The sequence below is a fragment of the Bacillus sp. S71 genome (assembly GCF_016625265.1).
GTDB lineage: Bacteria > Bacillota > Bacilli > Bacillales > Bacillaceae_G > Bacillus_A > Bacillus_A cereus.
This window is the reverse complement of record NZ_JACVUW010000020.1, coordinates 1-52,902: the sequence shown is the minus strand read 5'-3', so window position 1 is coordinate 52,902 and position 52,902 is coordinate 1. Positions and strand designations below refer to the sequence as shown.

Sequence of the window (52,902 nt, the reverse complement as noted above, 5' to 3'; positions counted from 1 at the left end):
TTTATAATTTGATTTTATAACACAACATACCAACGGTAAAGTATAAAATTATAATTTTATACTTTTATAAAAAGTTTAAAAACAAATTGTTAATAGATGATAGTTTTTAAAAACTATTTTTAAGATGTTATATTATCAAGATTTATTAGTGTTTTTTTTATAAAAATATACTTTTATACTTTTATAAAATTATAAAAGTATAAAAAATATATCATTCTCTTTTCGAAAAACTAGTTTTTTATAAAAGTATAAAATTATAAAAGTATAAAAATGAAATTTGCTTTTTATGTAAAGGGGAGAGTAACAGGCTTATGTGGGCATTTACAAACAAAAAAGCTTGTTGTAACGTAGTACACAACAAGCAACATTCTACAAAACAAAACATAATTTGATATTTTACATAAACGAAGATCATGAAGAACGAACGAGATAAATTAAAAACAATTGAATATGAACACAAAACAAAAAGCCACTCCCATATGCTATTGGCACCAACCATTAGCGGGAATGACTCAGTTCTAGTAATTGCGACCAACACTTACTAGAAAATAACTGTATTCAACCACAGTGTTAACGTTTAAGTAGTGTACCACCACTAACCTTAAACAACTATGCCTTTTCACGAGGCTTCTTTGATATACCCATTTTATCTATTGTTTGACTAAAATTCAACTAGTAAATGCTAGAATTGTATTTTTTACAGTCAAAAGATATATACCGGGCATCTCTAAACCTAGAAGTCTTGTGGATCTACAGGCCATTTAGGAATTGGGATGCCTTTTTGTTTTTGTTCGCGTGGAATTGCCTGATACCACGTTAATAAAAACTGATAAGCCGTAATTCCGTGCTGCTATACATATAGGAGGAACGTGTTACGTGCGTGGCTAGCTGTTGGTCGTGCAGGGGGTACAGAGTATGCGCCTACAAAAACAGCACCCCTCACTGGAATCCTGTTCTTCTGGTGAGGGTGGGCGAGAACGTGCCCAGGGACGAATCCCTAAAAGGTTCGGGTGGTTATCGTTAGCATTACGGTGCTAGGGAGTACATTCAGTTTGTCGTGTAGGGACGATATTACAAGGACAAGCCATAGAAAAAGGATGTATGCGGTGAAAATCGCTGAGTGAGCAGGGTCTATACATACGGATACCTTATAAGTGACCGCATGGCGAAAACAAGACGCTTATCCATCTATTTTGATCGATTACTTTTTTGTGATTTTTCAAAGTAGGGGATAAATCTGCCTTCCAGCCGTGTTCCATAATCGTTCCCACATGATGCAAACCCTCAAGACCTTCAGTCAAGATTAAATTCGAAAAAATGATGAAAAACATGAGATTGTTTAAGACCTGGGGGAATGACTCACTAAGATAGAGGAATTAATAAAGGATTTATAACTTACTTGGTTAGAGGATAAGGGGTGTGTATAGTATGTACCTTTTATTTTTGTTTTATCAATCAGATATAGTACGTGAAATTTAATGAAATAATATGTAGAAACAGTCAAAGAAACAAAAGTAGTATTGAAAAAGAAGGCGGGTTATTTACGTTTTGTTAGCAAAAAAGATTATAAAATTAACTAATTATTTTATTTATTCGTCAACAAATCGATATCATTATCTGCTATATTAAATAAACAAGCCCATCGTATTGGCGTACGAAAGGCTTGAAAGGTGGTGAAAATATGTTAGATGCAAATACTGTAATAGCAATTGGCACATTGCTATTAGTTGTTATTGGAATTGTTCAATTAAGTCAAAAAGAAAACAAATAATTTTGATAAAAAGCTTTTCAGTATTGGCGTACTGAGAGGCTTTTTATTTTTATCTGTATAATTTCGTCAATTATATCATGCAATGCAACATAACTTCAAGGGAAGGGGTGGCGTGCATTTTCATATAATTTATATTAGATAAATTTCATAAAGAAAAGACACCCTAAGGTGCCTTCCTCCGACTTGAACCATCTTAATTTTAATAATATGTATTGGACGCCAATCTAAATATTATTTTACCATGTTAAATTGTTTTGTACATTGAGAAAAAAGAAAAATAACCATACATAGTAGCTTTTCATGTTATATTGAAATCACCTAGATTATTGTTGCACATGGAATCCCCTTTTCATGTGCTTTTTTATTTTAAAGATTAATGATGATTTTTTTCTTACTCCAGAAATTAGGTGTGAATTGTAATTTTAACTTCTCGCCTATAGGTTGTTCAAATACAACAGTTCCTGCTACTTGTCCTTTTGGTGCAAGTTGACCAGCGCTTAATTGTGTATTTTGGTTAATTATAGACGGTACAGCTCTGGTGATATTACCTTGACTATTCCTCATTTCAAAATCAAACGGATTGTATGAGATATCATCTTTACCGCCATTATAGATATTTACTGCTACCAATACGTATTCATAGCCTTGTTTTGGTTTATCAAATTCTCCGCCAGAAGATTTTTTCACATCAGTTACAGTCAATCTGTGATCTCCCATTTTAATAGTCTCACCAATTGAATATTCCTTTTTAGTATCTTTTTCAGCATCTTTAACTTTTTGCCCTTCAGTTGTAACCTCTTGAGCTTGGTGTTTAGTTTTTGGATCGCCAAATACTAGTATCAAAGCACAAAAAAACAAGAAAGAACCGACTAAAATGAAGCTCCCCCATCCGATATACTCCCAAACCTTTGATTTCTTTTCAACTTCCACCCGTATTTCTCCCCTTATATATTAGATTTTAATAATAAAATAGTATCAAAATTTCCAGTATTTGAGTACAAGATATTTAGAATATACAAAAAAAGAGAGCTTCGCCCTCTAATTTTGGTTAACATAATGTGTAATTAAGCTGATACAACAGCTTTGTCTTTACGGAAAATACCCATTAATCCACCGATTAATAATAATACTCCTGGTAATAAGTAAATCAGAGAAATACAAATAAATCCGCCGATAGCAGCAACAGTCATCATAATCCCGCCAACTTTTGCTTTGCTTCTTACCATAACAGATCCAACGATTCCTAACACAGATAGAGCGACAGCACCCCATCCTAAGCCGATAACAGTGTTTGCACCATCAGCTTCTAAAGCAGATCCAAGCCCACCAATAAATAATGCGATAAATGCACATAGGATTCCAAAAATCCCGCCAATAAGTCCTAATACAAATTCAGCTGTTCTTTTCATAGTTATAACTCCATTTCTAATTTACTATTGAAGATTTACTCGAATTTCTTTTTTAGATAAGAAATTAGGTTTGAAGATTAATTGAAGCTTAGGATCTCCTTGTTTTGATTCGAAAGCGATAGTTCCAGATATTTTGCCATTTGGTGCAAGTTTCCCAGAATTCAACACAGTATCTTGGTTAACTGTAGTAAATGCCTGATCTACAATATTCCCTTCACTGTTTTGTAAGCTAAAATCGAAAGGATTATAACTTATTTCTTCCTTACCGCCATTTTCTATAGTTACCTTAGCGATTAAAAATTCATGTCCATCTTTAGGTTTATCAAATTCTCCACCTTGTGACTTTTCAATATTTGTGACGGTTAACTTGTGGTCTCCAAGTTGAATCATTTCACCAATTTTAAATTCTTTCTTCTCTTCTTTCTTTTCAGCTGCTTGTTCTGTTTTAGTATCATTTGATACCTTTTTTGCGGTTTCTTCAGTTTCACCACATGCAGCTAAACTAAAAGCAAGCGCTCCTGCTAAAACAATTGTACCCATTTTCTTATACATTTTCGTTCCCCCAATTATGTAAAATGTAAGATTTCCGAAACTATCATAACAGAAACGGTTACAACTATTATGTCATATTTTGTCGAAGAAAAATAAAAAACAGGACCGAATAGTCCTGTTGGTAGGATTGGTAAAATTATGTAAAATTTTACCTCTTTCCTTTGGAAAAGATTTCTTTTATGATGAAATCAAATCACAATATTTCATTATTCTCACCTAAGAACCTTACATAATGATTGAGTTGCTTACAGAAGTTCTCTCTTTGGCTTTCAGATAATGCCCCATACGTTTTTTGAACACCAATTAGAGTATTATGTAGCCTTTCATCATCAGTAGCGTCAGTGCGACCAGTAAGCGCATCTAACGATACATTAAAGAAGGAGGCGAGACGAAACAAAGTTGTAAGATCAGGTTCAGAAAAACCATTTTCATAGTTGTTAATTTGGCTACGGCTAAGGTTTAGTTCATGAGCCAAATCAGCTTGTCTAAGCGAACGACTTTTCCTAAGATTTTTTAAAGTTTCACCTAAAGTTTTCATACTATCAGTATAGTTATAGACATATCGATATACTATAAATGATAGATATATTGTCTTATGTATTATAATGATAGAAAAATAATCATAATCCTAAAATAAAATAGAACAAAAGTTCGATTTTATGGTAATATATGCATGTGAAGTCTTTTATACGTTCCATGCATATTTGCATATTTTATTTTTGAATCGCCTAGAAACGTTGGTACACATCGGTTTCTCAACTTTCTCAACAATTGTCTGATAACTGCACGACTGAATTTTGGGAAAAATGTGGTATTATGAAAACATTAAAATAAACGGAACGAAAAAAAGACTCACAGCGTGTACAAGTAGTGCAGCGAACACTCTTGTACCGTTCGCCCGACTCACAAGGGGAACATCTGCCATAAGTCTCTTTTCGGTTACTACACGAGTAACACTTACATTATAACATGCCGATATTACTAAAGCATTACTATGGTATGAATTTCCTGTTTAAAAATTTGAGAGAAAGAGCGAAGCGTCTTTGTTCCAGAAGGAGCAAATTTGATGGATCAGACACCTAAACAAAAACAAGAGGAATTGAAAAAGAAGGCATTAAATAAATTTTTGAACAAACTTATTGATGTAATTGATTTCCAAAGAAGAAATCAAGAAGACATTGCGAAGGAGTTAGGTATCAAAGGCGGGTCGTTTTCCAAAAACTTATCAGGCAAGAGCCAATTTAATTTTTGGAATATGATTAAGTTGCTTAACATCCTGTATGGTGCCGACGCTTTAAAAAAGAAAGAAATGCTACATAAGTTTTGTTCAGTTACAACGAGCAAACAAAATATGAGAATTGCAATGGAATATGCAAACGCAACTGGCGACTTGGAATTATTAAAGTTGATTGTAGATATAGAAAAAACGTCTTCGTTGGCGATGAATAGAGAATGGGCTTACGTATATGAATTGGTATGGATGCGAAATAAGGGTGTCGTTAGTGGTAAAGGCTTACTAGAGAAGTTAGAAGATCGCAAGAGAAGTAAAGTAATTAAGACACAAGAAATGAAAGTGTTATATGGAATACTAACTTTCTATACGATGTACGATTTAGAAAAATTTAATTCATTGTTTGAATACGCTGAAGTATTGCAACCCAAAGTAGAAGAAATTCCAGATGAATTCATTAGAACAGCATATTCAGGAAGAATTAAAGAAGGGTTATCTTACGCTTATTTAATGCAAGATAACGTCGAGAAATCCAGAGAGTTGTGTCATGAAATAATGAATTTGAAAGATAATAAAAATTGTTTTTCACTTTTAAGGGCATCAGCTTTAGTATATCTTGCGGAGTCTTATACTTTCGAAAGTTACGAAAGAGCTTCTTGGTATATTAATAAATCGTTAGAAATGTTAGATGCATCCCATTTTGAAAGAGTAATGAAAAGAAAAGAGAGTGTTATAAATACTTTTGCTTTCATTAAACTTGTCTGTAATAAAGGGCTAGAGGAAATCAGAATATATAATGTGTGTGAAGAAGCATTTTATCAAGTGCAGATTGGACATTCTGATGTGGCGGTTGAACTTTTAAAGGAATGCGAAAGAAAAGACGGGAAGTTAAGTCCCATGAAAAAATGCATCTTGGGTTATGCGTTGAAGGACGTTAAATTGATAGAAGAGTCAATAGTGGATTTCGAGTGCGCAGGCAACAGATTTTACAGCAAGTTACCAAGAAAAATGTTGGTAGATATTAATAAAAATGGTATAATATATATGGGTGATGCTAAATGAAAAAAGTGTTAGCTATAGTAGCGACATTTGCATTAGTTGGAGTACTATACATATCTCCTGCTAAAGAGCAAAAAGAACAATCGGCACAAACAGAAAAGATTGTTCAAGAAAATACGTATAGAATGATGGTCGATCCTGGAGGTGGAATGGGTTAATAACCTATTCCCTAGGATTGTGATATAAATATTAAGAATGCGATTGTCTCAAAAGAGGCAGTCGCATTCGCTGTTTCTAGGGATATTTCCTAAATATCGGATTCAATATTCAAGAAAACATTGTGAACAGTTCACAAACTACTATGGAGATACTGGAGGATGTCGGGGATGACAAGAGAAGAGATTTTAAAGGGGTTTTTATTACAAGCTGCTGAATTATCTAAAGGGGATGAGCAGAAAATTGATTTGTATATTGAAATGCTATTTAATACAGAACAAAAAAATAGCCACGCCTCATAATGAGGCGGGCTATTTTCCTGAATGGTTGTTTAGTTTTTCGAATTCTGCCATTAAGTTCTCAGCTTGTTTCATAATCATTTCACGTTGAGATTCGGGAAGATTAGATAATCGTTCCTTCATTGTTTTGAATTTTACGTCTAACATTTCGTTTAGATCTTCTTCATCGCTTCGTCCTAACAAAAAGTCTGTAGTTACATTAAATATTTCTGCGATTTTTGCAGTTACTTCTCTTGAAGGTTGTTTCTTACCAGATTCGACTTTCGAAATAAAAGATTCACTAACATCTACTTTTTCTCCTAATTCTTTTTGAGACCACTTTCTCTCTTTCCTTAGTTCTTTTATCCTAATGGATAGTATAGGTAACATGATTTTATTCCCCTTTAATAACTGTTTTATATGAAATTTTAATGGTTTTGTTTTACAGTGACTACAGTATATATTCTACATAAAACTTGACCGCTAGTCCATTTCTTGTTTAAAAAAATAAAAATTAAAATAAACACTTGACCCTAGGTCATGTTGGGTGTACAATGAAAATGTAATCGAGAGGTGAAGCCGATGAAAATAAAAGGGAGTTACATTAAAGAACTTCGCACGAGTAAAAAACTCACGCAAAAACAACTTGCTGAACTATCACAAATCAGCGAGAGTATGGTTTCAAAGATAGAATTAGGTGTTAAATCAACTAAGATTGAAACATTAAAAAAAATAGCAAATGCTTTATCAACAACAATGGATGACTTAGTAGGGTGAGGTCATTTTTTAAATAACATAAACTTGACCTGAGGTCATTGTAAACGAATTTAACTTGACCTTAAGATAATAAGGGAGGAAAGAAAATGAATCAATTACAAGTTTTCAACCATCAGGAATTTGGAGCGTTAGAGGTTATTCAACTAAACGGTAAGGAAATGTTCAATCTTGAAAATGCAGCATGGTCACTTGGGTACACGAAAGTAGCAAAAGGAAAAACGTACCTTCGAAAAGATCGTATCGAGAAAGTTATCCAAAAAGCTGGTATATCGGTAGTTGTCCACGATGGACAACCGTACATTACCGAAGATGGATTGTATGAGCTGATCTTTGAATCAGAAACAGAGAAAGCGAAAAACTTCCGTAAGTGGGTAACAAGCGAAGTGCTTCCTTCTATTAGAAAACATGGCGCATACATGACAGATCAAGTTCTGGAACAAGCAGTAACAAATCCAGACTTTGCAATCGGTCTTCTTACTAAATTAAAAGAAGAGAAAGAAAAGCTTGCAGCAGCGCAACAACAAATCGTACAGCAACAACCATTAGTAGTCTTCGCAGAAGCGTGTATGCAGTCAGAACAAACACTGAAAGTAAGTGAAGTTGCAAAGTTAGCAACAAAACAAGGAGTGAAAATTGGTCAACGTCAGTTATTCGCAAAACTTCGAGAATGGGAGTTAATGTTCAAGCGTTCTACTGAACCAACTCAGCCAGCAGTTGAAAAAGGATACTTTGAAATCGCACAAGGTGTTAAACAGAAACCAAACGGAGAGCCATTCACATGGACAACAACATACGTAACACCAAAAGGACAAGCTTACATCATAGACCGACTGAAGAAAGAGAAAGAACAGGAGGCGGTTTAAATGTTAGAAGAAAGCACATTATCACTGTTAATAGTATCAGCAGCAATATGTGTATTCGTATACTTGGCATACCGAATTGATGTATGGGATAAAAAGACAGGATGGTCACGGAATGACAAATAAACAGCAGCGTGATGAATACGAACAGAAGAAACTCGCATGGATCATAAAGGATTTACGAGCTAGAGGGATACATAACAGCGCAGATAAGGTTGAGGAAATGCATAAGGAGTTTATCACTCTAGCTAAATAGAGAGGGGAATGGGAAATGAATTCAAAAATCTTCACCGGAATGTACGGAGCGCTTTACTTGGTCATTTTGTTCTTGGTATTCGAAAATACGAAAAGCTTCATATCAGCAGCAATCGTGATGATTCTCGTCATGCTCATCGCAGAGGTTGATCATAGATATGGATTCTACAAAGGGAGCAAGAAAGCTAACAAAACGAAATAAGACAAGCCTTCGCTTGTCGGAATATTCAGGAATTTAATGGTATCCCCCACCTAATTCAAAGGTTCCTGGATATTCCGATGTGTGAAAGCATCAAGAAAGGGGAATGAAAATGAGATATAAATTTAGAGTTTGGAATTTAATGAGTAAAAAGATGATGGGCTGGGGAGAAATTTTCGACTTGCCAGCATGGGAGATCTTCCCTGGAACGCCGGAACAACGAGCATTTAATGTAATGCAATATACAGGCTTAAAAGACAAGAACGGCAAGGATATTTATGAAGGTGATGTTGTTGATACTATCTACGATGGCGAGTTATTTACTGGAGTAGTCGTTTATGACGAATCTGAATTAGATTTCAAAGCAACTAATGGTGAAGAAAACTACGGTAGTAATTTTCAGTATCTTCCATGTTGCGATGAAGTAGAGGTAATCGGAAATATCTATGAAAACACTGAGTTACTCAAAACAAAATAAAAAACCGCCTTACCCCTAAGACGGTTTGGAGAAACTTCAAAAATATAACGTACTTATATTATACCAAATGGTTTCTCCTCATAACAAGGAGGAAAAATAATGAAAATCAACTTTAAAGAACTACGTATTACTAATTTTAAAAATCATGACAGCCTTAAAGTGGCATTTGGTGAAATTACAACGATAAGTGGCCCGAACGGAGCGGGTAAATCATCAATTGGCGAAGCAATTACATGGGTTTTATATGGTATTGATCCATACGGAACTAAAAACGATCCTAAACCTATTGGTAATGAAGATGCAGAAACGAAAGTAGAACTTCTTATCCAAGTAGACGACAAGGATATTTTAATCAGTAAGGCTCAAAAGAAAGCAGCGAAGTATTTTATTAATGAAGTTCCTAAGAAAGCTAAGGAATTCGAATCATTTGTAGATGAATTGTTTGATAAACAAGCTTTCTTATCATTATTCAACCCTGGATACTTCAGCTCACAACACTGGCAGACACAACGTGAACAACTTCTATCTTATGTAGGCGAACCACTAAAGAAAGAAGTATTCGCTGAATTACCAAAAATACAAGTTGGTTTATTAGAAGAAAACTTAAAGAAACTTTCAATAGAAGACCTACAGAAAGTTCATGTAGAGCGTAAGAAAACACATGAAAAATCATATGAACGTGCTAGTGAAAGGGTTATCACATTAAAAGAGCAGTACGAGAAACAAAAGGCAGATAGTACTGATGTAAACAAAGAAGAAATTGAATCTCAGCTATCTGAATTACAAACGAAACGCTCAGAAATCGATGAAACGATTAAAGACTCACAGAAAAAACAACAACAGTATAACCAAGTTCAGTATCAAATCGAAGGTATGAAGCAACAAGTTTTAAAACAAAAAGGTGTTGTTTTTGGTATACGTGACGAGGAATTACAAGACACTTGCCTTACATGCGGACAAGCCTTACAAGATGAAGCGGTTGAACAGGTTAAACAGAACAAAATTAACCGATTTGAAGAGGCTAAACAGATTGGTACAAACATGGTTAAGAAGTTAAAAGAACTAGAAGCTTCTATAAAAGAAATGACTGTTGAAGAAATAGATCCAACTCAAACAAGAGAAATCGATGAAAAGATTTACGAGTTAAACGGATTACTTAGACAGTCACAACAGTTAGAGCTACTACAAAAAGAAATTGATGATGCAGCAGAAACGCAAGCGAAGATTCGCAAAGAAAAGAACGAATCAATAGCAATCATCGATGCCATTAAAGATTTCCGTACAAAGCGTTCTGAATTGATGGTAAACAAAATTCAAAGTTTATTTACAAACATTGATGTACAGCTCTATGAAACTCTTAAAAACGGTGAAGAAAGAGCAACATTTGAAATCTTAATGGACAACAAACCATACAGCAGACTTTCTACAGCAGAAAAGATTAAAGCAGGATTAGAACTTGTTGAAGTGCTGAGTAAGCAAGCTCAATTAGTAGTCCCAACATTCGTTGATAACGCTGAAAGTATTCTACATTTCACAAAGCCAGCAGGACAGTTAATTATAGCGAAGGTTGAAGATACAGAATTCACAATTAAAGCAGAAGGAATCCAAAAGGAGGAAGTAATCAATGGCTAATCAAGTATCAGCAACACCTAATACAGATAAGGTGATCGGTAATTTTACGAAATCGGAGTTAGACACAATCAAAAGTACTATTGCAACAGGAACAACTAACGAACAATTCGCTTTATTCGTGCAAACTTGCGTTAACTCAGAACTTAATCCTTTCTTAAATCACATTTATTGCATCGTATACGGTGGGAAAATGAGCATTCAAGTATCAGTAGAAGGCGTACTGCACCTAGCAAGACAAAAGAACGGATATAAAGGAATCGATGTTCAAACAGTTCATGAAAATGACGAATTTGAAGCTGATCGTTCTCAAGAAGGTGAATGGATTATTAGAAAGCACCAAGTTAAATTCCCGCGCGGAAAAGTAATTGGTTGCTACGCAGTAGCCCAACGTGAAGGTTTTAAAGATGTTGTAGTCATGATGGAAACAGATGAAGTAATCCATATGAAAAACGGCACAAATAAGCACATGTGGAATAACTGGTTCAACGATATGTTCAAGAAACATGCAATGAAACGTGCAGCTAAATTACAGTATGGGATTGAAATTAACGAAGATGAAGCAGTTTTATCGAGTCCAATAGATAATGTTCCAGCTTATGAACCTGAAAAACGAGTAGATATCACACCAAATAAGTCAAATCAGATTCAGGTTGAAGAAGGTGAGTCAGTAGATCAGGCGGCTGAATTGAAGAAAAAACAAAGCGAAGTAATGGAGAAATTAAGCGAGTACAACATGACAAATGATGATTTACAAGAAATCGCAGTTAAACATTTCAAAGTACCAGCGGCAGAGTTAAACCTTCAACAACTTACAGGCCTTGTTAAGTTCTTAGGTTTAGAACATAAGAAACGTGTGAAAGAGCAAGAGAAGGCACAAGAACAGCCTGAACAAGAAGAAATTGACTTTGAAAATATGGAAATGGAAATTGCATGATTAACACTCAAAGTAAGGTACTCCTTCCAGCTTGGTGCTGGAAGGATGCCAAATCAACAGATGAAGTAAAACGAAACGTACTGAAATATATAAATCCAAAACGTTACCCAGGTTATAGGGTCCTGAAAGTATCGAAAGGATTTGCCATATGCGAACGGGAGTGATGGTTAATGTTTAAGATACCTGTGAGAAGACAAACGCAAAAAGAAATGTTAATAGCTACAAACGATTTGGTTGAACGAGGCTTTGATTTTTTAACGCCAATAAAACCGGTTTATAAGAACGGTAAGTTTTACGAACAAAGTGGTAGAAGTTTTCAAGGTAAACATGAATTTAGAACAATCGGCTACGTGGATAATGTCAGCTACGAATGTTGGATGAAGAAGGTGAACTAAATGAGTAGTAACATATTTCAACTAGAAACATTTGCAAGAAGCGGATATATGGTGCGACTCGCTTATGTAGATATAACTGAAGATTTAATTGCAGGAATTTTGCTAGGACAAATTGTTTATTGGTACATGCCTAATGAACAAGGTAAGACCAAATTGCGTGTTAAAAAGAATGGTGAGTTTTGGTTAGCTAAAAGCCGTGAAGATTGGAAAGATGAGATTCGAATTACACCAAAACAATATGACAGGGCCATTAAAATCCTTATAAGCAAAGGGTTAGTGGAAGTTCAAAAATTTAAATTCAATGGCGCTCCTACTAACCATATTAAGTTAAACATTCCCGAAGTTACCCAAAGGGTAAAATCCATTTTGACCTTTGGGGAAAATCCAAATCCACCTTTGGGTGAAATGGAACTTACCGAAAGGGTTAATTCTTTAACAGAGATTACTACAGAGACTACAACAGAGATTACTACATTAAAAGATAATATGCCTTCTGACCAAAAAGAACGGTCAAAAGACTGCATCCCTTATGAAGATATCGTTTCTTATCTTAATGAAAAAGTAGGTAAATCTTTTAAACATAAAACAGCGAAAACTAGATCGTTAATCAAAGCTAGATTTAAAGACGGTTTTACTATAGATGATTTCAACCGAGTTATTGATATAAAAGCAGCGCAATGGTTAAACGACTCGCACATGAGCCAGTACTTACGACCAGAAACATTATTCGGTACTAAATTCGAAAGTTACTTGAACGAAAAAGGAGCGAAAAAACATGGCGGTAACGGCAATGCAACGGGTAGCAAAATCCCTGGATTTAAAGGTGAACTTCCATTCTGATAAATGTATGAAACATTCTTATGAAATAGGTGGTCAGAAGCTTGTTAAGCCAGTCCAAATGATTGAATTCAAGGGACAAGTTGTTTGCCCGCGATGTGTTGTTGAGGAAAATGACAGAGTTTTAAAAGAACAGGCGAATAATCATTACAAGAAAATCAAAAGATCTAAGAAATTCAACATGCTTACAAAGCACAGCATCATTAGTAACGAGGAAATACTTGAAGCTACACTTTCTAATTATAGAACGGAATGTAAAGAGACTAGAACAAACAAAAAGCTCGTAGAGGGCATTGTAGAGAGTTTAAAAGCAGGACATGTTAAAAACGTATTTATAGTAGGTGTGCAGGGTGCAGGTAAAAGTCATTTGGCTTATTCAATCCTAAGAGAATTAAGAGAGCACTTCTACGAAATATCAGACGGCGAGAATAATAATGACGAACTAACTTATTCGAAAATGAAAAGTTGTCTGTATGTAGAGATTGAGCAACTTATGCGACTTATCAAAGACTCATTTAACAACAAAGATTCTAAGTATACGGAAGAGTATTGTGTAGATCTTCTAACAAACGTTGACTTCCTGGTACTGGATGATTTAGGTGCAGAAAGCGGATCAATGAACAGAACAGATGAAGCAAGTAATTTCATCCAACGTGTCTTATATGCAGTGACAAACGGAAGACAAGGGAAAGTCACTATTACAACAACTAACTTATCAAGCGGGGATATATTCAAAAAATATGATAAGAAGCTTGGAAGTCGGATTTTAAATAAAGCAGAAGCGATTGTATTTAAGGAAACATCAGATAAACGTATTGAACATTTAGGATTCTAAGGGGGAAATGAAAATGGGGATATCAAAAGCCATGTCTGAATTAAGATCAACGAGATTGACGATGTATAACGATACAAAATGGGTTCTGGAAATGGTTAAGGAGTTAAGAAAAGAAAACATTGAATTATTTACAACGAAGGAAGCGATGATAGATGAAATGCAATCAGTATTAGAAAGCCTTCTCGAAACTATAAACAATTAATAATAGATAGTTTGAATATAAAAGGGGGAATTAAGATGTGTGCATGTAACGGAACGGGAGTAATTCAAAACGATATTGGAACGGGTATGTATCAGTTTGGATCATGTATTTGCGAAGCAGCGAATATTACACCTGAAGAAGTGGACAGAAAGCGTCACGCCGTTATTGCGAGACTAAGAGCGATTCATCAATTACAACTGGAGGGGAAATGGGATGGGGAAATTCGAAACAGCAGAACAGCTTGAAAATTACACAATGGCACAACAAACAAAAAAATATATGAAAAAAGAGAGACAAAAGTTATATATCCCTCTTGAAAAGTATGATCTTGTATTTAGCGATAAAGAAGTAAAACATATGAAAACATTGTGGAAAGAAAACAAATCTCTAGCCGAGATAGCTGAGGAAATGGGACGTCATGAAATGGAAATAGCGGTCCTTATTATGGACCAGGGTGATAAACAAAGAATAAACAAACGTCCAATGGGGTTAGGGGCATGAAACAGTTAACACTTGAGGATGTTGTAGGAAGTTTTGATTATACTGCGACAAGTACTGCAGAGCAATTCTTAGCAAAGCCTAGCGTTATAACGACATACGCAGTAGATTTCTACGATAAAGACCTAAGGCAAAAGTTACGTTGGTTTGAAGCGAAAACTAAGAGCGAAGCCGAGGGAATGGCTAGGAAGAAATATGGACAGATACAGATTGTTAACACATACATCTCAGATCGGAGCTTGAAAGAAATTATGGATCTAGATTAGGAGGGAGAAGGGATGGCTTTAAATCGCTGGTTAACTGATGAGGAATATGCAAGGGCAGCAGCTAACGGGATAAACAGAAAAAGGCTACAAAGTAGGGTGTATGACTTTGATTGGGATGTAGAAGAAGCGATAACAGCGCCGATTGGAACGGTTAGACATGAATACAAAAGGAAACATGGAGATTGGCAGAAGATAGCTTTAAAAAACGGAATAAATATTGGAACTTTCTACAGCAGACTGAAATTAGGATGGACATATCAAGACGCAGCTACGAAGCCGCCAAGACAAAAAGATAAAACAGAGAAAACTTGGCTAAATATCGCAAAGAAAAACGGTATTGGATACCATACGTTCATTTCGCGAATTCGTACCCAAAAATGGGACATGGAAAGAGCGGCGACAACGCCAGTAATTAATACAGGAAGACGTTGTTCTGTGAAAGATAAGGAGGAAGTATCGTGAGGTATTACGGCCCGGTTATCACTGACGAAGATTATGAGAAGGCAGCTAAGAACGGCATTAGCAAGTCAAATGTATATCAACGTGTTAATGAGTACGGATGGGAGTTAGAACGCGCTATAACGGTACCAATTAGAAAACGAAAAGGTGGAATTAACGCCGGAGTAATAACTCTTGCTGAAAGGAATGGGATTAGCAAGCCGACGCTATTCAAAAGAATTAAAAATGGGATGGATCCATATGAAGCGGCTACGAAACCGAAAGGGTATGCAACACACCTGGAATTAGCAAGAAAGAACGGTATTAAGGACGTTACTTTTTATCAAAGGGTTAAAAGAGGAATGAATCCTTATGAAGCAGCTACGAAACCGGTAATGAGTCGTAAGGAAGTACAGCAGATAAGCTAGGAGGCAACATGGACAGGCAAGACGTTTTAATCAATAAATTAATCGATAATCACATATTCAAGCTACCAGATGGGCGCGACTTATTTGAAGGGAGTTGTGAGGAACTGGCGGGGCTGTTAAAAGGAGATGGGGAGAATGAGAGAGATTGAGTTTCGTTATACATTCAAACATACGGGAACAGGAAATGTAGAAAAGAAGATTTACACGTTAAAACAGTTGGAAGAACGTAATGTAAGTAAATTATCACCATGCTTCAACAAAGAATTTGGGTATGAATTAATTAGTAGAGATCAATACACAGGATTAACGGATGCGGAAGGCAACAAAATTTACGAAGGGGATATCGTTCAATATCTTGATGGAAACGAATGGTCAACAGAAAGTGGATATGATTGCGAGGAGTTCGACAATCATGGGGCAATCTTTTTTGACGAAGAGTGTGGAAGATATGATGTCAAGAATAAACAAGGCATTGGTTATGACGATTTATTTGATTGTGGTGTTGATTTTAAAATAATCGGCAATATCTACGAAAACCCAGAGTTACTACAAGGGGGTAACAAGTGATGAGAGAAGCGATTGAAGAGTATATCGAACAGTTACAGTTATCAGCAGTGGAAAACAGAAAAGAAGCCGATAAAGCTTACGAAGCTGAAGATTTAGGACTTGCTGGGTTCTATAGAGGGAAATGGATTGCGAATGAGGGAACGGCAATAGCATTAACAACAATCTTATCTAAACACAAGGAGGAAGAACAATGAAATATAGAGAGCATGGCACGTTTGAAGTAACTCAATTATTAGCGGAAGCGAAGGAGACTGAAGAGAATGGCAACTAAGATCATTATATACACTGGAAATTCTTGTCCGAAATGCAAAAGAGCAAAAGAAATGTTGAACAACCTACCGATAGGACATGAAGTGGAATTGATTGAAAGAAATGTGGATGAAAGTGAGAATAGCAGGGATTTTTTAAGAAGCATTATTGGTTCTAGTTCGTTGCCTACTATTGTAATACCTAAAAGCGAGAAAGGGTTAGATATTTTTAATAAAGATACTTATCACTTGTATATCGGTTTTGATGAGAACATTGGCAAGATCATGGAGCATTTAGGACTGTAGGAGGGATTGAATGAAAAAAGAAACCGCGGTGCAGGTGCAAAGTGAACTCGAAGTAGTAGAGGATGAGATTCGTAAGATGGAATATCACTTGGTGGGATTGAATAACGAGAAACGGAAAACGCAGCTTTCCTTGGAAGTGTTGAAGAAGCAGAAAGAGAAATTGAAAAGTTACTTATAAGGAGCGGGGCAGGATGAATTTAAGAACAAAGATTAAGCGAGTAAGAGACGTGGAGTTACCTAAGTATGCGAAGCCAGGAGATAGCGGTTTTGATCTTGTGGCAGCGGAGGACACGATTATATGGCCAGGTGAAACAAAAGTTGTACAAACTGGATTAGCTTTCGAGATTCCGCCAGGATATGAATTGCAAGTACGCCCGCGTAGCGGTATGACGCGTAATACAAAGCTGAGAGTTATTCTTGGGACTGTGGATAGTGGCTACCGTGGAGAAGTTGGGGTGTTAGTTGATAATACTGAAAGATCAATAAGCTTAAATATGAAAGCTCATGTAATTGAAAAGGGAACTCGCATAGCTCAAGGCGTCATAGCGCCAGTAATAACAGCTCATTTTGTTGAAGTGGATGAGCTATCGGATAGCGAGCGCGGAACAAATGGATATGGATCTACGGGAGTAAAGTAAGACAAAATTTGAATTTTATTAAAAAGGAGAATGAATATGGAAGGTCAATGCGAACATTGTGAGTGCGAATTTGAAGTGAATTTTACTAATTATCTTTTAAGTGATGAACCGTATTTAAGTTATTGCCCTAATTGTGGGGAAAAGGTAGATTGAGTGCTTTATAACAAAAGTGTTATTTTAATCGAAAAGAGGAATGAGAGATGAACGGATTTGAATTTCGTACATGGGATAAAAAAGCAAAGGTGATGGAGCAATACCATTACCTGCAGCTTTCACCAAATGGCCAATTGTACCACGATGGAATGAATGTTACTGATAACTATGAAATTATGCAATACACAGGATTAAATGATGCGTACGAAAAGAAAATATTTGAAGGAGATATTGTTTATCAAGAATTTTATGATCGTATATCAGAAAAACATGGATTTACAGGAGTAGTTAAACAGATGGAAGGCGCTTGGTGGATTTGTAATGGAGTGGATCACGCTGAATTGCTGTGGAGCGAAGTAAATCTGAATCATGTAAAAGGTAATATCTATGAGAACTTAGAGCTGTTAGAAAACTGGACAAAATAGTTATTTGGGAGAAAAGGGGGAATGGGAATGGCTCTGAGTCTTCAATGTGAAATGTGTTCATTCAAATTCAAAATAGGTCAATTTTCTAGTGTTCCAGATATCGCATACTGTCCACATTGCGGAGATAGTTTCCTCGAATATTATCCGAAACAAGAAGGTGTCCAGTATCAACATAGGGAGAAGAATTTCTTTTATCACCACAAAAAAACCGGGAATGTATGGAATGTATTGATCCAGGAAGATGAATCTAAGAAAGAATTTTTTGTCGATGTTCAGGGGCCGGAAACAGACAGAGAAGCATTTGAGGCTGTTAAGGAATTTTTAAAAGCGAAAAAGATGTATCTGCCTTGTACAGTGGTAGATATCCGATGTATAGGGGTAGGGATTGATAAAAAGTTGTAGTTAAACAAAAACGCTATTTTATTAGAAAAGGAGAATAAAAATGAGAGAAATTAAGTTTCGTGCGTGGGATACAGAAAAACAATTTATGTTCACTCCTACCCAAGTTGAAATAACACAAGGTGAAAATTTTGCTAAATGGGATAAATGGCGTCCTATGGCATGGCGAGATGAGTTGCCCGAAGAAGGTTCAGGTGGTATCGGTCGAGCATTAGGTGATGAATGCGAATTAATGCAATACACAGGTTTGAAAGATAAGAACGGTAAGGACATTTATGAAGGGGATATCGTAAGGATTTTTGTTCCTCATGATCCAGAAGAAAAAGAATACGTTTCTAAGGTTTATGAATTAGATGGAGCTTTTGCTGTTGATATGGTTGGATATGACATGTATATGGATGTACATTGTATCGGGTGGATTCCTGGAGGTTATGAATTAGAAGTGATAGGTAACATTTATGAAAGTCTAGATCTAATAAAAAACTAAACAAAAACTTCATTTTAGTAGAAAGCGAGGTGGTGATATGAGTCTTACTTTTATAGACTTATTCGCCGGGATTGGCGGATTTAGATTAGGAATGGAACGAGCGGGTCATAAATGTATAGGTTATGTAGAGTGGGACAAATTCGCTAGAAAATCGTACGAGTCAATCCATAACACTGAAGGAGAGTGGACAGTAAATGACATTAACGATGTTAACCCAGGAGAAATCCCAGCAGCTGACGTTTGGTGTTTTGGATTTCCTTGCACCGATATATCAATCGCAGGACCACAAAAAGGATTGTCCGGAGCAAGATCAGGATTATTTTATAAAACGATTGAACTCCTCAAAAGCCAAAAAGAAAAAGATAAACCTAAATACCTTTTCATTGAAAACGTTAAAAACTTGTTTTCAGTTAATGGAGGATGGGACTTTGCCAGAATTCTCATTAGCCTGGACGAAGCAGGGTACGATGCAGAATGGCAATTGCTCAATTCTAAAGACTTCGGAGTCCCACAAAACAGAGAAAGAGTCTTTATTATTGGACATTCTCGAAACAAATGTGGACGAGAAGTATTTCCTATCGGAGGAAACAACAAAGAGATTGATAATGTACCCGGACAACAAATTTACGCCAATACACTCACAGCAAGATACGGATCAGCATTGGGATCAGGAGCGTATATTCTTGAACGTGAACAGCATTAAGAAACCGAAAGTATTGGTGAAGGAAGCTACAAAGCAAGGATATGCAGTAGCGGAAGTAGGAGACAGCATTAATTTTTCGGTCCCGAACTCAAAAACGAGAAGGGGAAGAGTTGGAAAACAAATCGCGCAAACATTAGATACGGCATGCAATCAGGCAACGTTGCTAAACGATTATCGAATCAGAAAACTAACACCAAGAGAATGTTGGAGACTCCAGGGATTTCCGGATTGGGCTTTTGATAAAGCACAGGAAGTAAACTCAGATTCTCAGCTTTATAAACAATCTGGAAACTCAGTGACCGAGACAGTCATTCATGAGATAGCAAAGAAATTAGTATAAAAATTTCATTTTGTAGAAAAGGGGAATGGATATGAGTAAAGTTAAAGATTTTACAGGCAAGGTTGGAACTGAGTTTATGAGTTTCTTAATTGAAGGTGATAAATTGCATAGTGCCTACTATTCAAAAGTGGAGGTCATTATGGAAGATGGTACAAAGAAGATGATCTGCATTAAGGATGATACAGCATTGAAAGGGATAGCTGAAGGACAGACAAGAGCGGAAGCAATTAAGAAAGCGAAAGCATTTTTAAAGAGACAGGAAGAAAAACAAAGAGCAGCTAGCAAAAGCTAACTGCTCATCTCCAAGGGGGAACAAGGAGAAAGTAACTTAATGGGTTGTCTACAGTATTGACGGAATATTGAGTTTTATTCAGGGGAGGAAGAATAAATGGAAGAAAAAACAGAACCGAAAATGGTATCTATGGCATGTTACGGGTGGAACAAAGAAAAACAATGTGTAGAGTTCCAACTGTTAATAAACGAAGAGATATTTGTAATGCCAGTGTATAAGAAGGATGTAAGAGGCATGGAACAATTTTTTCTGGTTAATGAAAATAACTGAACAAAATAATCCTTTTAATAGAGAGCGAGGAATAACAATGGGATTAGGAAATCGTGGAATGGCATTTGAGATGCTTATCAATTTAGCGAATGAAATGTATCAAAGAGGTGGATTGGCGCTTATAAACAAGCGTCCGACTCCAGTGAAGGTGTTAAAGAGTAAGAATGGCCGTGTGTTGAATGGATTCTATGAAGCTAAAAGTACAGTAGATTATGACGGTGTGTATAAGGGACGAGCTATTGCATTTGAAGCGAAATCTACAGAGAATCCTGGGCGATTTGATTTAAAGAACATTGCACAGCACCAATTGGATTATCTGGAGAAAGCAGAGAAGATGGGAGCGATATGTTTCTTCCTAATTGAGTTTAGCAAGGACAAGTCAATATTCGTTGTACCATTATCGGTCATTCAATCTTATGTAAGGATGTCTCATCAACCGAAGGGCAAGAAGTCTATACCAAGAGCAGACTTTGATATTTACGGGTACTTAGTAGAACAGACAGAACGAGCGTTAGTTGATTACTTACAATACGTTGATGAAGCAGTAGTGCCAGTTATGTTTGGTGGAATGATTCAATTTGATCAGGACCATAAGAAAGTATCGAATAACATTGAAGCAGCAAAAGAGAAGATGGCTAACAAGAATCGTAAATTATTAAAAGCTTAATGGAGGGGAAGAGATGGGAAGAGGATTTAATTTAGTAAATGAAGTGGCACAAAGTGTTTGGTTAGGAAAGAGAGTTTCGTTTGAATTAGATGGCGAAGTATTCTATGGAAAAGTCAACTTGTTTACAAAAGATGGAGTAGAGATTAAATGGGAAGGTCCATGTCCGAGTGATGGGAAATTAGGTGGTATAGCAGTTTATGCAAATGTAGGAGTTACATTATCGCAATTAACTATATTAGAAGGTTAATGGATAACGGAACCATGCAGAGTGGATGGTGGGGGCTACTCGCTATGCATGTTTCCCTTATTCAACAAAGAGATAGTAAAATTTCACGTACCTTACGTGATGTTAAAAAGACAAATTTAGAAATAGGGGGATTCCTTCATGGAGAGACAATTAACATTATTACCAGCTGTAGATGATAAGAAAGTACAAAAGGAAGTAGTAAGCGTATTAAAGGAGTACAGAGCACTCAAGATGCGATTTAGTAATGATGTGGAGCAGGAAGGAATTAGTTTGTTCCCTGAGTTACGTGATTCAAGGAATACGAGTAAATGGAAGGTGCAGCAGGTAGAGAAGGCACTTAACAATTTATTAGATGAGGATGAGCGTAAAATTGTTGAGCGCAAGTTTCTAACTAATGAGAGAGTAAAAGATTCAGATGTTTATCATGATCTACTACTCAAGAAGACATATTTCTATGAGAAGAAGCAGAGTGCGGTTAAATTGATTGCTACAGCACTTGGAATCATTTAAAAATAGCGAACAAAACGCGAACTTTTTGGGGGACTAAATAAAATGCTAAAAATTATAAATTATATGTACAAGCCCTTTGACAACCGCATATCGAAGAGGATTAGTACACCTATAAGTGAAACGTTCTTATGCGAGAATGTCACGGTAACGTATACCGCATAGCAGGGCGGGCAAGGCGGTACGAACCCGCGTTAAGACGAAAAGACCAATGAATGTATAACAATGACATATTCCAGTGTGGCGGGTGTGAGATAACTCGCATTCGTCATGCTGTTTCTATTGTATTTATCAATCAGCTCGGAATGCGTCCTCTGGGTTGATAATAAATATAAATCTATTTCTCTCTAATATGTCGGCTCTTGAAAATGGAATGGGGGTGGTTGCTCATGATTGAGTGACACTTGCATTCTAAAAAGCTAAAAAGTATACGTATCTCGTACATTAGTAATTACTCACGATTCTTATTGATGACCAAAACGAGGGCAAAGAGTTCCACTCTTTGTTTGAGCCAATACAGCGGAAACATTCCCCTTCCGTCCCTCTAGTGTATTGGTTCAAACAAGGCGTCGGAAGAAACATATACGTCTTGGATATAATAATTCCAGCTATATAAATGACTTGGTCAGCTAAGGCCCTGCGACAGCTGATGTATTGACCAGCTCCACGGAGCATAAACGAGAAGATTCCTAGTCTTCTCCCAGCCACCGAACGTAAAGCGCGTAGCTAATAAGAGCTAAAAAATTACATGATGCGGTGGCTTGGAGAAGGTTGAGAGTACTCAGCCTTGATCTAAGAGAAACTTTGCCATTTGTTTTCTCTCTTCCATCCCCTGGAAAGAAAGCTGTCACTTCGGTGATGGCTTTTTTGTTATAATTAATGTAAAAGGGATGGTGATTATAGTGAAGTTAATTGAAGAGAAATTTACACATTCGTATAACGCCGGCGCAAATGCGATAGCTATTGATGCGGATGATAAGAAGATTAAACAATATATATTAGAACATGCTAATTTGCATTATCTTGGGACTGGACTAGGTGATCCAGGGTGTAATTGTGAAGATGGTGATTTTGAACAATACGAGATGTTGAGTATTCGAAATGAAGTCACGCCAGACGATATATTAAATGACGAATGGATTACAGTAACTGTAGATGAAGAATTATATGCAGTACATGAACCATTTTTAGATATTATATATGATAGTAATATTGAATTACTTAAAGAAGAAATAGAAGAAAACTATGATGATTTTGTGGGGTTCACTGTTGTTCGTTGTCCTAAGTGTAAAACGTGGGCAGTATGTGATTGAATGTAAATATTTAAGTTTAAGCATCCGAAATGGGTGCTTTTTTCTTTGTTATATAGAAATTACACATTAAACGTAATGCGGTGGTGGAATAGGTAGACACATGATGATGCGGATTTTGTGGGAATCGGTCTGGAGGTAGGTTGGTATAACGACTTTCTATGTAAGGTGCAAATCCTTACCCGCATATTAGGACAAAATGGACATTTGGTTAGGAGGATGAATGGTGGAAGTAAAAACGATAACAACTATTACTTATGATCCAACAGATAACATAGAACAAGCGACGTTTATGGAATGTAAAAATACATTATTGAATACTGGTTTTAAATTATTAGATGTGAGCAAACCGGCATTAGGTAATGAAATAGAAGTTACTTTTAAAATGGTAATCAGCGAATGATTAAACCAACAGCAATTATCGTAGGCGCTACCGTGATCTGGGTGGCGTCTTGATTGTTGTTAAGGAAAGATAAGGGGTGAGGGAATGCATGTCGTTATCGTTTGTTCTAGTAGGGGATTATCAATCGGGACATTAGTAGAAGAAATTCGGGAAGAGTTCAATAATGCGATGGAATTCGATGAAATGATTAAATACGAAGATATTGACGATTATGAAGAAGAAAAGCTGGAGTACCCGCGACATGAAGTCAAGGTAATACGGTCACAAGTGATAATTAGTAAACCGAAGCACATAAGAGCTAGGACTACTTGTTAGGCTAACAAAACAAACGAACACAACGAATGAAAATAGAGGAGGGGGAAAATGGACTTAGAGTTATTTAAAGAACAGGTTAATAAGAGAATGAGAGAAAAACATTTGGGAATGCCACTTGATAAAGACGGATGGATAACTGTTATGTATGAATGCCTTGCTGTTTATAACGAGAATCACGAAAAGGAAATATGTAAGTCTGTTGCAAAAGAGATGAGAACCTCACAAAAGTATAGGTAGTTAACTAGGTGAAGTTTATGCAGGAAATAACGGTGATTAGGTGCTGAAAACCCGCTAAACTACGCTATGTATAAAATCATGCATAAATAATTGGGATGATATGTTACAGGAAGTGAGTGTTATCAGTGATTTCCCATAATATCAACTTTTAACAACTGCCTATAACAATAATTATGTAAACTAGAAAGAAAACATTGTGTATGAAATATTAATTTCCCTGCATAAATTAGTTTTCGTTATGGATTTTTAAAAATATAATTCTTTTTGTGTTATTATGGAAGAAAAGGGGATGAAAGAATGAAACAAAGCGCATTTACTGAAGAGTACTTTCGCTTTTGCGAAAATGTTTATCGTCATGAAGACCATCATAATATCATCGTTTTAGCTAACCACAATTTCAAACGTGATATTCACAATGATGAATCTTTGCAAAAAAATTTCAGAATGGTTTCAGACAGTGAGAAAGGTATTGCCAATATGATTTATGACCATCAAATTATATTCACTCCAGATGTGGAAAGGTATGAATTTGTAAACTGTGGATACGACAATAATGTAGAAAAATCATTAAAACCATTTCTTAATAAAGAGAGAAATAGAATCACGAATAATACTTTTAACGGAACCGACTCATAAGAGACGGTTTTTTATTTTACAAAGGAGTGATAAAATGCTTTATTTCTTATTGTATATAGCGATTGGTATGGTGTTTGTATCAACTGGAGCATACGGACCATTACGAAAGTTAGTTAAAGAGAGTGACGGGAAAACAGAAGAAGAAAGAGCAATGGTTGCAATACAGTTTCTTTTGACATTGTTATTTGTAGCTATCATCTGTCCTTTCTGGCCAGTGCTATTAACATTTAAAATCATTGGTTTTTTCAAGAAGGAAAAGAAAGAAGTGAAGGTTGACGCTTAAAGGTGTTAGCCTTTTAATTCTATATAAGAGCATATCGTGAGGTGGTGGTCGTGGCACGACAACGTAGCCCGGACAGAGAAAAAGCATTTAAAATATATAAAGCGAGTAAAGGTGAGAAACTGCTAATTGATATTGCAGCGGAGTTAAATCTCAAACCTTCGCAAATCAGAAAGTGGAAATCGCAAGATAAATGGGATGAAAAAATGAATGGTAACGTTACTATTGCGAAAAGGAGCGTTACTAATGTTAAAAATCCTAAAACGAAAGAAAAACTAAAAGAGATTTTAGAAGATGAAGAGCTGACCGAAAAGGAACGGCTCTTTTGTTTGTATTACGTGAAATACTTTAATGGTACGCAAGCTGCACTGAAGGCTGGTTACTCCAAAGACGGCGCTCATGTACAGGCTAGTCGGTTGCTAAGACGTGAACGAGTTTATTCCTATATAAAAGAGCTTAAAGGTGAGTTAGTTGAAAATGTATTTGTAGAAGCATTGGATGTGCTGAAAGAGTACATTAAGATTGCTTTTGCAGATATTACTAATTACCTTAATTTTGGGCAGAGAGAGATTACTATTCAGGATGATGAAGGCAATGAGGTAACGAGGGTAGTTAACTTCGTAGACTTGTATGAAGCTGATATGGTTGACGGTTCTATAATTACTGAAGTGAAGCAAGGTAAAGATGGCGTGTCAGTTAAACTCGCTGACAAGATGAAGGCTCTGGATAAATTAGCGCAGTACTTTGACTTAGTGCCAGATACATTTAAGGACCAAATTGAAGCAGAGCGACACCGAATGCAACAAGAAATGCAGAAGGTACAGATCGAGAAAGTCAAAGCTGATACTGAATTTGCTAAATTACGTGCTAAGAAATTACGTGGCCAAACGAAAGATACTTCATTGTTAGATGCATTAATAGAAGGGCGTAAACAATATGAGCAAAACAGCGATTAAGTTTTCACCCAAACAATTAGAAGCTATTTATCGCCCTTATAATTACACGTTTGATGTACTGGAAGGGACGCCACGTAGCGGTAAAACAACAGCAGGCCATTTCCGGTATGCTGATTATTTGTCGTGGACAAGAGATACCAATCATTTGATTGTCGCTTATAACCAGGAACAAGCGCAGCGCTTATTTATAGATGGTGATGGCACTGGATTACAACACATATTCGGCGATCTTGCTGAGATTAAACATAATGAATTAGGATCGAATTTAGAAATACACACGCCAAACGGAATTAAACGTGTCTTTTATAAAGGGGGCGGCAAAAGTAACAGTGTCGGCGCTATAACGGGTATGTCGCTAGGTAGCGTAGTATTCTGCGAGATTAATTTATTAAACATGGGTATGATTCAAGAGTGTTTCCGCCGTACCTTTGCAGCACAGGACCGTTACCATTTAGCGGATTTAAACCCTCCTGCTCCTAACCATCCTGTTATATCGGAAGTATTTGATGTTCAAAACACGCGTTGGACGCATTGGACACCTAATGATAATCCAATATTATCAGAGCAACGTAAGCAGGAAATATTTGATGTACTTTCAAAGAATCCGTATCTATTAGAACGAGACTGGTACGGAAAACGTGTAATGCCACAGGGCGTTATCTATGGAATGTTTAACATGGATAAGAATGTTGAACATGCGGTACTCGGCGATCGTTATGAAATGTTCTTTACGGCTGATGGTGGGCAATCAGATGCCACAAGCTGTAGCTGTAATATTGTAACTCGTTTTAAAGATAAATTCAGATTGATGCGTGTCGCTCACTACTATCACAGTGGAGCAGAGACAGGACAAGTAAAAGCGATGTCTATATACGCAAAAGAACTCAAAGTATTTATAGAATGGTGCGTAAGACGATTCCAAATGCGCTATACAGAAGTATTTGTTGATCCTGCGTGTAAGTCATTAAGAGAAGAACTTCACTTATTAGGGATTAATACGACAGGTGCAGATAACAATGCGCATGATGTCAGTAGCTCTGCTAAAGGAATGGAAGTTGGTATCGAAAGACTTCAGAACTTAATGACGAATGAGCAGTTTTACATTGTCGAGTGCGACGAATACGATCATTACCATTTCTTAAAAGAAATCGGTATGTATGTACGGCAAGATAACGGTTCTCCGATAGATGCATACAATCACAGCTTGGATGAAGCACGCTATTCAGGAAATTACTTCTATAACAACTATGTAAAGTAGGTGATAAATAGTGTTTACATGGTTAATCAACAAAGGGAAGGAGTTGCTCTACAAAATGGGCATAATTTCCGGTATTAAGAAAGTAACTGACAATCGAAAGATTACCATTAATGAAGAATCATACAAGCAGATAGATGTTTGGAAGGCTATCTATAGCGGTCATTTCAGCGAATGGCACGACCTTAAATATCAAACAGTAGAAGGTCAGAAGCAACGCCGTATGGCATCGTTGAACATGGCAAAAGTGGTCACTCAAGAAATGTCTTCTCTTATTTTCAATGAGAAATGTTCTATTAATATATCGGATGAAGTGTTGTTTGATAATATCAAGAACGTTTTAGATGATAATAACTTCTACAGAGAATTTCAGCGATACCTTGAATACATGTTATCGCTCGGCGGTATGGTAATTAAGGTGTATTACAATCAAGGGATTAAATTATCGTTCGTTACTGCAGATTGTTTTGTCCCTGTATCATGGGATAACAATAAAGTAACAGAAGGTGTGTTTATTAATGAGTCTACAAAGGCTGGAAAATATTACACACTTTTAGAATGGCATTTAATCGAACGAACAAACGAAGGTCCGCAGCACGTAATTAAAAACGAACTGTATGTAAGCCGTAATAAAGGCGAATTAGGTGTGAGAACAGGATTAAAAGAACTATATGAGAACTTAGAAGATGAGGTAAGAATTAAGAACTTATCGCGCCCTACATTCGTATACTTCAAGCCTAATACAGCAAATAATCTTGACTTGTATTCTCCCCTTGGGATTTCGATGTATGGGAACTCTTTAGATGTTCTTAAATCACTTGATATCGCGTTCGACAGTTTCCAAAGAGAATTCGTGTTAGGAAAGAAGCGTATTATAGTACCTGCTTCTGCTATCAAACATGTTGTTGATCCAATCTCTGGCATGTCACATCGTTACTTTGATAGTTCTGATGAAGTGTATGAGGCTATGAAGATGGAGGGAGACCAACGAATACAAGATATCTCGGTAACATTGCGAGTGGAAGAGCATACAGCGGCTATTAACGCGAAATTAAATTACCTATCAATGCAAACAGGATTCTCTACAGGTGCATTTAGCTTTGATGGTCAAGGGGTTAAAACAGCTACTGAAGTTGTTAGTGAAAACTCTAAGACATTCAAAACAAAACAATCTCACGAAACGATATTAGAAGATTGTATCAGGGATTTAGTTGACGTTATTGTTGATATTGCTGCTTTATACGGAACATTTAGCACTACTGAAGATTATGAAGTAACAGTGACGTTCGACGATTCTATTGCAGAAGATCAGACGGCTGAAATTAATAAGCAAGTTACGCTTGTTATGAATGGTTTAACAACTAAGAAGTTAGCCATTATGAAGATTCATGGTGTTTCTGAAGAAGAAGCAGAGAGAATCGTACAAGAAATTCAAAATGAAAATAAAATGGTTATGCCTGAAGGAGTGGATTTCTTCGGTATGAACAACAAACAACAGAATAATAGTCCAGGAGATGAAGGGTAATGGCACTCCCTCCTGAGAAGTTACAGCAACTCTCTATGTTTGTAGTAGACATCTACAATGCAATTGAAGAAGAGTTGCTTTTAAACATGGCCAGAATGCTCAAGTATGATAGGGAATTGCTACTTACTGCTGAGAACTTCGAGCAATACCAACATTGGCGCATAGTTCAGCTAAATAAACTAGGTAAGTTGAATCAGCAACAAATGGATACAATCTCACGTCATAGCAGTAAAACGGCTGAAGAAGTGCGGAAGATGTTAGAAGGTGCTGGATTTACAGCAGTGGAACAACATGAACCGTTATATCAGGAAGCAGTACAAGCAGGAAGTTTAGCTGCTGCTCCTGCAATGCATACGAGCGCCGCACTAATTGGTATTTTGAATACTTACGAGCAACAGGCATTAGATACGCTGAACCTTGTAAATACAACGATGCTGAAACAATCACAACAGGTTTATCTGGATGTTTTAAACAAGACGGTAGGTAAACTGTTAGGTGGTGTCATAACGCCACAACAAGCACTCAGACAGACGGTTTCCGAGTGGTCGCAACGTGGAATCCCTGCTTTGATTGATAAGGCTGGGAGAAGATGGGGAGTAGAAGGATACGTTAGTATGTGTGCTCGGTCTACAAGTCAAAATGTCGCTAACGGCATGCAGGACGAGAGAATGAAGGAGTATGACGTTGACTTATGCGAAGTATCTAGCTATCCAGGAGCGCGTCCGAAATGTTTTGAAGATCAAGGCAAGATTTACAGTTTGAGTAGCAAACACCCTAAGTATAAGCCTTTGAGTAGTACGAGTTATGGCGAACCTGATGGACTATTCGGGATAAATTGCTCGCATATTCGCTATCCGTACATTGAGGGGCTATCTACTCAACGATACTTTCCTCATGAGGATATAGAAGAGAATCGTAAAATTTACAAGCAAAGCCAACAACAAAGAGCGATAGAAAGACGTATTAGGAAAGCTAAAAGAGAAGTTCGCGTCATGGAAGCACTAGGAGATCAAGAAGGTGCAAACAACGCTAAAAACAAGGTCTCGCAACAGCAATCAGTGATGAGGGATTTCATTAAAAATACTAAGAGAACAAGAAGGTACGACCGAGAAAAACTGTACTAAATTTGGTATAATATAGGTATAGGCTAGGTCGGCCAACCGAAAAGGAAGTACCCGCTTCCCTGCCTGTTATAACTATAACGGGTCAACTGTGGGAGGTTGAAATATGAAAAAGGTACTAGATTTACAAGGGAAGAAATTTGGTAAATTAACTGTACTAGAAAGAGTCGAGAATCAATCTAATTGTAGTGCATGGAAGTGTGAATGTGAGTGCGGTGCAGTTAAGGTTGTAATCGGTAAAAATCTTGCTTACGGAAAGACAAAAACATGCGGAAAGTGTAGAACGAAGCATGGTCATCAAAGAGATGGTAAAACCACCAGTGAGTATAACTCGTGGCACCAAATGAAACAAAGGTGTCTTAATCCTAATGATAAGAGATACCATGATTATGGTGGCAGAGGAATTACTATTTGCGAAAGATGGGAACAGTTCGAAGATTTCCTTGATGATATGGGTTTAAAACCTAGCAAAGATCATTCAATAGAAAGAATTGATAATAATAAAGGTTATTCACCAGATAATTGCGTTTGGGCGGATAGAAAATCGCAACAACGTAACACACGAGTTTCTAAGAATAACAAATTAGGAGTTAAAGGTGTTACTTATGATAAAAGTAGAGATAAATATACAGCTCAATTATATGCAGATGGTAAAAGAGTTTTAATGAAACGCTTCGACACATTAGAAGAAGCGATACAAGCAAGAAAAAAAGCTGAAGAAGAATTTTGGAAGTCCTCATAACGAGGGCTTTTTCTTTTGCTAAAAACATTGTATAGGAGGAATGAATATGAATTTTGGACAAGCGTTTGAAGAAGTGAAAAAGGGTAAAGGAATGAGATTGCCACAATGGAGTGAAGATGTGGTAATCCGTGCGCAGTTTCCTGATGAACATAGTAAAATGACAGCACCTTACTTGTATGTAGAGAGTCGTTTCGGAAGGGTTCCATGGAAAGAGACAATGATCGAGTTATTCACTGAAAACTGGGAGGTTGTTGAATAATGAAAAATACGATTACTCAGGAAGATATTAATTGTATTTTAGAACGAACACAGTTCACAGTTGAAGAGTTTCATGGTAAATGCACGGTTGTTGTTGCTAAATTACCAAACGGATTCATTTTAACAGAGTCAAGTGCATGTGTTGATCCAGTTAATTATGATGTGAATATCGGTACTGAAATCTGTAAGAATCGTATCGTTAATAGAATTTGGGAATTAGAGGGATATCGCTTACAATGTGAAGTTTCGAAAGGGGCTAATTAATATGAAAAACAATTATCGCTTACGTTTAACAAATATGCAGTATTTTAATGATCTAACACCACCTGCACCGGAAGGAGGTGACCCAAGTGTAACACCGCCAGTAAATCCAGTTACTCCACCTGCTACACCGCCAGAAGTAACACCACCTGCTCCTGTGACATTTACACAAGAACAGTTGGATGCAGCAAAAGCGGAGCAACAAGAAGCACTTTTAAAACAATTAGGAGTAGAAAACGTTGATCAATTGACGCAGACACTTACTGATTGGAAAGCGCACCAAGAAACACTTAAAACTGATCAGGAGAAGCAGCAAGAGCAGCTTACTAACTATCAGAACCAGGTGAAAGAGCAAGAAGGCGCGTTGTTTAATCTTCAAGCTGAAAACGCTGCGATTAAAGCAGGTATCACAGAAGAGAAGAATTTAAACGCAGTTATTACTCTGGCTAAAACAAAGGTTAATGATGATGTAGATATTACGAAAGCTATTGAAATGGTAGTTGAAGAGTTTCCGCATTTTAAAGGTGTAGTGGAAGAACCACCTGCTAACTCAGTTAAAAAGCCCACATTTTCAAATGGCCAACATCAACAAACTACAATGACAGAATCTGAAAAATGGGCTGCAGCATTCGGAATTAAACAACAATAAGTTTTAACGAGTCATCTTTTATAGATGGCTATTTATTTTGCCAAAAATCATTTAAAACAAGGAGAGATTTATTAATGGCTAACTTAAATTACGCTACACAGTATCAAAAAGTACTTGTTCAAAAATTCGCGCAAGGTTTATCTTTCGGAGCGTTATACAATACACCTAATAACGCGATTGTAAAATGGACTGGAGCAAAAACAATCCAAATCCCACGAATTAAAGTAGGTGGATACACTGATGTTAACCGTGATGTTGTTGGTAACACTACTCGTCGTGTCGATAACTCATTCGAACCAAAGACTTTAGGTCATGACCGTGAATTCCGTACTTTAGTAGATCCAGTTGATGTTGACGAAACAAACATGGCTTTAACGATTGCTAACATTACACGCGTCTTCAACGACGAAGAAGCAACACCAGAGCATGACAAGTATATGGCTTCTAAATTATACGCCGAATTCACTGGAGCAGGTAAAACAGCAGATGTAACTGTCCTTGATCCTACAAGCTTCCTTGGTGTATTCGATCAAATGATGTTAGAAATGGATGAAGCAGAAGTTCCGCAAACTGGACGTATTCTTTACATTACGCCAGCAGTTAAAAAGATTGTTAAAGCTGCTAAAGATTTACAACGTCAACTTGATGTTTCTGGAACTGGAGAAAAAGCAATTAACCGTGGCGTATACTCTTTAGATGATGTTGAAATCGTGACTGTACCATCTACACGCATGAAAACTGCTTACAACTTTACAAATGGCGCTGTACCTGATGCAACTGCAAAACAAATCAACATGATCTTAATTCATCCGCTTTCTATGGTATCTCCACAACAATATGAATTTGTAAGCTTAGATCAACCAAGCGCGACAACAGGTGGAAAATACCTTTACTACGAGCGCAAGTACTGGGATGTATTTATCTTAGGTGCTAAAGTAGACGGCGTTAAATTCAATATTACTTCTGCATAAGAGAGGCTTTTATAGCTTCTCTTTTTATTAGGAAAGGAATGGTGGTTACATGAGTAACACGGTAAAAGTAAAACGATTGAATAAAGTCCTTAATATCGAAAAAGATTTTTTAGCAACCTACCTTAATGACGGTTACGACCAAATTAATGATGAAGGTAAAATTATCAAACGCGCTACTGGGGGACGTAACATTTCTGTAGCAGAGCACAACAAAGCGCTCGACAAAATCGAAGAACTAGAGGCAGAATTAGCTGATTTAAAAGCACCGAAAAAGTCTGCTGCTAAGTAGGTGATCGTATGGCATATATAGATGCTGATTACTACAATAACGAATACAAAGGTATTCCGGTATCGGATGCGTTGCTATTAGATAGGTTGATAAATCGCGCTAGTGACCAAATCGACCACGTTATAAATTACAAATTGGAAGGTGTTGACTTTGATAAGTTGGCACCTTTTATTAAGAAACAGGTCAAGAAAGCTACTGCTGCTCAAGTTGAGTTTTTAGCAATCAATGGTGAAACTTCTGCAACAGTTAGTGAAGGTAGTGGTGGTTTTGATGTCGGTTCTTATTCTGAGAATGGAATGAGCGCAGGAGCAGACGATGCGCCTAGTTTCTATGCTCAGTATGCAATTTCAGTCCCTAAATTCTTAAGTCAAACTGGATTACTGTATGCAGGGTTGTGTGTGCATGGCTAAACCAATCAGGCGCTCATTACTAATCCATACAATTCAGTATTTGGAGTATAAAGGTGAAGATGACACTTGGGGTGGTAGTGATAACTACAAACCCGCTGTAACGATTGAAAGGGTTCGAATTGAGCCTAAGAAAACAGTTGTACTGAACGGGAATGGTGATAGCGTTGTAATGCAAACACTGTTATTTCATGATGCGGTACATTCAACGTCAGTAACTTTTAAAGAGAAATCTAAAGTTATATTTAACGGGAAGGAAATGACCGTTAGCAAAGTCAATGACTTTTACGATAGAAGCAGTCTTCATCATGTGGAGGTGCTTTTAATATGATTCGAGTGAACATTCGAGTTGATGCGCCTGCTATTGAAGGGAAAGTGACGGAAGCTACTCAGAAAGCGCAATTTGCACTAGATCAACAGGTGCTCAAAGATAGCAACTTCTACATCCCGAAAGATACAGGTGAGGTAGAGAGGTCGGGCATTAGATTCAGTAGACCAGGAGATGGACATATTGAATGGAATACTCCTTATGCTCGGAGAATCTACTATAATCCTCAATATAATTTCTCTACAGATGTCAATCCTAATGCCAGAGGTTTATGGTTCGAGGAAGCAAAGGCTAGACATGTTATGGATTGGGCTAGAATCGTAGAAAACGAGATAAAACGGAATTTATAGGAGGACAAATATGATATGGCTAATTGAATCGGTTAAGAAGCATTTAACTGCTACTTTACCAACAGGCATCCTATTTGCTCCTATAAAAGCTGATTTATTGGATGTAGGAGTAAATGATGCACCACGGAAAAGTATTGCTATCCGAATGATTCCATCAGCACCAGGCGAGCAATATTTCGAAGGTGAAATCATCAATAAGCAAATTCAAATACTCGCCAAAAGCAGTAACCAACTGGAAGCAAACAATACGATAGAATTTATCACAAGAGAACTAAATAACGTTCATAGGCGTGTTTTTCACGCTTTGGATGGCTCCTATACACTAAGAAGATTAAATGTGTATGTGGAGCCTAATTTTGTTGAGAAGACAGCAGCAAATGAATGGATATATACCGCACTATTTAGTGTGGAATTAGAATTAGGAGGTTAATATATGTCATTTTTACTGAACTATGGTTATAAATTTGAAATCGACGTAACTCCAGGTGGGCAAACACCTACAAAGGCGGTCATTGCAAAAGGCATTACGTCTGTAGATCCTGACAATAACGAAGAAACAGAAGAAACGTACTACTACGATGGTGGTGGTTCTGCGGAACGTGACGTTACAGGCGGTATGCTTGGTTATGGATTTGAAGGACATCGCTTCTATGGAGATAAAGCGCAAGATTATATCTTTAGTTTGCTGAATAAGTTTGGACCTGATCGTAAGACAACATTCACAGTAACAGAACCGAATGGTGACAAATGGGAAGGTAAAGCAACAATTTCTGAAATTAAAGCACCAGGTGGCGATGCGAATAGTAAGGGTGAGATTGAATTCACTATCTCATTCGATGGGAAGCCAACATTCACAGAAACGCCTGTAACACCTTAAGAAAGAGTCGTTAATACGGCTCTTTTTCTATTACCGATAAAGGAGAAATGAACATGACACAACAATTTAAGTTTGAATTTGAAAAGACGTATAAAGAGGTAGATATCGCAGGAGAACTTCATAGAGTAGATTTTAATGATGATTCAATATTAAAATACGGAAAAGCTTTCAAAAGGTTTGATGAGGATTCCAAAAAGATTACAGGATTAATTCAAAACTTTGAAACTGCTACAGATGAAGAAATTGAACAACTGTCAGTTCAACAGAAAGAATTAGTAAAAGGGATTGTTGAGACTTTCTTAGGTGAAGGGACTTTTTCCTCTCTTTATGAAAAAGCGGGCAGATCTTCTGCGAATTTAATGGGGCTAGTTCATTATTTAAATGAAATTTATCTAGAAGAAAGTCAGAAGAAAACAGATGAAACTCGTAATAAGTATCTAAGTAACGCGAAGAAATAATGTTTAAATTAACCGAACGTGAATATGACTTTTATACATGGAATGGCGTTCGTTTAGAGTTGAACTTAGCCTTTGATAACATTCTTTTGCTATTCGATTTATTTGAAGATGAAAGCATTAATGAGTATCTGAAAACGGACATTGCATTGAATATGCTAGTTGTAGATAAGGTGGACATAAATCAGTTGGATGTAGAACGTAAATCAATGTTGTTGCTAGACATCTTAAAAGATAGATTAGATATCGATTTGCGATCATTAATGAAAAAGAAAATAGAAGAGAAAGAAGAGGAAAAGGCGCCGACCATCCCTACTGTAGATTTTGTAGTGGATGCAGAACGGATTTTTTCCTCTTTTTTGTTCGACTACAATGTTGATCTAATTGAACAGCAAGGAAAAATGCAATGGAATAAGTTCATGGCTCTCTTCCGTAACCTTTCTAGCAAATCCCCAATGGGACAAGCGCTTCATTATCGAACATGTGATATTCCGCCAAAAGATAAAACTAATGCTGAGGAACGGAAACGTATCAAGAAAATGAAAGAACTATACGAGCTTCCGAAAGCAAAAGCTATTAGAGAACAACAGGAATTCATAGCATTCCAGAAAAGAATGGATGCGCAAAAAGATAAGGCGAAAGGTAGGTGAGATAATTGGCAGATGGTCGCGTTGAGATAGATACCAGGTTAGAGACGGGTAATATACGTCGTGATGTACAACGGGTAAATAATGAGTTAAGTCATATTGGTGATGGCGTTGCGGATGCAGCCCGAGGGTTAACTGATGAAGTGGGCGCTCGTTATGATAGTTTAGGTCGTCGTATTCGTTACGCTTATAGAGGTACATCTGAAGAAGCGAGACGAATGTACAGTGAAATGAGAAGCGCTCACTACCAGCAAGCAATCGCTATGCGCGGGGTAAAAGACCAAATGATCGGTGCTCAATACCAATATTTTAAGTTGGCGCAAGCATCCAAGAATTATACAGGAACAACCAGAGAGTTCATGTCAGAGGTCCAGAAAGCAGGGAAAGCTCAAAAAGCAGCAGCAGACGCAGTTATAAATGCAAATAGGTTGGCTATGATGGGGATGTTGCAGACAATCGGTTATATGCAGAATATGACTACTCAAGCAACACGTATACGTGAAAATTACGCCAGGATGGCAAATCCTCTATATACAATAAATAGTGCTGGGTTACGTGCTGCGGATGCTTTGAACAGAATGGCTAACGCTGGTAACGCTTCAGTATTGGCGTTGAAAATGTTAGGTCCAACTGCGAGTATGAAGGATCTAAAAAACATGACTATGATGATTACGCAAGGTTTAATGAGATTCCAAATGGTAGCATTAGCAGCTGCAGCTACAAGTGCCATTTTATATACTGCATTATTTAAAGCAGCAAAAGGACCTGATCCATCCGAGATATATAAACAACAGACGGAAGCATTGACTGCTTATAGAGATGCAGTACAACAAAGAACAACAGAGATCATGAATGCTTGGAATTTGTTCGAAGAAGTACAAATGAAAAAGACAAGCGGAAAGAAACTAATGCAGAACCTTGAGGAACAGGTAGGTATATTAGGCAGGTGGAAAGACAATCTCGCTAATATAGCGCAAAGGGCAGGTTCAGAATTCGCCAATTATCTTGCGCAAATGGGACCTCAATCAGCTGAAGAAGTAAAAGCTATATCTAAAATGACTGATCCTGAGTTACAAAAGTACGTTGGACTATGGCGAGAAAAAATGAGATTAGCTAAAGAGCAGGCGACTACGGAATTGCAAGGGTTAAAAGAAGAGACTGACAAGAAAATAAAAGAGCTCCAAGACTCATTAACTCCCCTTGGTTTGGCTTGGGAGAGAATGAAAGGCGCCTTTGTGACAGCGATTCAGCCTATGGTCGATGCTTTCGGCATGCTAATGACTCCTATAGTTAATTTTGCGACTAAATTTTTCGAATTAGTGACTGCATTTAACCAAGCTCACCCGACAATTGCATTGATAATTCAAGCAATAATGATGCTTGTGCCTGCTTTAACTTTATTGTTATCTCCCTTAGCTATAGGTATAGGGTTATTTAATGGAATGCTTGCAGCATGGAATTCTATTTGGATGTTAATTGGTCCATTAATTACTGGTTTAGCTGCAATGAGCGCCACTGTATGGGTGGTAGCGGCTGCAATCGTCGGTCTAGTTGCAGGGATTACTTATTTATGGAATACAAGTGAAGGGTTCAGGAACGCTGTTATTACTGGATGGCAGATGATACAAGCTACTGCTATGACGGTATGGAATTTTATCCTTAATGGAATACTTATTCCGATTTGGACAGCCATGACCACGTATTTTCAACAAATTTTATTACAAATCCAAACTTGGTGGACTGAAAACGGAACGATGATCATGCAAGCGGCACAAAACGTGTGGAATTTTGTACTTTCCGTAATACAAACAGTGATGCCGATTATAGTTTCGATAATGCAAGTGTTATGGCCGATTATAAAAGAAATAGTGATTGGAACCTGGGAAGCTATTAAAAATGTGATAAACGGAGCCCTAAATATTATTCTAGGAATTGTGAATTTTTTCTCCGCTTTATTCACTGGAAATTGGTCGAAAATGTGGGACGCGGTAAAACAAATTTGGAACGGAGCGCTTGAGTTGCTTTGGGGATGGCTGCAACTTTGGGGAGCAGGACGAATCCTCAAATGGCTTGGTAAATTCGCCGGAGATATAGTAAAGCCCTTCGTAAAATTCTGGGGGGATATTAAAAAAGTTTGGAATGATGCCTTAGCGGAACTGTATGTGTTTTTTGGTTCAAAACTAGAAGCAGTAAGTTCCTATATCAGTAGTTGGGGCGGTATGGCTAAAAATACATTTAATGAGATTTGGAGTTCAATAGTTAACGGTGTATCCTCTAAGCTAGAAGGAGTAGTTACGGGGGTAGAAATGATTTTAAATAAAGTGGTCAGCTTTATAACGGGATTAGGCGACACATTCTTCAATGCAGGTCGTGGATTAATAGAAATGATGGCAAAAGGGATTAAAAGCGCAGCGAGTTGGGTTACTGATGAAGTTAGTAAACTGGCGCAAAAAGCACGTGACTTCCTGCCTTTCTCTCCAGCGAAAACAGGACCATTAAGTGACTTAGATCATCTAGATTTTGGTGGTCCGATCTCTGACAGTATTAAACTAGCATTTCCACAAGTAAAAGGATTGTTAGGAAATTTGCTTACTACACCTGATATTCAAACGCAGTCAGTCGAAACAATGCTAGGGAAAATCGTTAACACTCCATCAAGTGGCGGAGGTAATACCTACAATTTTGATCGCATGTTTGAAGGTGCTACATTTAGTATTCGTGAAGAAGCTGACATTCAGAAACTAGCAGTAGAATTAGGTAAATATGTAAAAGCATCAAGCAGAAGGGTGGGAGAATTGTGAGTTTAACAATAGACGGTAAACATATTAGCGAACTCAATTTGCAACTTTTAAGAGATCACCAGAACCCTGCTGCTCCCTCTACCCGCGATAACGTCATGACGATACCAGGAATGCATGGAGCTTATGATTTCGGAGCTTCATTAGGAGTGAAGGAATTCCTCTTACCTGTCCACTTAAAATTGAAAAATGAATACGAAACATTATCTTCAGCCATCAGAAAAGTGATGGCTGTTTTTATTGATCCATACGGTAAACCAAAGACAGTAAAGTTAATCTTCGATTACGAGCCGGATAAATACTACATGGTTCGGTATAGCGGTAATATACCAATTAACCGACTCTTTAGTATGGGTAAGTTTGAATTGCCGTTAACGGCGTATGATCCGCATGCTTACTCAATTATAGAGAGTACAGATGATGTGTATTGGGGAGATAATGTACCATTTTTATCAGATATACCTCTTGAAATAGGTGCATCTAAATATGTTATTGCAACTCCTCAAACATTAAATATAGATAATTTCGGTTCCCAAGTTGTACGCCCTATTGTAGAAATAACAGGAAGTGCTACTTCATTAACTCTCACTGTACAAGGCGAGAGTTTTTCTTTAGGAACTTTTACAAACTCTACGTTACTAATCGATGCAGAACGTTATGCAGCTATTAAAAACGGCCAAAGCTTCTTGTTCCAACTGCAAGGAAACTTAGAAAAATTAGAATTAATGCCAGGCACTAATGCAATTAATGTAGGCGGTTCGAACCTAAATATCAACATTGCATTCAAGTACCGCGCTAAATATGTATAAGGGTGGTGGCAAATATGGCTGATGCGCCTAAATTATTACCAGGAGATACCTTGCGTGTGGGGTATCCGAAAATCAATATGGGGATTGATAATGCTAATGAAGCATTGAAGAAATCTTATAATGCAGAAAGTCAATCCAGTAGTGCTGTCAATATAGCGAACAGTGCTGGTAATGCTGCAAATTCTGCTGTAAATAAAGCTGAATCGGTACAAAAACAATTAGATACAATTATCATCGAAAGTGGAACTAGCGATGCCGAAGTTATTCAAGCACGCGGCGACAAGCCGGTCTTAAATGACAGACTTAATGATATGAACACACAAGTTGCGGAAGCCGCGAGAGCTCAAGAACAAATCGATTATGTAGATAATATCGCGAATCAAATGTTTGTAAAAAGCATGTACTTAACATGCAATGACAAAACGACGTGCGGTTTCAGTATTGGTTATGAGTTAGCGAACAATAAAGGAATGATGTATTATACAGCCCCGCAATCCAATGATAATTACTCATTAGTACAAGGGGGCAGAGTTGGGGATTTAAATACCGTATACATGACATCTGATTACAAAAAATACACAAGTAAAAATGGGAATTTCAACGAAAGTTTTGCCCCTAACTGTTTCGCTACTACTATAGGAGATACAATGACCTTAACCTTTTCAGGGGCAGAAGGGATATCATTCAATCATTTTAAAGATAATCGTGGCGGTCGTTGGAAGTTTACATTAAGCACAGATCCATTTAATCCGGTTTACGTCTCGACTTATGCAGCGACAAGCCAAACAACACAGGCATCACTTTTTACTGATTTAGACCCTACAAAAAGTTATACAGTTGTAGGAGAATTCGTAGGCGATGATCCTGTTAATCCTCCAGTTGGTGGAACAAGCCGTGGGTGGTATTGCATTTCAACAGATAATAACATGAATACAAAAGATACTTTCTTTTTAAGAAAGAAAACTAGGAGCGTTGTGAACTACATTGAACCGTTAAAATCAGGTTCAAATAAAGACTTTGCATTTTTTTTAAGAAGAAAAGGGCAAACTTATCCTATGCAATTTTTCCCATGGCATTCTGGTGTTGTAACAACTCTCAAGAAAAAAGATTATGACATTTATGTAGATGGCATTTTATCTAATGGTATTGTTACCAATGCTGAAACAATAAATAACATTTCCAAAGTTGAGATCATTCAGTATGTGTATTGCAAACTTCCGGACGATCCTAACAATCTGGGATATCTGACAAGCAAATACACATTCACAAAGAATGGAATGGTTACAATTAATTGTTCTTTCAAAGCATTAGAAGATTTAGAAATTAAAACTGGATACGTTAATATGATTCCTGTGCTATCTCAATTTTGTAAGACTTTAAAAACATCACTGATGACAAAGTATTCTACAATTGCAACTTCAGGTAGTACAAATTTAATACCGGAGAAAGACAATGTAAATTCATACATTTGGGGTAATGGTGATAGACAAGATATCGTTATTGCTATGACCAATATTAGTCTTCTATCGTCTATGCGGAAAGGAAAAATAGATAGACGTAATATCCTAACTTGGATTGAACATCGGGATGCAACGATGCAAAAGTTTTATCCTCAAGTATTTGATAATGCAACAATGCAAAAAGATGAAGTGTATTCATTTGGAGCTAAGTATATTGTCGGCGTCGCTCCAAATTTAAGTGAATTATATTTCTTATAAAACGAGGTGGTCCATTGTTAAAACTCTACAACAAACAAATGCAACTCAAGGCATATCTTGAAAATGCATATAAAATAAAGTACAACCCGCCACTCAATGAACTTTGGACGGCGGGTTTTTCATTGCCATTTACTGATCCAAAGCGAGAAGAGATTGAAACATTTGATTATGTGGAGATATTTGATAATGGTAAACGCATCGGTATGTTCCGTATCATGGATAGTGATGAAGAAAGAGACGCAGAAAAGAAAATAATATCGTATGAATGCGAGCACGTTTTATCTACTTTGATGGATAGCGTGCTTTTTGGTTTGCATCAAAGGGTGAACCTGACCACTCGGCAAAACATCGAATACCTGCTGAGTAAACAGAGAACGCAACATTGGAAACTTGGACAATGTGATTTTGTTCGTTACTTTCATTATAACTGGGAAAATGAATCTACATTATTAGGCCCTCTATACAGTATTCCGAAGCCTTTTGATGAAAAGTTCCAATGGACTTGGGACGACAGCTCCTATCCATGGACGTTAAATCTAGTGCGCTATTCTACTGAAGTTACTGGAGAACTGCGTTTCAAGAAAAATATGAAGGGAATCAAACGTACTGTAGAAGCTAAAGAGGTTATGACAAGAATATACCCTCTCGGCTATGGTGAAGGAGTTAATCAGCTAACAATTAAGGATGTGAATAATGGCGTTCCTTATATAGACGCTCCTGATTTTGTTAGAGAGCTATATGATGGATTCGACTACATTTGGGTGGATAGACGTTTTAAAGACCCACAATCGTTATATGATTCAGCAAATACGATGTTAATTAAAGCTTGTATGCCAAAAATTACGTACGAGATTGAAGCAGTGGATTACGAGTTAATAGATCCATACAAAATAGAAAAATATGAAACAGGTAAGTTGGTCCGCCTTTACGATGAGGACTTTGATATATGGGTTGATTTGCGAGTGGTGAACCATTCAAAAGACGATGCAGATGGGAATCCATTAGATGTGAAATTGACACTGGAGAACAAGGTGACGGATTTAGGGACGATACAAGCGGATATTGAGAAGCGGCAGAAGATTAATGAGGTATATGCGCAAGGTAGTACCAACATTCTGAACTATTCTTATAATGACAACTGCGACAGTGAAAACCCTGCTGTTATTAAGTTTTATCTTCCTGATGACTTGGTGAATATTAATACTTTAGATTTGACCTTTGAAACTGATGAATTTCGAGCTTACTCTAAGGCAACAAAAGGTGGGGGCGCTATCGTTCAGTCGACTGGTGGAGGCGGAGCTATTGTATCAAGTACCGAAGCGGGCGGAGGTACAGTACAGTCCACCGGAGGAGGCGGAGGCACAGTACAGTCCACCGGAGGAGGCGGAGCTACTGTAGGGACGAGTAGTTCTGGTGGCGGAGTATCTAAGTCAACTGAGAGCGGTGGAGGATCGACTCAGACAAGTAGTGCAGGTGGGGGAACAACACAAACTACAGCAAGTAAGATATTTGGTGAGTTGATAATTGAAAGTGATAAACCTACACCTTTCACAGATCTAAATTTACACGTTCACGTCATAAAATTTACTGATCAATTCGATCATCATCATGAAATAACAATTGGCCCGCACACACACCAGGTCCTTATACCAGTTCATTCGCACGATTTCTCTGTGCCCGCCCACAGCCACCAAATTACTTTGAGCGACCACACTCATCAAATTGTCTTACAGGATCACGTTCACCAGATTGTACTGCAGGATCATGTTCATAAGATAGAACTAAAAGATCACGTTCATGAAATCGTCCTACCGGATCATGTCCATGAGGTGGAGCACGGAATATATCGTTTGTCTAGAAAACCGTCAAAAGTGATAATTAAAGTGGATGGTAATGTAGTGCCTATTACAGAAACGAGTAAAGAGAACATAGATTTAATACCATATCTTGCAAAAGATACTGACGGAAAAATAAATCGCGGTAGATGGGTAGAAATCACTATTACACCGGATGATTTAGGTAGAGTCAATGCAAACGTAATTTCCCGACTTTTTATTTCGAGTGCAATTGGAGGAACTTTCTGAAAAGTGTTATAATATATCTATAGGCTAGGCTGATCACCGAAAAGAGAGTGCCCACTCTCCTGCCTATAATAAATACAGGGCGATAACTTGGGAGGTTATCAAGATTGGAACAGACCTGCAAAAAATGCAAAAGGATTTTCCCTTTAAGTGACGTTTACTTTTTTAAGGATAAAGCAAACAAATCTGGTTTTAAGTATACTTGTAAGGAATGTTTAGGGAATAAATTCACAAAAAATAAAATAAATAACAATGCACCCGAGGGGTATCAACGTTGTTTCAAATGTAATGAAATAAAACCTGCCACACTTGATTACTTTCATAAAGGAAATGATACAAAGTATAATTTAAGAAATAAATGTATTCCATGTAGAAATGAAAATATGAAAAAATATCGTATTGAAAATACAGAGAAATGTCTAGAAAGAGAAAAAAAGTATAGAGAAGAAAACCGAGAGAAGTGCAGGATGTCGAGTAGACGTTTTTATTATAATAATAAAGACAATGAAGAGTTTAAGGTAAAGCAAGATGAGTGGCGTAAAGCCTGGTATGAAAATAATAAAGATGAAATTTTAAAAAGAAGAAGATTGAAATATCATAACAATAGAGAATACGAGATTAGTAAAGTGAGGAAATATCAAAAAACACCAAAAGGTAAACTTAGCATAAAAATAAATGGACAAAAACGGAGGTCAAGGAAAAAATCATTACCTTCTCGATACACAACTAAGGAATGGTGCGAATGCATAAACTTTTTTAAAAGTAGTTGCTGTTATTGTGGGACTGTCTTGGAAAATCCGACACAAGAACATTTCATTCCAATTTCTAAAGGTGGGGAATATACGAAAGATAATATTCTGCCAGCTTGCTCTTTCTGTAATACAAGTAAGAATGACACTGATTTTTTAGAATGGTATTTAAATCAAGAATTTTACGATGAAAAAAGAAAAGAAAAAATATATGCATTTCTCGGGTATAAAGATGGTATTCAACAGTTAACTTTAATATAAATATTAAAAGTCAAGGGGATATGGGGATGAAGAAACGACTTTCACTAATTTTAGCAATCGCTTTAGGAATTGGTAGTTTAACTGCGTGTGGGGATTCCGAGAAGACTACTAAAACTGAGACAAAGCAAGCAAGTGCAGATGTAAAAAAAACGAGTGAAACTAAAGAAATACCAACTAAAAGAACTATAGAATTGCCACCAGGATCAACATATCCTTGGCAAGGAACTATGATTGAGGAAGCTAATAAACATATTGATAAAGGTGAAATCGTTTATCTAATGAGTGATTTAGAACCGTACGAAAAGGCTATTGTAAGTACAATTGATTTAGATATTTTAAAAAATGGTGGAGATCCACAGGTAAGTAAAATGAGAACTGATCAATTAGTAAAGCAGTTAAAACCATTAGATCCGAAAATGAATGACTACTTCGATAAATTAACTGAAGTTGGCAATCTTGTTGCAGCTAAAGATTATGATGGTGCAAAAGCTAAAATTGAAGAAGCTAAGAAATTAAGAGAGGCGAAGTAATCGCTTCTCTTTTTCTTTTAGGGAGGAATTTATTTGAAATTAAGATATTGGTTAATTAAAAAGTTAATTGGTAATACACCAATTATCATGAACGTTACTCTAGTGTTAGATCAGGAAGTTAAGGCTGCATCTCCAGTAGGGATTTATGATAAATGCAGTATTACTTATAGCGAAAGATTACAAAAGGAGATGAACTGATATGAAAACAATTGAAGTATATACAAGTAGCGAGAAATTAGTGGTACAAACTGACGAATATAATCCAGTATTACTTAATGAACAATTAAACAATGGGGAAATTACAACGGTACTAATTGGAGATCTTATTAGTGCCCGTCTTGATGTAAAAAGAGTTGTAGTTCCTGTAGAAAATACAGATAACACTTCTAAGAAAGTAAAAGTGTTATTAAGAAATGGGCAATCCGTAGAAATTCCTGTAGAAATTGATTTCGATATCAAGTTTTTGAATTCACAGCTAAACAGTTCTAATGTAACTACAGTTTTAATTGGCCACAATATTTATCAAAAATTCGAGGTGGCGCAGGTTGTTCTAATTAAAGAAGAACCAAAAGAGCCAGAACAACCACCTGTAACGGAACCAGAGAAGCCGACAGAACCAGTGACAGAACCGCCAACTGAAGGTGGAACAACTGAACCTGATACACCACCAACGACTGAAGAACCACCTGTAACAGAAGGAAATTAAATTAATCGAGTAAATCAGTTGACATAATGAAGATCAACAGATTAAGTTCTATGTATTATAAGAAGAGGAGATGTGCTATATGTACAATTCATACATGGGACGACTAGGAAAAGCGGTAGAAGGTTCATTCGAAAAGGTAGAAGGTAAACTGGAAGAATACACTTTCGAAATCGAAGCGCCGAATGGTGCGCGTGATAATATTTATATTGATTTAAATGCAATTGGTGACGAGGCTTATAAATATATGGGCTTCTTCGATTATTACTGTTCTTTACATCGAGCTCAACGGAAAGAGATCGACCAACTCGTTTGGCAATATGTGAAACACCACAAACAGGCCTTTAAAATTAAATAGGACATCCACAAGTTAAGAGGGGCATTTGCTCCTCTTTTTATTTTGAAAGGAGCTGAATCAATGAATATTGAAATCGGGGTGCTAATTGCAGTACTTTCGCTTGCTATTAGCTACTTTGCGTACTCTTTAAACAGAACGAAGTCCATTAAATCTGATGGGCAACAAAGTGCAGAAATGAAGGCTGAGCTGGGATATATCCGCAAGGGTGTTGATGATATCCGAATCGACTTGAAAGCAAGTGAAAAACAAATGATTGCTCTTGGGGAGCGTGTCACACGAGTTGAAGAAAGCTCAAAGCAAGCTCATAAGAGGATAGATAACTTAGAAAAGGAGGCAAATTAACAATGCCACTAACAAAAGAAAATATTTTAAAACGTTTGCGCAACTGGAAAACATGGGTTGCGCTTTTTTCATGCTTTGGACTGATCTTATCGGTATTCGGAGTAACTGGATTTGAAGGGAATTTAGAAAAGGTGCAGCAAGCCGTTTATTTATTTGGTATTGCGCTAGGTATTTGGACAAGTCATGGAGATGCTGACGACCAAAACGAAAAAGGAGATGTTGAATAATGGAAATCAGAAAAAAACTAGTTGATTCAAGTAAATATGGTACAAAATGTCCTTACACAATGAACCCTGAATTCATCACAGTTCACAATACGTACAACGATGCCACAGCAGAAAATGAAGTAGCATATATGATCCGTAATGACAACCAAGTATCTTTTCATATTGCGGTAGATGATAAAGAAGCTGTACAAGGTATTCCTTTAGAACGTAACGCTTGGCATTGTGGGGATGGTGGCGGAAATGGTAATCGAAAGTCTATCGGGGTTGAGATTTGCTACTCTTTAAATGGTGGAGAAAGATATTATAAAGCAGAAGATAATGCAGCTATCGTTGTCGCTCAACTCATGAAACAGTACAATATTCCAATTAGTAAAGTTCGCACACACCAATCGTGGAGTGGAAAGTATTGTCCTCATCGCATGCTAGCAGAAGGACGTTGGGATAGCTTTATCGAAAGAGTCCAAAATGCATATAGCGGCGGTAGTAATAATGTATCTCCAACACCTACTCCACCATCATCTAGTGGGACAGGCATTGCATATATTGAGGGTAATAATGTTAATCTTCGTAAAGGACCTGGTACTGGATACGGAGTTATTCGTCAATTAGGAAAAGGGGAACCATATCAAGTGTTTGGGGAATCGAACGGATGGTTAAACCTCGGCGGTGAGCAATGGGTTTATAACGACCCATCATATATTAATTATACTGGAGGATGTGCACCAGAACCTTCGAAGCCTTCAAATGATGGCGTTGGTGTTGTGACTATTACTGCTGATGTGTTACGCGTTCGCACTGGCCCAGGAACTAATTATGGCATCGCGAAAAATGTGTACCAAGGTGAAAAATATCAAACTTGGGGATGTAGAGACGGTTGGTATAATGTTGGCGACAATCAATGGGTTTCAGGTGGATATGTGAAATTTGAAAAGTAAACAATGAAAGCCGTCCTATTGGGCGGCTTATTTTACATATCCCAAAAATCATCCGCTTTAATCTCTGAATCAAACTTTCTCAACACCTTTAATATTTTCTGCATTGTTTTTCTTGTGGGTGATCTATCTGGCTTATTCGCTAAATCTCCTACAGTATTTCTCCCTAATCCAGATTTCCTGACTAGCCATTCCTGTTCAATTCTATGTTTATCTAAAAACCTTCCTAATGGCGTTCTCTTGGAACGAAACCTCCACATCGTTCTCACTCCCTATGAAAATTGTTATCTACAGTACTTTCCGAAATGCACAAAAAATAAACCCCTAAAAATAGGGGCCTAAAAATGGTGCATGAACGACAAATTCTTACGAAAAACGTCTTTTCAGTAGGGATAGTTTCTTTCCTGGTTCTTCTGCATAGTACTTCATGTAATCGCACATTAAAATGTTAATCAGTTTGTCAGCTGTATAACCATGTAGAGGGAATGAATGGGCCATATCAGAGAAAAACACTTCAATTCGCCTCAATGTTCTTCTATCAATCTTTACATCAATTGTTCCGTATCGCTCATCATTTTCATTAAATTCTAATTCATAATCAGTATAGTGCTTCTTACTCTCTAGAATTTGATACAGCTGCTCCATACTATTCTTGGACCTTATATGTTCAAGAAAGTCCTCGACTAGTATTTCAGCTAGATCACTAGCATTACACTCATATTCTTCCTCTTCCATATCTTCGATAATAATATTCATACGGAATAAGTAAATTTTGAGCATCTTCACTTCAAAACGGTACTTCTCTTTTAATTTCCATTCAATTTTAGTTCGTTCCCACCAATTACTAGTGCTCATAAGTCGGATTTCTTTTGTCATCACATCGTATTTACTATACATGCTGTCACCTCTCACATTGTGCGTAATGCAAAGCATAAAATACGTGTTGCTGCAGCTCTTTGTGAAACTCCCCATTCAATCGCTAATCGGACAAGCTTAGAATGTGTTTCCTGCTCCAATTTCGCATGGATATATTTTTTAGTGTCTTTATATTCGTATGCATGTATTTCGCCTATATAATCAATTCTGAGGTGTTCTGTAATTAATTTAGACATGTATTGTGTAGTGGTTATTCCTTCTTGGAATGCTGAGGATCTTATTAGTTGTCTTTGTATTTCATTTACGGGGATTTTTACGTCTTTCTTTTTATCGAAACGAGTTTTACGAGATTGTTGGTTTGTTATTTTAATAGATTGTTTTCGAGGTTCAAACATAGGGTTGATTACACTCATGAAGCTCCCCTCTTTCGAAAAATTGCCTCTTCCCTCTCTTTTATCTCAGGGACATAATTCCCAAATTCCATTTTTACTACTACTTTTAAGAGAAGGGAGTGGGAAAGTAATAAATCTAAATCATTTTCTGATATAATCATCTACCACTCATTTAGTCCCTTTATTAAATCCATCGCATTGTCTACAGTTTTATTAGAAGGTTTTTCGTCAATCCCGTCATCGTTTGGTATACCATGCATATTGATATTAATTAATATTTTTTTTACTAACTGTAATGGATCGTCTTCACCAGCTACTTCAGCAAGAACTTGATACATCTCCAAACGTCTTTTGATTTGTTTATTTACATATCCTTTTTGACCTTTACCTTGTTTTTCTAATTGAGAGATAAGGTTATAAAGGACTTTATCATTACTAGGGTTTAATTCAATTTGCAGTTTTTTCTTTGGTAAATTTGTCAAAAACATCACATCCTAAATAGTAATAACCTAACAAATTCGCTTCTTGACCATTTTTTAATATTCTAAACGCGGGGAATTGCTCCTGCTTCTCTTCAATATTTGATTTGTGTAGTGCTGCCATTCCTCCAGTCCAAATGATTTTGTCATAAACAGCGAAATTGAACTTTTGAGATACTTCATGCATAACTGAGTTAAAATGACGTTTTAACTCTCTATCTATTTTTTTAGATACATTTTTATCATTGTACAAGTCATATTCTGTACCATTGTACTTGTATCCTTTTTCAAGGATGTAATGCATATTAGAAATGCTTAATTCAGGTGTCTCCCCAATATTATCGCGTACAATTTGTTCGATATTTAGGAATGCTTTTTCACAACCCAATTCTGACCCTAAACGATCGATAACAGAGTTTCCGGACATATCAGTTACATCTAAGGTACCGAAGCCACCGTCAATTATTAAAATTCGGTCATCTGAATTGATTATATTTTTCTTAATAAGGTAGTATTGCGTACCTACCGGTTGAGGGATTACTAAGCATTTTTTTACATTAACTGTGACAATCTCGTTATTTATTTTCAATGCGGTTTCAGTAGTTACAATTCTTTCTAATAATTCACGTTTATTTTTGAAGTGAGAAACTGGTAATCCTGTAACGAGTAGAGGGAGTGTTATTGTTTTAGAACCTATAAAATCCTTAGCAATAAACCCGAATAATTGTTTTTTAAAGCAATGATCCTCATATCGCTTTGCTTTATCTTCCCCGAGTGCACGAATTAATGGGAGTTTGGATTTCCGAGCTTCTTCTCCTAGGTAGTATGTAGAGTCTACTCCCAGGAGTTCAAGTTTAGTAAAGTTATCTTTATTGAAAAACTCAGTTATCTCTGCTAATACCGATAATTCTGTGATAACGGCAGCTTCTAACTCTTTATTTTTCTTAAAAGCACGTTTGGTAAAACCATTCCCTAAATCGATAGCATACGAGTTTCCTAAAATCATATTCATTCCCCTTTCAATTCCATTGATTAGTCATTGGTGATTTTGAACCTAATCCATATTTATGCTAGGTTTTCATCTTAAATACCAAAATTATCGAATTTATCATTGGTTAATCAATGGTTTATGTGTTGCTGTATAAAAAGGTAGTATGGATGACCTTTGTATTTGCAGGATTTCCTTAAACCTCATGGAATACTGTCACTAGGAGGTGTTGTGACGTTATGACGGACGAAATTGTTTATTCTGCTAGTGAAGTATACAAACGACTAGGAATAAGTGATAGCACCCTTAGAAAGTACATGGAAGTATTATCACGTGAAGGATTCGCAGTAAAGAAAGATAATCGTGGCAGACGCCAATACACAGACAGCGACATTATGGTCATTGAGAAGTTAATTGAACTGAGTAAGCATGACGGTATGACGCTAGAGAAGGCAGCGAAGATGATAGCGCAGCAAATAGAGAAAGTTAATCCGGATCTGATTCAAGAAGAGTCTGAGGAAACGGACTTAGTGCCATTCCACATTAAACAGCAATTACAGGAGCAGTACAGCGTTATGGCGCAAGAAATGAATCAAAGCATGTTAGCGATGGAGAAGCGATTAAGTGAACAGGCCAAGCAAAGTAACGATGAAATCAAAGCGAGCGTAGAAGCGCATAATGAACGAGTGGAAAAACGATTGGAAGCGCGGGATGAGACGCTTATGAAGACATTACGTGAGATGCAGGAAACGAAGAGGTTGATGCAGGAATTTCGGGATGAGGTTGCTGCTGCGAAAGAGAAGAAAAAGCCTTGGTGGAAGTTCTGGTGAAAAAGGAAGATGAAGCCCTACAAAAAAAAGTAGGGCTTATTTTCTAATGGATATTATGTCATTGAGATTGTTTTGTTCATTTGAACTCAACTTATTAGCGATATAGTAATCTAATATTTCATCAATAAGTTCGTAATTTTTTATGTCTTTCATTGTGCTAATGGCCTTTATTTTACTAAGTGTTTCAGGTGATACTTTTATATTTTTTCTGTCTGTTGCTGACAAGGGACTCTTTTTATTTGTTACATGATTATCTAGAACAGGCGTTACAGTCACCAAGTATTTTTTATCCAAAATGAACACTCCAATTAAAAAGATTTTATTTATTATCTAACACTTCATAAAGACGCTTGTACATATCTTTATATGCTTTAGAATGTCGATCTTTTAAGTTTGCATCTACATAGTGTTCAACCAGCATATCAATAATGTTATTAATTGATGTTTTATCCATACCTTCTTGTTCTTGAATAAACGGCTTAAGGGTATTTAATTTTAGCAAAACGGCAGGTGAAATTTTAGCTGTTTTAGATGGAACTAAACGTTGATCTGGTTTCTCTGGCGTTTGTATTTCCTTTTTCATGTTAGTCTGATCACTTTGAATAGTTGAAGCTGAACTTTCAGTAATAGGCGTCACAGTTACTATATAAGATTTGTTTTTGTTTTCCAAAGGTACCACTCCAGTTTTATATAATTTTAAATGTCTGTTAAGAGTTTGAATTTTGTTTTTTGTTCTACAGTCAATTCATTTTCCACATAATTATTAATAAGTAAACCGATGATTTCATGAGTGAATTTCGTGTTGGTAATTTTCATTAGCGCTTCAAGTTCTTCTTTGGATTGTTTAGGGATTTTAATACTACCCTGTTGGTTTTTAAAACTCTTTTTCTCAGGTGTTTGCGATTTAATTTCGGTATTCGAAGCTGAATCGTCAGTGATAGGTATAACAGTTACTACAAATGAACTATTCTTATTTTCCACAGGTATCACTCCTATTTGATTTTTATAATTTTATAAAAGTATAAATTTATAAAATTATAAATACGTTTATGTAAATAGGAATAAAGTTTAACTTCATTCCTATTCTCGGCTTTTCTTCGATTCAAGCACTTGTTTTACAGCGTTTTTTACTAATTTTTGTTTTGGTGTAGGTAATGAAGCGACTTTTTCTTCGATTAACATATTTATCACTTCATAAATTTTCATATCTTCAATTGTAGCAAGTGTTGATATTGCTGTATGTGTTTCTAATGAAACACGGAAAGATTTGGGCAACTCTTTTGTAGTGAGTTTTCTTTTAGGTTTTTCAAAGAGCTTGTCACCTTCTGGGAAAGTTCGGTCTTGATTTTCTTTTTCATCAGGTGTGTATGTCACAGACGCTTCTGTCTTTTTCTTTCTTTCTTTTCTCATACCAAGTTCGTCTTTATTTATATCCATGTGCTTATTTAACTCCTTCTAGTATTCCGATTCTTTCTTCAACTTCATTCGCTATCTTTTGATATACATTATGAACATTTTTATCATGAACATCTTTCAAATTATAAGTTATTCCCGTTCTATCAAATCTCTTTAAACGTGCCATCTGTTTAATAATATTGTTAAACACATTAGCTTTACCGAAAATTTCTTCGGCTTCTTGAAGGATATCTTTGTCAATTTCATTCCCGTTTTGCATCAGTACAGGTAATGCCCCGATAATTTCTAATGGTAAATCGTAGTCATCCGCTAAAGAAAAAACATGTTCAATGTATTTTTGAGCACCTTTTAATGATCTTTCTTGCGTTTGCAAAATGACCATAACATAGTCGCTAGCGACTA

At 36.7% G+C, this 52,902-nt stretch carries 85 protein-coding genes and 2 pseudogenes; 72 read left to right on the top strand and 15 right to left on the bottom strand.

The features are described 5' to 3' along the window. Positions 1-2,137: 2,137 nt before the first annotated feature. The 4 genes from IBT51_RS27155 to IBT51_RS25490 all read right to left on the bottom strand — a co-directional run bounded on the left by IBT51_RS27155 (position 2,138) and on the right by IBT51_RS25490 (position 4,270). Positions 2,138-2,701, bottom strand: coding sequence for a DUF4352 domain-containing protein (locus IBT51_RS27155; RefSeq protein WP_200458860.1), 564 nt, complete (start codon positions 2,699-2,701; stop codon positions 2,138-2,140). A gap of 134 nt (positions 2,702-2,835) precedes the next feature. Next, positions 2,836-3,180 carry a DUF4064 domain-containing protein gene (locus tag IBT51_RS25500; RefSeq protein ID WP_200458861.1) on the bottom strand — a complete coding sequence of 115 codons (345 nt, stop codon included), beginning with the start codon at positions 3,178-3,180 and terminating at the stop codon, positions 2,836-2,838. Positions 3,181-3,204: 24 nt separating this feature from the next. Then, a complete protein-coding gene (locus tag IBT51_RS25495; RefSeq protein WP_098289417.1) occupies positions 3,205-3,732 on the bottom strand; it encodes a DUF4352 domain-containing protein in 528 nt (175 codons plus the stop codon). A gap of 193 nt (positions 3,733-3,925) precedes the next feature. After that, a complete protein-coding gene (locus IBT51_RS25490; protein WP_200458862.1) occupies positions 3,926-4,270 on the bottom strand; it encodes a helix-turn-helix domain-containing protein in 345 nt (114 codons plus the stop codon). 528 nt (positions 4,271-4,798) lie between these two features. Here IBT51_RS25490 and IBT51_RS25485 point away from each other — a divergent pair. The 3 genes from IBT51_RS25485 to IBT51_RS27275 all read left to right on the top strand — a co-directional run bounded on the left by IBT51_RS25485 (position 4,799) and on the right by IBT51_RS27275 (position 6,480). Further along, positions 4,799-6,025 carry an AimR family lysis-lysogeny pheromone receptor gene (locus IBT51_RS25485; protein ID WP_200458863.1) on the top strand — a complete coding sequence of 409 codons (1,227 nt, stop codon included), beginning with the start codon at positions 4,799-4,801 and terminating at the stop codon, positions 6,023-6,025. Next, complete coding sequence (locus IBT51_RS25480; RefSeq protein ID WP_180235572.1) at positions 6,022-6,180, top strand: hypothetical protein; 159 nt, start codon at positions 6,022-6,024, stop codon at positions 6,178-6,180. Before IBT51_RS25485 ends, IBT51_RS25480 begins: the two co-directional genes overlap by 4 nt. A gap of 168 nt (positions 6,181-6,348) precedes the next feature. Further along, positions 6,349-6,480, top strand: a complete 132-nt coding sequence (locus tag IBT51_RS27275; RefSeq protein WP_267911582.1) for a hypothetical protein — start codon at positions 6,349-6,351, stop codon at positions 6,478-6,480. A 9-nt stretch (positions 6,481-6,489) separates the two neighbouring features. Here IBT51_RS27275 and IBT51_RS25475 read toward each other — a convergent pair whose 3' ends face one another. Continuing rightward, positions 6,490-6,846, bottom strand: coding sequence for a helix-turn-helix domain-containing protein (locus IBT51_RS25475; protein ID WP_200458864.1), 357 nt, complete (start codon positions 6,844-6,846; stop codon positions 6,490-6,492). 192 nt (positions 6,847-7,038) lie between these two features. On the opposite strand from IBT51_RS25475, the gene IBT51_RS25470 reads away from it, so the two are divergent. The 68 genes and pseudogenes from IBT51_RS25470 (at position 7,039) to IBT51_RS25135 (ending at position 47,522) form a co-directional block, all read left to right on the top strand. Next, positions 7,039-7,233 carry a helix-turn-helix domain-containing protein gene (locus IBT51_RS25470; protein ID WP_000693791.1) on the top strand — a complete coding sequence of 65 codons (195 nt, stop codon included), beginning with the start codon at positions 7,039-7,041 and terminating at the stop codon, positions 7,231-7,233. Positions 7,234-7,319: 86 nt separating this feature from the next. Then, positions 7,320-8,096 (top strand): phage antirepressor KilAC domain-containing protein, encoded by a 777-nt coding sequence (locus tag IBT51_RS25465; RefSeq protein ID WP_200458865.1) that lies wholly within the window; start codon positions 7,320-7,322, stop codon positions 8,094-8,096. After that, positions 8,097-8,219 carry a hypothetical protein gene (locus IBT51_RS27270; RefSeq protein WP_267911581.1) on the top strand — a complete coding sequence of 41 codons (123 nt, stop codon included), beginning with the start codon at positions 8,097-8,099 and terminating at the stop codon, positions 8,217-8,219. After that, positions 8,209-8,349: a hypothetical protein gene (locus IBT51_RS25460; RefSeq protein ID WP_000182638.1), complete on the top strand. Its 141-nt coding sequence runs from the start codon at positions 8,209-8,211 to the stop codon at positions 8,347-8,349. The genes IBT51_RS27270 and IBT51_RS25460 overlap by 11 nt, the downstream gene beginning before the upstream one ends. A gap of 39 nt (positions 8,350-8,388) precedes the next feature. After that, on the top strand, positions 8,389-8,550 hold the full coding sequence (locus IBT51_RS25455; protein ID WP_234472626.1) for a hypothetical protein: 162 nt from the start codon (positions 8,389-8,391) through the stop codon (positions 8,548-8,550). 109 nt (positions 8,551-8,659) lie between these two features. Further along, positions 8,660-9,025, top strand: a complete 366-nt coding sequence (locus IBT51_RS25450; RefSeq protein ID WP_200458866.1) for a YopX family protein — start codon at positions 8,660-8,662, stop codon at positions 9,023-9,025. A 99-nt stretch (positions 9,026-9,124) separates the two neighbouring features. Then, complete coding sequence (locus IBT51_RS25445; RefSeq protein WP_200458867.1) at positions 9,125-10,657, top strand: AAA family ATPase; 1,533 nt, start codon at positions 9,125-9,127, stop codon at positions 10,655-10,657. After that, positions 10,650-11,591: a RecT family recombinase gene (locus IBT51_RS25440; protein WP_200458868.1), complete on the top strand. Its 942-nt coding sequence runs from the start codon at positions 10,650-10,652 to the stop codon at positions 11,589-11,591. The genes IBT51_RS25445 and IBT51_RS25440 overlap by 8 nt, the downstream gene beginning before the upstream one ends. Next, positions 11,588-11,755: a hypothetical protein gene (locus IBT51_RS25435; RefSeq protein WP_200483297.1), complete on the top strand. Its 168-nt coding sequence runs from the start codon at positions 11,588-11,590 to the stop codon at positions 11,753-11,755. Before IBT51_RS25440 ends, IBT51_RS25435 begins: the two co-directional genes overlap by 4 nt. 6 nt (positions 11,756-11,761) lie before the next feature. Beyond that, positions 11,762-11,986, top strand: a complete 225-nt coding sequence (locus IBT51_RS25430) for a hypothetical protein (protein ID WP_000472849.1) — start codon at positions 11,762-11,764, stop codon at positions 11,984-11,986. Continuing rightward, positions 11,987-12,826 (top strand): conserved phage C-terminal domain-containing protein, encoded by an 840-nt coding sequence (locus IBT51_RS25425; RefSeq protein ID WP_200458869.1) that lies wholly within the window; start codon positions 11,987-11,989, stop codon positions 12,824-12,826. After that, positions 12,777-13,658 (top strand): AAA family ATPase, encoded by an 882-nt coding sequence (locus IBT51_RS25420; protein ID WP_200483299.1) that lies wholly within the window; start codon positions 12,777-12,779, stop codon positions 13,656-13,658. The genes IBT51_RS25425 and IBT51_RS25420 overlap by 50 nt, the downstream gene beginning before the upstream one ends. Before the next feature lie 13 nt (positions 13,659-13,671). Beyond that, the gene (locus tag IBT51_RS25415) at positions 13,672-13,860 is read left to right on the top strand and encodes a hypothetical protein (protein WP_200458803.1); all 189 of its coding nucleotides are present in this window, start codon (positions 13,672-13,674) and stop codon (positions 13,858-13,860) included. Positions 13,861-13,895: 35 nt separating this feature from the next. Continuing rightward, the gene (locus IBT51_RS25410) at positions 13,896-14,105 is read left to right on the top strand and encodes a hypothetical protein (RefSeq protein ID WP_200458804.1); all 210 of its coding nucleotides are present in this window, start codon (positions 13,896-13,898) and stop codon (positions 14,103-14,105) included. Next, the gene (locus IBT51_RS25405) at positions 14,074-14,361 is read left to right on the top strand and encodes a helix-turn-helix domain-containing protein (protein ID WP_200458805.1); all 288 of its coding nucleotides are present in this window, start codon (positions 14,074-14,076) and stop codon (positions 14,359-14,361) included. Before IBT51_RS25410 ends, IBT51_RS25405 begins: the two co-directional genes overlap by 32 nt. Then, positions 14,358-14,624, top strand: coding sequence for a hypothetical protein (locus tag IBT51_RS25400; RefSeq protein ID WP_200458806.1), 267 nt, complete (start codon positions 14,358-14,360; stop codon positions 14,622-14,624). The genes IBT51_RS25405 and IBT51_RS25400 overlap by 4 nt, the downstream gene beginning before the upstream one ends. Positions 14,625-14,636: 12 nt before the next feature. Continuing rightward, positions 14,637-15,086, top strand: a complete 450-nt coding sequence (locus IBT51_RS25395; protein WP_200458807.1) for a nucleoside permease — start codon at positions 14,637-14,639, stop codon at positions 15,084-15,086. Further along, positions 15,083-15,490, top strand: coding sequence for a hypothetical protein (locus IBT51_RS25390; RefSeq protein WP_200458808.1), 408 nt, complete (start codon positions 15,083-15,085; stop codon positions 15,488-15,490). The genes IBT51_RS25395 and IBT51_RS25390 overlap by 4 nt, the downstream gene beginning before the upstream one ends. A gap of 8 nt (positions 15,491-15,498) precedes the next feature. After that, a complete protein-coding gene (locus IBT51_RS25385; RefSeq protein ID WP_200458809.1) occupies positions 15,499-15,639 on the top strand; it encodes a Fur-regulated basic protein FbpA in 141 nt (46 codons plus the stop codon). Continuing rightward, positions 15,626-16,057 carry a YopX family protein gene (locus IBT51_RS25380; protein ID WP_200458810.1) on the top strand — a complete coding sequence of 144 codons (432 nt, stop codon included), beginning with the start codon at positions 15,626-15,628 and terminating at the stop codon, positions 16,055-16,057. The genes IBT51_RS25385 and IBT51_RS25380 overlap by 14 nt, the downstream gene beginning before the upstream one ends. Next, complete coding sequence (locus tag IBT51_RS25375) at positions 16,057-16,251, top strand: hypothetical protein (protein ID WP_200458811.1); 195 nt, start codon at positions 16,057-16,059, stop codon at positions 16,249-16,251. Before IBT51_RS25380 ends, IBT51_RS25375 begins: the two co-directional genes overlap by 1 nt. Before the next feature lie 66 nt (positions 16,252-16,317). After that, on the top strand, positions 16,318-16,611 hold the full coding sequence (locus tag IBT51_RS25370; protein ID WP_200458812.1) for a glutaredoxin family protein: 294 nt from the start codon (positions 16,318-16,320) through the stop codon (positions 16,609-16,611). Positions 16,612-16,621: 10 nt separating this feature from the next. Continuing rightward, entirely contained in the window at positions 16,622-16,789 is a 168-nt protein-coding gene (locus tag IBT51_RS25365) for a hypothetical protein (RefSeq protein WP_200458813.1), read from the top strand. A gap of 13 nt (positions 16,790-16,802) precedes the next feature. Next, complete coding sequence (gene dut, locus IBT51_RS25360) at positions 16,803-17,249, top strand: dUTP diphosphatase (protein ID WP_200458814.1); 447 nt, start codon at positions 16,803-16,805, stop codon at positions 17,247-17,249. A gap of 200 nt (positions 17,250-17,449) precedes the next feature. Next, positions 17,450-17,827, top strand: a complete 378-nt coding sequence (locus IBT51_RS25355; RefSeq protein WP_200458815.1) for a YopX family protein — start codon at positions 17,450-17,452, stop codon at positions 17,825-17,827. A 27-nt stretch (positions 17,828-17,854) separates the two neighbouring features. Next, entirely contained in the window at positions 17,855-18,229 is a 375-nt protein-coding gene (locus IBT51_RS25350; protein WP_001218512.1) for a hypothetical protein, read from the top strand. Positions 18,230-18,269: 40 nt separating this feature from the next. Further along, positions 18,270-18,713, top strand: a complete 444-nt coding sequence (locus tag IBT51_RS25345) for a YopX family protein (protein ID WP_088022674.1) — start codon at positions 18,270-18,272, stop codon at positions 18,711-18,713. Positions 18,714-18,750: 37 nt separating this feature from the next. After that, positions 18,751-19,756 (top strand): annotated as a pseudogene (locus IBT51_RS27150) (DNA cytosine methyltransferase). A 25-nt stretch (positions 19,757-19,781) separates the two neighbouring features. Next, positions 19,782-20,048: a hypothetical protein gene (locus IBT51_RS25330; protein ID WP_098782222.1), complete on the top strand. Its 267-nt coding sequence runs from the start codon at positions 19,782-19,784 to the stop codon at positions 20,046-20,048. Positions 20,049-20,144: 96 nt separating this feature from the next. Next, positions 20,145-20,318 (top strand): hypothetical protein, encoded by a 174-nt coding sequence (locus IBT51_RS25325; protein WP_176281422.1) that lies wholly within the window; start codon positions 20,145-20,147, stop codon positions 20,316-20,318. 37 nt (positions 20,319-20,355) lie between these two features. Further along, a complete protein-coding gene (locus tag IBT51_RS25320; RefSeq protein WP_200458816.1) occupies positions 20,356-20,985 on the top strand; it encodes a Holliday junction resolvase RecU in 630 nt (209 codons plus the stop codon). 13 nt (positions 20,986-20,998) lie between these two features. Next, positions 20,999-21,232 carry a hypothetical protein gene (locus IBT51_RS25315; protein WP_200458817.1) on the top strand — a complete coding sequence of 78 codons (234 nt, stop codon included), beginning with the start codon at positions 20,999-21,001 and terminating at the stop codon, positions 21,230-21,232. Between the two features lie 138 nt (positions 21,233-21,370). Continuing rightward, positions 21,371-21,742 (top strand): ArpU family phage packaging/lysis transcriptional regulator, encoded by a 372-nt coding sequence (locus IBT51_RS25310; RefSeq protein WP_061457990.1) that lies wholly within the window; start codon positions 21,371-21,373, stop codon positions 21,740-21,742. A gap of 899 nt (positions 21,743-22,641) precedes the next feature. Then, positions 22,642-23,052 (top strand): hypothetical protein, encoded by a 411-nt coding sequence (locus tag IBT51_RS25305; RefSeq protein WP_200458818.1) that lies wholly within the window; start codon positions 22,642-22,644, stop codon positions 23,050-23,052. Positions 23,053-23,272: 220 nt separating this feature from the next. Next, positions 23,273-23,452: a hypothetical protein gene (locus tag IBT51_RS25300; RefSeq protein ID WP_234465824.1), complete on the top strand. Its 180-nt coding sequence runs from the start codon at positions 23,273-23,275 to the stop codon at positions 23,450-23,452. 84 nt (positions 23,453-23,536) lie between these two features. Then, complete coding sequence (locus IBT51_RS25295; RefSeq protein ID WP_200458820.1) at positions 23,537-23,767, top strand: hypothetical protein; 231 nt, start codon at positions 23,537-23,539, stop codon at positions 23,765-23,767. A gap of 48 nt (positions 23,768-23,815) precedes the next feature. Next, positions 23,816-24,004, top strand: a complete 189-nt coding sequence (locus IBT51_RS25290; protein WP_200458821.1) for a hypothetical protein — start codon at positions 23,816-23,818, stop codon at positions 24,002-24,004. Positions 24,005-24,301: 297 nt separating this feature from the next. Beyond that, entirely contained in the window at positions 24,302-24,640 is a 339-nt protein-coding gene (locus IBT51_RS25285) for a hypothetical protein (protein ID WP_200458822.1), read from the top strand. 34 nt (positions 24,641-24,674) lie between these two features. After that, a complete protein-coding gene (locus tag IBT51_RS25280) occupies positions 24,675-24,923 on the top strand; it encodes a hypothetical protein (protein ID WP_200458823.1) in 249 nt (82 codons plus the stop codon). 50 nt (positions 24,924-24,973) lie between these two features. Then, positions 24,974-25,876, top strand: coding sequence for a terminase small subunit (locus IBT51_RS25275; protein WP_200458824.1), 903 nt, complete (start codon positions 24,974-24,976; stop codon positions 25,874-25,876). Further along, positions 25,857-27,134, top strand: a complete 1,278-nt coding sequence (locus IBT51_RS25270) for a PBSX family phage terminase large subunit (protein ID WP_200458825.1) — start codon at positions 25,857-25,859, stop codon at positions 27,132-27,134. Before IBT51_RS25275 ends, IBT51_RS25270 begins: the two co-directional genes overlap by 20 nt. Positions 27,135-27,189: 55 nt before the next feature. Continuing rightward, positions 27,190-28,656 carry a phage portal protein gene (locus IBT51_RS25265; RefSeq protein ID WP_234465823.1) on the top strand — a complete coding sequence of 489 codons (1,467 nt, stop codon included), beginning with the start codon at positions 27,190-27,192 and terminating at the stop codon, positions 28,654-28,656. Further along, complete coding sequence (locus IBT51_RS25260) at positions 28,656-29,780, top strand: phage minor capsid protein (protein WP_200458827.1); 1,125 nt, start codon at positions 28,656-28,658, stop codon at positions 29,778-29,780. The genes IBT51_RS25265 and IBT51_RS25260 overlap by 1 nt, the downstream gene beginning before the upstream one ends. 103 nt (positions 29,781-29,883) lie before the next feature. Further along, complete coding sequence (locus IBT51_RS25255) at positions 29,884-30,519, top strand: AP2 domain-containing protein (RefSeq protein ID WP_200458828.1); 636 nt, start codon at positions 29,884-29,886, stop codon at positions 30,517-30,519. Between the two features lie 46 nt (positions 30,520-30,565). After that, positions 30,566-30,778 carry a Thoeris anti-defense Tad2 family protein gene (locus IBT51_RS25250; protein ID WP_200458829.1) on the top strand — a complete coding sequence of 71 codons (213 nt, stop codon included), beginning with the start codon at positions 30,566-30,568 and terminating at the stop codon, positions 30,776-30,778. After that, positions 30,778-31,041 carry a Gp49 family protein gene (locus IBT51_RS25245; protein ID WP_200458830.1) on the top strand — a complete coding sequence of 88 codons (264 nt, stop codon included), beginning with the start codon at positions 30,778-30,780 and terminating at the stop codon, positions 31,039-31,041. The genes IBT51_RS25250 and IBT51_RS25245 overlap by 1 nt, the downstream gene beginning before the upstream one ends. A 1-nt stretch (position 31,042) precedes the next feature. Then, on the top strand, positions 31,043-31,687 hold the full coding sequence (locus IBT51_RS25240) for a hypothetical protein (protein ID WP_200458831.1): 645 nt from the start codon (positions 31,043-31,045) through the stop codon (positions 31,685-31,687). Between the two features lie 74 nt (positions 31,688-31,761). Then, the gene (locus tag IBT51_RS25235) at positions 31,762-32,658 is read left to right on the top strand and encodes a hypothetical protein (RefSeq protein ID WP_061685227.1); all 897 of its coding nucleotides are present in this window, start codon (positions 31,762-31,764) and stop codon (positions 32,656-32,658) included. Between the two features lie 49 nt (positions 32,659-32,707). After that, on the top strand, positions 32,708-32,947 hold the full coding sequence (locus IBT51_RS25230) for a hypothetical protein (protein WP_061685226.1): 240 nt from the start codon (positions 32,708-32,710) through the stop codon (positions 32,945-32,947). Between the two features lie 8 nt (positions 32,948-32,955). Further along, on the top strand, positions 32,956-33,357 hold the full coding sequence (locus IBT51_RS25225; protein WP_200458832.1) for a head-tail connector protein: 402 nt from the start codon (positions 32,956-32,958) through the stop codon (positions 33,355-33,357). After that, positions 33,350-33,685 carry a putative minor capsid protein gene (locus tag IBT51_RS25220; RefSeq protein ID WP_200458833.1) on the top strand — a complete coding sequence of 112 codons (336 nt, stop codon included), beginning with the start codon at positions 33,350-33,352 and terminating at the stop codon, positions 33,683-33,685. Before IBT51_RS25225 ends, IBT51_RS25220 begins: the two co-directional genes overlap by 8 nt. After that, positions 33,682-34,032 (top strand): minor capsid protein, encoded by a 351-nt coding sequence (locus tag IBT51_RS25215; protein ID WP_200458834.1) that lies wholly within the window; start codon positions 33,682-33,684, stop codon positions 34,030-34,032. Before IBT51_RS25220 ends, IBT51_RS25215 begins: the two co-directional genes overlap by 4 nt. A 10-nt stretch (positions 34,033-34,042) precedes the next feature. After that, a complete protein-coding gene (locus IBT51_RS25210; RefSeq protein ID WP_200458835.1) occupies positions 34,043-34,462 on the top strand; it encodes a phage tail terminator protein in 420 nt (139 codons plus the stop codon). 3 nt (positions 34,463-34,465) lie between these two features. Then, on the top strand, positions 34,466-34,909 hold the full coding sequence (locus tag IBT51_RS25205; protein ID WP_200458836.1) for a phage tail tube protein: 444 nt from the start codon (positions 34,466-34,468) through the stop codon (positions 34,907-34,909). 47 nt (positions 34,910-34,956) lie between these two features. After that, positions 34,957-35,367 (top strand): hypothetical protein, encoded by a 411-nt coding sequence (locus IBT51_RS25200; RefSeq protein WP_481748739.1) that lies wholly within the window; start codon positions 34,957-34,959, stop codon positions 35,365-35,367. Further along, the gene (locus IBT51_RS25195) at positions 35,367-36,014 is read left to right on the top strand and encodes a Gp15 family bacteriophage protein (protein ID WP_200458838.1); all 648 of its coding nucleotides are present in this window, start codon (positions 35,367-35,369) and stop codon (positions 36,012-36,014) included. The genes IBT51_RS25200 and IBT51_RS25195 overlap by 1 nt, the downstream gene beginning before the upstream one ends. A 5-nt stretch (positions 36,015-36,019) precedes the next feature. Further along, positions 36,020-38,812 (top strand): phage tail protein, encoded by a 2,793-nt coding sequence (locus IBT51_RS25190; protein ID WP_200458839.1) that lies wholly within the window; start codon positions 36,020-36,022, stop codon positions 38,810-38,812. Then, positions 38,809-39,618 (top strand): distal tail protein Dit, encoded by an 810-nt coding sequence (locus tag IBT51_RS25185; RefSeq protein WP_200458840.1) that lies wholly within the window; start codon positions 38,809-38,811, stop codon positions 39,616-39,618. The genes IBT51_RS25190 and IBT51_RS25185 overlap by 4 nt, the downstream gene beginning before the upstream one ends. 14 nt (positions 39,619-39,632) lie before the next feature. Beyond that, positions 39,633-41,336 carry a hypothetical protein gene (locus IBT51_RS25180; protein ID WP_200458841.1) on the top strand — a complete coding sequence of 568 codons (1,704 nt, stop codon included), beginning with the start codon at positions 39,633-39,635 and terminating at the stop codon, positions 41,334-41,336. Positions 41,337-41,374: 38 nt separating this feature from the next. Then, positions 41,375-43,420 (top strand): phage tail spike protein, encoded by a 2,046-nt coding sequence (locus IBT51_RS25175; protein WP_200458871.1) that lies wholly within the window; start codon positions 41,375-41,377, stop codon positions 43,418-43,420. A gap of 104 nt (positions 43,421-43,524) precedes the next feature. After that, positions 43,525-44,427, top strand: coding sequence for an HNH endonuclease (locus IBT51_RS25170; protein ID WP_200458842.1), 903 nt, complete (start codon positions 43,525-43,527; stop codon positions 44,425-44,427). 26 nt (positions 44,428-44,453) lie between these two features. Further along, on the top strand, positions 44,454-44,957 hold the full coding sequence (locus IBT51_RS25165; protein WP_200458843.1) for a hypothetical protein: 504 nt from the start codon (positions 44,454-44,456) through the stop codon (positions 44,955-44,957). Positions 44,958-44,990: 33 nt separating this feature from the next. Continuing rightward, on the top strand, positions 44,991-45,155 hold the full coding sequence (locus tag IBT51_RS25160) for a hypothetical protein (RefSeq protein ID WP_200458873.1): 165 nt from the start codon (positions 44,991-44,993) through the stop codon (positions 45,153-45,155). A gap of 1 nt (position 45,156) precedes the next feature. After that, positions 45,157-45,663: a hypothetical protein gene (locus tag IBT51_RS25155; RefSeq protein ID WP_200458844.1), complete on the top strand. Its 507-nt coding sequence runs from the start codon at positions 45,157-45,159 to the stop codon at positions 45,661-45,663. Positions 45,664-45,757: 94 nt separating this feature from the next. After that, complete coding sequence (locus IBT51_RS25150; protein WP_200483296.1) at positions 45,758-46,018, top strand: hypothetical protein; 261 nt, start codon at positions 45,758-45,760, stop codon at positions 46,016-46,018. A gap of 60 nt (positions 46,019-46,078) precedes the next feature. Beyond that, on the top strand, positions 46,079-46,360 hold the full coding sequence (locus IBT51_RS25145; RefSeq protein ID WP_200458846.1) for a hypothetical protein: 282 nt from the start codon (positions 46,079-46,081) through the stop codon (positions 46,358-46,360). A gap of 2 nt (positions 46,361-46,362) precedes the next feature. Next, on the top strand, positions 46,363-46,587 hold the full coding sequence (locus IBT51_RS25140) for a hypothetical protein (RefSeq protein ID WP_200458847.1): 225 nt from the start codon (positions 46,363-46,365) through the stop codon (positions 46,585-46,587). Next, positions 46,587-47,522: an N-acetylmuramoyl-L-alanine amidase gene (locus IBT51_RS25135; RefSeq protein ID WP_200458848.1), complete on the top strand. Its 936-nt coding sequence runs from the start codon at positions 46,587-46,589 to the stop codon at positions 47,520-47,522. Before IBT51_RS25140 ends, IBT51_RS25135 begins: the two co-directional genes overlap by 1 nt. Before the next feature lie 32 nt (positions 47,523-47,554). Here the strand turns inward: IBT51_RS25135 and IBT51_RS25130 are convergent, their stop codons facing one another. The 5 genes from IBT51_RS25130 to IBT51_RS25110 all read right to left on the bottom strand — a co-directional run bounded on the left by IBT51_RS25130 (position 47,555) and on the right by IBT51_RS25110 (position 50,272). Continuing rightward, positions 47,555-47,779, bottom strand: a complete 225-nt coding sequence (locus IBT51_RS25130; RefSeq protein WP_200458849.1) for an XRE family transcriptional regulator — start codon at positions 47,777-47,779, stop codon at positions 47,555-47,557. A gap of 106 nt (positions 47,780-47,885) precedes the next feature. Next, the gene (locus tag IBT51_RS25125; RefSeq protein WP_200458850.1) at positions 47,886-48,416 is read right to left on the bottom strand and encodes a hypothetical protein; all 531 of its coding nucleotides are present in this window, start codon (positions 48,414-48,416) and stop codon (positions 47,886-47,888) included. A gap of 11 nt (positions 48,417-48,427) precedes the next feature. Next, the gene (locus tag IBT51_RS25120; protein WP_200458851.1) at positions 48,428-48,808 is read right to left on the bottom strand and encodes a hypothetical protein; all 381 of its coding nucleotides are present in this window, start codon (positions 48,806-48,808) and stop codon (positions 48,428-48,430) included. Positions 48,809-48,948: 140 nt separating this feature from the next. Beyond that, positions 48,949-49,275: a peptidylprolyl isomerase gene (locus IBT51_RS25115; RefSeq protein WP_200458852.1), complete on the bottom strand. Its 327-nt coding sequence runs from the start codon at positions 49,273-49,275 to the stop codon at positions 48,949-48,951. Further along, positions 49,235-50,272 (bottom strand): ParM/StbA family protein, encoded by a 1,038-nt coding sequence (locus IBT51_RS25110; RefSeq protein WP_200458853.1) that lies wholly within the window; start codon positions 50,270-50,272, stop codon positions 49,235-49,237. Before IBT51_RS25110 ends, IBT51_RS25115 begins: the two co-directional genes overlap by 41 nt. A 221-nt stretch (positions 50,273-50,493) precedes the next feature. On the opposite strand from IBT51_RS25110, the gene IBT51_RS25105 reads away from it, so the two are divergent. After that, a complete protein-coding gene (locus tag IBT51_RS25105; protein ID WP_200458854.1) occupies positions 50,494-51,084 on the top strand; it encodes a DUF3967 domain-containing protein in 591 nt (196 codons plus the stop codon). 36 nt (positions 51,085-51,120) lie between these two features. Here the strand turns inward: IBT51_RS25105 and IBT51_RS25100 are convergent, their stop codons facing one another. The 5 genes and pseudogenes from IBT51_RS25100 to IBT51_RS25080 all read right to left on the bottom strand — a co-directional run. Then, positions 51,121-51,378, bottom strand: a complete 258-nt coding sequence (locus tag IBT51_RS25100; RefSeq protein ID WP_200458855.1) for a hypothetical protein — start codon at positions 51,376-51,378, stop codon at positions 51,121-51,123. A gap of 25 nt (positions 51,379-51,403) precedes the next feature. Beyond that, positions 51,404-51,754, bottom strand: coding sequence for a hypothetical protein (locus IBT51_RS25095; protein WP_200458856.1), 351 nt, complete (start codon positions 51,752-51,754; stop codon positions 51,404-51,406). A 26-nt stretch (positions 51,755-51,780) separates the two neighbouring features. Next, the gene (locus IBT51_RS25090; RefSeq protein ID WP_200458857.1) at positions 51,781-52,065 is read right to left on the bottom strand and encodes a hypothetical protein; all 285 of its coding nucleotides are present in this window, start codon (positions 52,063-52,065) and stop codon (positions 51,781-51,783) included. A 99-nt stretch (positions 52,066-52,164) separates the two neighbouring features. Next, a complete protein-coding gene (locus IBT51_RS25085; protein WP_200458858.1) occupies positions 52,165-52,521 on the bottom strand; it encodes a hypothetical protein in 357 nt (118 codons plus the stop codon). Positions 52,522-52,525: 4 nt separating this feature from the next. Then, positions 52,526-52,902: pseudogene (locus IBT51_RS25080) on the bottom strand (ParA family protein); the annotation flags it as partial.

Bases quoted from the DNA above. Each gene is read 5' to 3' on its own strand.
- IBT51_RS25500 (WP_200458861.1), bottom strand. From the start codon at position 3,180: ATGAAAAGAACAGCTGAATTTGTATTAGGACTTATTGGCGGGATTTTT.
- IBT51_RS25495 (WP_098289417.1), bottom strand. From the start codon at position 3,732: ATGTATAAGAAAATGGGTACAATTGTTTTAGCAGGAGCGCTTGCTTTT.
- IBT51_RS25490 (WP_200458862.1), bottom strand. From the start codon at position 4,270: ATGAAAACTTTAGGTGAAACTTTAAAAAATCTTAGGAAAAGTCGTTCG.
- IBT51_RS25485 (WP_200458863.1), top strand. From the start codon at position 4,799: ATGGATCAGACACCTAAACAAAAACAAGAGGAATTGAAAAAGAAGGCA.
- IBT51_RS25480 (WP_180235572.1), top strand. From the start codon at position 6,022: ATGAAAAAAGTGTTAGCTATAGTAGCGACATTTGCATTAGTTGGAGTA.
- IBT51_RS27275 (WP_267911582.1), top strand. From the start codon at position 6,349: ATGACAAGAGAAGAGATTTTAAAGGGGTTTTTATTACAAGCTGCTGAA.
- IBT51_RS25475 (WP_200458864.1), bottom strand. From the start codon at position 6,846: ATGTTACCTATACTATCCATTAGGATAAAAGAACTAAGGAAAGAGAGA.
- IBT51_RS25470 (WP_000693791.1), top strand. From the start codon at position 7,039: ATGAAAATAAAAGGGAGTTACATTAAAGAACTTCGCACGAGTAAAAAA.
- IBT51_RS25465 (WP_200458865.1), top strand. From the start codon at position 7,320: ATGAATCAATTACAAGTTTTCAACCATCAGGAATTTGGAGCGTTAGAG.
- IBT51_RS27270 (WP_267911581.1), top strand. From the start codon at position 8,097: ATGTTAGAAGAAAGCACATTATCACTGTTAATAGTATCAGCAGCAATA.
- IBT51_RS25460 (WP_000182638.1), top strand. From the start codon at position 8,209: ATGACAAATAAACAGCAGCGTGATGAATACGAACAGAAGAAACTCGCA.
- IBT51_RS25455 (WP_234472626.1), top strand. From the start codon at position 8,389: ATGTACGGAGCGCTTTACTTGGTCATTTTGTTCTTGGTATTCGAAAAT.
- IBT51_RS25450 (WP_200458866.1), top strand. From the start codon at position 8,660: ATGAGATATAAATTTAGAGTTTGGAATTTAATGAGTAAAAAGATGATG.
- IBT51_RS25445 (WP_200458867.1), top strand. From the start codon at position 9,125: ATGAAAATCAACTTTAAAGAACTACGTATTACTAATTTTAAAAATCAT.
- IBT51_RS25440 (WP_200458868.1), top strand. From the start codon at position 10,650: ATGGCTAATCAAGTATCAGCAACACCTAATACAGATAAGGTGATCGGT.
- IBT51_RS25435 (WP_200483297.1), top strand. From the start codon at position 11,588: ATGATTAACACTCAAAGTAAGGTACTCCTTCCAGCTTGGTGCTGGAAG.
- IBT51_RS25430 (WP_000472849.1), top strand. From the start codon at position 11,762: ATGTTTAAGATACCTGTGAGAAGACAAACGCAAAAAGAAATGTTAATA.
- IBT51_RS25425 (WP_200458869.1), top strand. From the start codon at position 11,987: ATGAGTAGTAACATATTTCAACTAGAAACATTTGCAAGAAGCGGATAT.
- IBT51_RS25420 (WP_200483299.1), top strand. From the start codon at position 12,777: ATGCAACGGGTAGCAAAATCCCTGGATTTAAAGGTGAACTTCCATTCT.
- IBT51_RS25415 (WP_200458803.1), top strand. From the start codon at position 13,672: ATGGGGATATCAAAAGCCATGTCTGAATTAAGATCAACGAGATTGACG.
- IBT51_RS25410 (WP_200458804.1), top strand. From the start codon at position 13,896: ATGTGTGCATGTAACGGAACGGGAGTAATTCAAAACGATATTGGAACG.
- IBT51_RS25405 (WP_200458805.1), top strand. From the start codon at position 14,074: ATGGGGAAATTCGAAACAGCAGAACAGCTTGAAAATTACACAATGGCA.
- IBT51_RS25400 (WP_200458806.1), top strand. From the start codon at position 14,358: ATGAAACAGTTAACACTTGAGGATGTTGTAGGAAGTTTTGATTATACT.
- IBT51_RS25395 (WP_200458807.1), top strand. From the start codon at position 14,637: ATGGCTTTAAATCGCTGGTTAACTGATGAGGAATATGCAAGGGCAGCA.
- IBT51_RS25385 (WP_200458809.1), top strand. From the start codon at position 15,499: ATGGACAGGCAAGACGTTTTAATCAATAAATTAATCGATAATCACATA.
- IBT51_RS25380 (WP_200458810.1), top strand. From the start codon at position 15,626: ATGAGAGAGATTGAGTTTCGTTATACATTCAAACATACGGGAACAGGA.
- IBT51_RS25375 (WP_200458811.1), top strand. From the start codon at position 16,057: ATGAGAGAAGCGATTGAAGAGTATATCGAACAGTTACAGTTATCAGCA.
- IBT51_RS25370 (WP_200458812.1), top strand. From the start codon at position 16,318: ATGGCAACTAAGATCATTATATACACTGGAAATTCTTGTCCGAAATGC.
- IBT51_RS25365 (WP_200458813.1), top strand. From the start codon at position 16,622: ATGAAAAAAGAAACCGCGGTGCAGGTGCAAAGTGAACTCGAAGTAGTA.
- dut (WP_200458814.1), top strand. From the start codon at position 16,803: ATGAATTTAAGAACAAAGATTAAGCGAGTAAGAGACGTGGAGTTACCT.
- IBT51_RS25355 (WP_200458815.1), top strand. From the start codon at position 17,450: ATGAACGGATTTGAATTTCGTACATGGGATAAAAAAGCAAAGGTGATG.
- IBT51_RS25350 (WP_001218512.1), top strand. From the start codon at position 17,855: ATGGCTCTGAGTCTTCAATGTGAAATGTGTTCATTCAAATTCAAAATA.
- IBT51_RS25345 (WP_088022674.1), top strand. From the start codon at position 18,270: ATGAGAGAAATTAAGTTTCGTGCGTGGGATACAGAAAAACAATTTATG.
- IBT51_RS25330 (WP_098782222.1), top strand. From the start codon at position 19,782: ATGGATATGAGTAAAGTTAAAGATTTTACAGGCAAGGTTGGAACTGAG.
- IBT51_RS25325 (WP_176281422.1), top strand. From the start codon at position 20,145: ATGGAAGAAAAAACAGAACCGAAAATGGTATCTATGGCATGTTACGGG.
- IBT51_RS25320 (WP_200458816.1), top strand. From the start codon at position 20,356: ATGGGATTAGGAAATCGTGGAATGGCATTTGAGATGCTTATCAATTTA.
- IBT51_RS25315 (WP_200458817.1), top strand. From the start codon at position 20,999: ATGGGAAGAGGATTTAATTTAGTAAATGAAGTGGCACAAAGTGTTTGG.
- IBT51_RS25310 (WP_061457990.1), top strand. From the start codon at position 21,371: ATGGAGAGACAATTAACATTATTACCAGCTGTAGATGATAAGAAAGTA.
- IBT51_RS25300 (WP_234465824.1), top strand. From the start codon at position 23,273: ATGGTGGAAGTAAAAACGATAACAACTATTACTTATGATCCAACAGAT.
- IBT51_RS25295 (WP_200458820.1), top strand. From the start codon at position 23,537: ATGCATGTCGTTATCGTTTGTTCTAGTAGGGGATTATCAATCGGGACA.
- IBT51_RS25290 (WP_200458821.1), top strand. From the start codon at position 23,816: ATGGACTTAGAGTTATTTAAAGAACAGGTTAATAAGAGAATGAGAGAA.
- IBT51_RS25285 (WP_200458822.1), top strand. From the start codon at position 24,302: ATGAAACAAAGCGCATTTACTGAAGAGTACTTTCGCTTTTGCGAAAAT.
- IBT51_RS25280 (WP_200458823.1), top strand. From the start codon at position 24,675: ATGCTTTATTTCTTATTGTATATAGCGATTGGTATGGTGTTTGTATCA.
- IBT51_RS25270 (WP_200458825.1), top strand. From the start codon at position 25,857: ATGAGCAAAACAGCGATTAAGTTTTCACCCAAACAATTAGAAGCTATT.
- IBT51_RS25265 (WP_234465823.1), top strand. From the start codon at position 27,190: ATGGGCATAATTTCCGGTATTAAGAAAGTAACTGACAATCGAAAGATT.
- IBT51_RS25260 (WP_200458827.1), top strand. From the start codon at position 28,656: ATGGCACTCCCTCCTGAGAAGTTACAGCAACTCTCTATGTTTGTAGTA.
- IBT51_RS25255 (WP_200458828.1), top strand. From the start codon at position 29,884: ATGAAAAAGGTACTAGATTTACAAGGGAAGAAATTTGGTAAATTAACT.
- IBT51_RS25250 (WP_200458829.1), top strand. From the start codon at position 30,566: ATGAATTTTGGACAAGCGTTTGAAGAAGTGAAAAAGGGTAAAGGAATG.
- IBT51_RS25245 (WP_200458830.1), top strand. From the start codon at position 30,778: ATGAAAAATACGATTACTCAGGAAGATATTAATTGTATTTTAGAACGA.
- IBT51_RS25240 (WP_200458831.1), top strand. From the start codon at position 31,043: ATGAAAAACAATTATCGCTTACGTTTAACAAATATGCAGTATTTTAAT.
- IBT51_RS25235 (WP_061685227.1), top strand. From the start codon at position 31,762: ATGGCTAACTTAAATTACGCTACACAGTATCAAAAAGTACTTGTTCAA.
- IBT51_RS25230 (WP_061685226.1), top strand. From the start codon at position 32,708: ATGAGTAACACGGTAAAAGTAAAACGATTGAATAAAGTCCTTAATATC.
- IBT51_RS25225 (WP_200458832.1), top strand. From the start codon at position 32,956: ATGGCATATATAGATGCTGATTACTACAATAACGAATACAAAGGTATT.
- IBT51_RS25220 (WP_200458833.1), top strand. From the start codon at position 33,350: ATGGCTAAACCAATCAGGCGCTCATTACTAATCCATACAATTCAGTAT.
- IBT51_RS25215 (WP_200458834.1), top strand. From the start codon at position 33,682: ATGATTCGAGTGAACATTCGAGTTGATGCGCCTGCTATTGAAGGGAAA.
- IBT51_RS25210 (WP_200458835.1), top strand. From the start codon at position 34,043: ATGATATGGCTAATTGAATCGGTTAAGAAGCATTTAACTGCTACTTTA.
- IBT51_RS25205 (WP_200458836.1), top strand. From the start codon at position 34,466: ATGTCATTTTTACTGAACTATGGTTATAAATTTGAAATCGACGTAACT.
- IBT51_RS25200 (WP_481748739.1), top strand. From the start codon at position 34,957: ATGAACATGACACAACAATTTAAGTTTGAATTTGAAAAGACGTATAAA.
- IBT51_RS25195 (WP_200458838.1), top strand. From the start codon at position 35,367: ATGTTTAAATTAACCGAACGTGAATATGACTTTTATACATGGAATGGC.
- IBT51_RS25180 (WP_200458841.1), top strand. From the start codon at position 39,633: ATGGCTGATGCGCCTAAATTATTACCAGGAGATACCTTGCGTGTGGGG.
- IBT51_RS25175 (WP_200458871.1), top strand. From the start codon at position 41,375: ATGCAACTCAAGGCATATCTTGAAAATGCATATAAAATAAAGTACAAC.
- IBT51_RS25165 (WP_200458843.1), top strand. From the start codon at position 44,454: ATGAAGAAACGACTTTCACTAATTTTAGCAATCGCTTTAGGAATTGGT.
- IBT51_RS25155 (WP_200458844.1), top strand. From the start codon at position 45,157: ATGAAAACAATTGAAGTATATACAAGTAGCGAGAAATTAGTGGTACAA.
- IBT51_RS25150 (WP_200483296.1), top strand. From the start codon at position 45,758: ATGGGACGACTAGGAAAAGCGGTAGAAGGTTCATTCGAAAAGGTAGAA.
- IBT51_RS25145 (WP_200458846.1), top strand. From the start codon at position 46,079: ATGAATATTGAAATCGGGGTGCTAATTGCAGTACTTTCGCTTGCTATT.
- IBT51_RS25140 (WP_200458847.1), top strand. From the start codon at position 46,363: ATGCCACTAACAAAAGAAAATATTTTAAAACGTTTGCGCAACTGGAAA.
- IBT51_RS25135 (WP_200458848.1), top strand. From the start codon at position 46,587: ATGGAAATCAGAAAAAAACTAGTTGATTCAAGTAAATATGGTACAAAA.
- IBT51_RS25130 (WP_200458849.1), bottom strand. From the start codon at position 47,779: ATGTGGAGGTTTCGTTCCAAGAGAACGCCATTAGGAAGGTTTTTAGAT.
- IBT51_RS25125 (WP_200458850.1), bottom strand. From the start codon at position 48,416: ATGTATAGTAAATACGATGTGATGACAAAAGAAATCCGACTTATGAGC.
- IBT51_RS25120 (WP_200458851.1), bottom strand. From the start codon at position 48,808: ATGAGTGTAATCAACCCTATGTTTGAACCTCGAAAACAATCTATTAAA.
- IBT51_RS25115 (WP_200458852.1), bottom strand. From the start codon at position 49,275: ATGTTTTTGACAAATTTACCAAAGAAAAAACTGCAAATTGAATTAAAC.
- IBT51_RS25110 (WP_200458853.1), bottom strand. From the start codon at position 50,272: ATGATTTTAGGAAACTCGTATGCTATCGATTTAGGGAATGGTTTTACC.
- IBT51_RS25105 (WP_200458854.1), top strand. From the start codon at position 50,494: ATGACGGACGAAATTGTTTATTCTGCTAGTGAAGTATACAAACGACTA.
- IBT51_RS25085 (WP_200458858.1), bottom strand. From the start codon at position 52,521: ATGGATATAAATAAAGACGAACTTGGTATGAGAAAAGAAAGAAAGAAA.